This is a genomic window from Oenococcus oeni DSM 20252 = AWRIB129 (assembly GCF_000372485.1).
GTDB lineage: Bacteria > Bacillota > Bacilli > Lactobacillales > Lactobacillaceae > Oenococcus > Oenococcus oeni.
Genome location: NZ_AQVA01000004.1, coordinates 1 through 56,987, shown reverse-complemented (window position 1 = coordinate 56,987; position 56,987 = coordinate 1). Strand labels below are relative to the sequence as shown.

Sequence of the window (56,987 nt, the reverse complement as noted above, 5' to 3'; positions counted from 1 at the left end):
GTTATTTGACCGCACAGCCGCCGCCATATCGAATTTACTCGGATTTAAAACAGCCACCGACGAAGATATATACTCGCCAAACGAGATTATCAGCCTAACAAAGATTTCTGCTCAAGCGATAGATTCGGAAGTCGATGAAGAAGATGCCAATTTTATGCAGCGGGCTTTTGAAATGAACGATAAAGTTGCAAGCGATGTCATGGTCGATCGCACATCGATGAGTGTTGTCGATGTTGACGAGACAATTGCTGATGCCCTCCTGCTTTATTTGGAAGAACAATATTCACGTTTTCCCGTTACTGCCGATAACGATAAAGATAAAATAATCGGTTATGCCTACAACTACGACATTGTTCGTCAAGCAAGAATCGATGATAAGGCAAAAATTTCAACAATTATGAGAGATATCGTCTCTGTTCCGGAAAATATGAAGGTTCCGGACGTAATGGAAGAAATGAGCGCCCATCGTGTTCCGATGGCGATTGTAATTGACGAATATGGAGGCACATCGGGAATAATTACAGATAAAGATGTTTATGAAGAATTGTTCGGAAATCTAAGGGATGAGCAAGACGACGAAGACGATGAGATGATCAAGAAACTTGGTGATGATACTTATCAGATTGTTGGAAAGATTTCGCTATATGATTTGGAAGATTTCTTCAATACTAAAATTTCCCAATTCGATGAAGATGATGCCGTTACTTTAGCTGGTTTTATCCAGAATAATTATCCCGAAATGAGAAAGGGCGACACAGTTGCAATTGAAAACGACGATTACAAATTCGAAATAACCGCTAATGATTATGAAGATGCCTACATCAAATTTTTCACGGTTAAGAAAACAGAAAAAGAACATAAAAGTGATGAAGATAAAGAGCATAAAAGCGATGAAGATTCTGAAGAAAAAAATAATGATGAAGAATAATTTTTTTCAATTAAAAAGCACCCTAATAATCTAGGATGCTTTTTTATATAATTTTCAGATCGCCTGTTTTTTGCCCAAAAGAAATACCAGGCCATCCAAAAGAACCAGGGCGACAAAACTGCTCATAAATAGAGCAAAGATCCAACCACGATCCATAAAAATCCCCGCATATAAAGGTCCAATCGATCTGCCGAGGCTAATTGCCGCGCTTACAAATGCCATTCCCTGTCCTTGAAACTGCTCCGGAACGATTTGGGAAACCCAAGTTGTCGTTCCCGGTGAAAAAAGCATCTCACCAATGACAAGAACGATCGTAATAATAACCATTTCCCAAAATTTGTCAGCCCAAATAAGCGGTGGAAAGGTAATTGCAAAGATCATCGTACCGATAGAAACTGATTTTCTTAAAGACCAATTGCTAGTCACTTTTGTCACCCAGTTTTGAAAAACAATAATAACAATCCCGTTAATCGTCCATAAATAACCATATTGTTCAATTGTCATTCCAAGACTTACCATATGAGGGCTCATAACTGTTTCCCAAAATTGGTAGGTTAAATAGGTCATCATTGTCAAAGCGCCAATTGCCAACAGCAAATGTGAATAATGTAAATGCAGTTCCCGCTTATTCTTTGGTATTTCAGCAATTGGGCGGATCTTGATACAAAAAAAGATAATCGCAATTACCAACATCAGCAAATAAAAAATGATTCCAAGAAACATCATTCCCTGAATATTCAATTTATCAAAGATCCAGGTACCAAAAAAAGTCCCGATAACTGTGCCGATATTTAATATAATCGCCATATTCGAGAAGAATTTTTTTGGACTGGCAGCAGCAATATGGCTGCCGTAAGAGTTGATCAAAGTTTGAAACATCCCAATGCCAAAATTTAAAAGCATTAGCCAAATTGCGTAAACCGGCCAATCATGGAAGAAAAACATCATCAACGATCCGAATAAAGCCAAAAATAAAGAAATCAGAAAGCTATGATATGGTCGCCAATGATCAAACATCAAACCGGCTGCCCAAGATGCGACCATCGACACAATCGAACCGAACATTAAAACAATCCCCGTCACAAAAAAAGATTGATGAAGATAATTATGCAGATATAAAGAAGTGACCGGCCAAGTCATTGCAGAGGCTGCGTTACCGATCAAATATTCGAGATAAATATAAAAAGCTTTTAATTTTTTTGGTTTAGGAAAAAAAGGCGGTCTTCGAACAGGCTTTTTATCTTCTACTGGTGTATCCATATATAAAATATAACATTTTCACAAAATCGAATAAATTCTTAGGTTATAATTTTAGTTGTTAAGATTTGGAGTAAATATGGATAATAAACCTACTGAATTACCATTAGTTTTGCTGCTTTTTGGTGGCACAGGAGATCTTGCAAAACGCAAGTTATATCCTTCACTGTTTAATTTATTTAAAAAAGGTTATCTGCAAAAACACTTCGCTGTGATTGGGACTGCTCGTCATCCCTTGGACGACGAAAAATTCCAAGAAGTCGTCCGCCAATCAATTGCTAAAAATGGAACCGAAGGACAAGTTAAAGAATTCGCTGCCCACTTCCGTTACAGCAGCCATGACGTTACCGACTTAAAAGATTATGGCAAATTGAAAAATATGCTGGCCAAACTTGATAAAGAGTTTGATGCCGGCGGTAACCGGATCTTTTATATGTCTGTTGCTCCTCGTTTCTTTGGCCAAATCGCTCAAGCCATCAAATCCGAGGGTCTGATGTCGGATACCGGTTATAACCGATTAATGGTCGAAAAACCTTTTGGAACAAGTTATAAGACGGCCGAAGAACTACAAAATCAACTTGAATCAGGTTTTTCCGATGACCAAATTTTCCGAATTGATCATTACCTTGGTAAAGAAATGGTGCAAAATATTCCTGCTGTTCGTTTCGGTAATCCGATCTTAGACGCCACTTGGAACAAAAACTACATCAAAAACGTCCAAGTAACTTTAGCAGAACAGCTCGGAGTTGAGGAACGTGCTGGATATTACAACACCGCCGGGGCTCTGCTTGATATGATTCAAAACCACGCCTTCCAAATCGTTGGTTGGCTGGCAATGGAAAAACCAAGTTCATTTTCCGATACGGATATTCGAGCAGCTAAAAATACTGTTTTCTCAAAACTGAAAATGTATGACGAACGAGAGGTTGTCGCAAACTTTGTTCGTGGACAATATGGTCGAGGAAGAGAAGTTTGGCAAAAGTCATATACGGAAGAACCCAATGTTCCAGCAGATTCAAAGAACGATACTTATGTTGCTGGTCGTCTTCAATTTGAAAATGATCGTTGGACCGGTGTTCCTTTTTACATCAGAACCGGAAAGCGATTAGCTGCCAAGCAAACGCGAGTCGATATTGTTTATAAAAAATCTTCATTTGATTTTGGAAAATTCAATCAAGACAAACTATCCGAACCGGTTTTGAGTATCTTAATCGATCCGGTTGGGGGAATTAATTTCTCCTTGAATGGCAAAAATGTTACAACCGAATTTGAAACACGTTCCGATTTGTTAAAATGGTCAATTTCCGATCAAGACAAGGTTAAGACACCGGATCCATACGAAAGAATGCTTCACGATGCGATGAATGGCGATGGATCCAACTTCGCTGATTGGAATGGCGTTTCTATCTCCTGGAAATTTGTCGATCAAATTGCCAAGGTTTGGGCTGAAAACAAGGCTCCTTTGGAAATTTACGAATCTGCCACAATGGGTCCAGTTGCCAGTGATCGTTTGTTGGCTGAGACTGGAGATCGTTGGATTTACCGCGGATAATTTTAAAAAATTGAGATTATTTTCAACTCACATTCCTTGTGAGTTTTTTTATAAGTTAAAATGAAACAAATGAAAAAATTCTCAAACTCAAAGAACTCATTAACGGCCATCGGTATTTTATCGATTTCTTTAATTACAACAAGCACCTATGCAATTAACGGAACACTGCCGATGATTCGCAGCGAATTAAATCTGACACAGGCTCAAGTAGAGACTCTGGTCACTGTTCCGAGCTTCGCTTTGGCTTTGTTGGTTTTGTTTTCCAGTTTAATTTCGACAAAAATCGGTGAAAGACTAACAGTCAACATTGGTGTCGGAATTATTGGATTAACAGGAATTATTCCATTTCTAACGGAAAATTATCCCCTGATTCTAATTTCCCGTGTTTTTTTAGGTGCTGGTATTGGCATGATTAATTCATTGGCAGTTTCATTAATTGCTAGCTACTTTAAAGAAAAAACCGCCGCGACCTTATTAGGTTTTAGAGCAAGTATCGAACAGGTAGGCCAAGCTTTCCTCACTTTCATTGCAGGTTTGTTAATGAATATTTCTTGGCAGGCACCTTTTTTGGTTTATTTAATTACGATTCCAATTTTGTTAATGTTCAATTTGTTCGTACCAAAAGAGCATAAAAAAGTTGGTGATGATAAAAACGGAAAAGAAATTGATTCCGAGCAGTCGCTAGATAAAAGAGAAAATTCCAAAATAAGTCCAATTGTCTGGCTTCTGGCTATTTTAATGGCAATCCTGGTTGCCGATTATATCGGCATGCAGGTTCGTTTTGCTCAATTTGCCACGAATATTATTAGCAAAGATTATAATGCCTCTCCATTTATGTCGGTTATGCTGATCATTGCAATGATTGGCGGAATCCTTTTCGGCCGTTTTTATCAATTAATGAAATTCAAATTAATTTATTTTTCTTTAGCTTTGTTCGCAATTTCCAATTTCATAGTGGCAAATTCACACAAAAGTTTACCGGTGCTCATTTTTTGGATTTATTTTAATCGGCTTTCCTTTACAACTAATTTCTCCACTGGCTTTTCATTTGTTGCCTAAATTAGCACCAGGAAATAAGCAAACCTTTGTAACTTCAGTGATTTTAATTGGTTTCAATGTCGGTGTTTTTGTCGAACCATATTTATTTATAATTACTGATAAAATTTTTGGTATTAGAAACAATCTATCATCAATATTCAACTATTTCGCCTGGTTATTTTTAATAATTGCCTGCCTAATCGCAGTAACTCATTTCTTTTTCTCCGCGAATAAAAAAAGAATGCCCAAGCATTCTTAAAATTTTCGACTTATTTATTCCATATTACTGTGGGCAGCTTTGGCAGCATCATTACTCGTGTTATCTCGCCGGCTCAGCATTAAAGTCAGAATATCTAAAGTAATATGCGTTGTCTGATCAAACAGTGTACTTAACAACTGAATGGACTTAACACCATCGCCAGCTTTTGTCGCGCCAGGCACAATTAAAGCCACATCAGAATTTTTCGCTAAAGGAGATTGGGAATTGCTGGTAACAGCAACTATCTCAACACCGTTTTGATGAGCTTTTTCGGTCGGTTCAAGAACACTGCCAGTGGTCCCAGACCCGGAAACACTAACCAAAACATCGCCGGCAGCAATCGAAGGAGTAATTGTTTCACCAATTACGTAAACTGTATAACCAATGTGCATTAAGCGCATCGCGAATCCCTTGGCCATTAAACCTGAACGGCCGGCTCCTAAAACGAATATACGTTTTTCTTTGCTGATAATTTTTTCAACCGCTTGAAGTTGTTTTTCATCGACGTCATCCATTACCGTCGTTATTTCTTGTAAAACTTGATTGACTAATGTCATTTGATAACCTCCATAAATTTTTTCGCCGATTGAACTGGATCATCAGCGCCGGAAATCGCACCGCCAACAATAATAATTTCCGTTAAATTCTGCTTCGAGAGTGCTGCCGCTGATTTAAGATCGATTCCACCAGCAACCGCAATCCTTGAAGCAGAGGGATAGGTCTCATGAAACTTTGCGACTGAATCCGTGGCATCGAAATTAGAACTGGAATCGTGTGAATGATGAAGACCGAAAATAGCCTGATTAAATTTCATCAGAGGGGCAATTTGTTGATTCTTCATTGCCATTAGGTCGATGAACATATCACGATGGAAATCTTGAGAGACCTGATAAGTTTTTTTCAGTGTTGATAAATCCATTGCTCCCATGACGGTTAAAATATCAGCACCGGCTTTATAACCTGATTTGAATTCATAATCACCTTCATCATTTGTTTTGATATCAAACAATATTTCGGCATGATGAAACTCTGATTTCAAATTTTTCAATGCGGCAAAACCAAAATCCTTGATTGCCGAAGTACCAATTTCGACAATGTCGACAATCGGGTCCAATTTCTTTGCCAATTCAATTGTTTCCTGAAGACTTCTTCGATCAATTGCAGCTTGTAGTTTCATTATTTTTCACTAACTCCTTCCTTTGCGTAAAAGTCTGCCAACTTTTTAACGGTTGGATAGCCATCATTATCTCCCGGTGTTTGAACCTGCAAAGCTCCAACAGCATTTCCACGCATAACTGCTGATTTTTGCGATTTGCCTTCCAGAGTAGCTGTAATGTATCCAAGGGCAAACCCATCGCCGGCCCCGACCGTATCAACAACCTTGCCAACTTTAAATCCATTTACATAATAACCGGATTGCCCTTTATTTTTAACATAAGCACCTTGAGGACCAACTTTAACAATTACGGTCTTTGTTTTATCGGCCTGCAGATAAAAATCTGCGATTGTTTCTGGATCCTTGGAACCGATTAAGATTTCTCCCTCGTTGGTTCCCGGCAAAACAACATCGGCAAAAGCAGCCAACTCATTAATTGTTTTAATCATTGTTTTTTCATTCGGCCAAAGCGATGGACGCAAATTAGGATCAAAAGTTGTAAAAATATTTCTCTGATTTAATCGTTCAAACAAATGACGGAAAGAAGTTTGCGCTGTTTTTGAAATCGCTGGAAAAATTCCCGACATGTGGGCGATCTTCACGTCACTTAAATCAACCCGATCGATAATTCCCGAGGATAAATGTGCAGCCGCTGAATTGCGGCGAAAATTAAAGGTCAAAGGGTCGCCGACCGTTACTTTTTCTTTTAACTGAAAAGCCGTCCAGTTATCGTTATCGGAAGAAACATAATCAGCACCAACCTGATTAGATTTAATCTCGTTTTTAACAAAGGTACCGAGAGGATCGTTGCCGACTCTTGAAATATATTGCGTCGAATGTCCAAGACGGGAAACACCGATTGCAACATTTAATTCAGCACCGCCAACAATTTTTTTGAAATTTTCTGCATGAACCAAATCAGCGTCTGCATCAGTAGAAGCAAAAGTAACGATTGGCTCACCAATTGTGATAAATTCACTCATTTTTATTTATCTCCCAAGAAATTGATAGACTAGAAATTCGTTAATAATAGACACAATCCACATGACCGGAATACCGTATTTCAACAACTCTTTTGACTGGACTTTCATATAGCCCAAACCCCAGACGTTCCAAGACTGTGTGATATCAGTCGAGACAGCAAACAAGGTCGCCGTATAAAGCAGCGGAAGCAAAAAGCTGTCTGGGAACAAATGCATACCTGACAAGACAGCCGCTGTTGCCGCACCAGCGCCCCATACCTGTAGTGGCCCTCTAAACAAAGACAGAGGAGCAATAATACCGATCAAAATGCAAATGGCAAGAGTACTATGCGGAAGAATTACCTTAAAAATAGGTTGGAATCTTTCAGCATTCAAACTAGCAGCACCGGAAAACATCGTCAAAATCAGTAAAAACATGATCAGGCCAGCAATATTGCCAATACCTTTTTGAATCGTGTCGTTTATAAATGACATCATCTTTTTGTAGCTGCCCATTTTTCCTGTCAAAAGCATGGCTAGAATCGAAGCGACTACCAAAGAAGGAATCGCATCCCATTTGAAGATAATATTCATTGCCACTGGAACAACCGGAATAGCCCAAGCAATAATCGGTATTTTGGGTACTTCAACTTTCCGATCCGCCGTAGCACCGACTTCCTGCAAATTAGCTTCGGCTTTGCTTGCATCGAATTTATGTGCATGAATAGCTAAGAAGATGATTACTGCCAGCAGTTGAACTAGAGCAGCACAAATACCAAAAATCAAATATTTTCCGCCATAGACCGCCTTAGGGAAAAAGGCCTTCATCTGGTTGAAAAGAACGACGTTAATATACATTGGCGCACCAATTGCTAATGAAAAAGCTGTCAACGCAATAGGGCGCGGTACACCTACCGATAACAAAACCGGTAATAAAATAACACCAATTGCAATTACCGAACCGACCCCGTAAGCACTACTGAAAATCAAAGCGGTAACTAAGACAACCAAAATCGCTGTTACAAGTGGTCTCTTTTTACCAAAACGACCCGTGGCATGCGATATCGTTGGTGCAATACCGGATTCGACCAGAACCTGACCAAACCAGGAACCAAAGATGATATAAACAATTGTCGAGCCGTAATTGGCCACTGGCGTGGCAAAAACATTTACAATCGCTTTTTGATAGGATATTCCACCAATTACGGTCCATAGAAAAGCCATAATGAAAAATCCAAGCATCAGATTTCCACCTTTAAAAATATAAAAGATGAAACCAAAAAAGGTAATTAAGAGCAAACAGACAATCAATGTATTCATTTCACTAACTTGCCCTTCAAAAGCTTTACCTGCGAAGCAATTTTTTCATCAGAATCAATTGAGAATTCAATCGCCGAATCAACATTCTTCGGCAAAATATCGGCAATTTTTTTCCAGTCAAAACGACCATCATCCAAGTCTTCAGTCGTAATTAATTTGTCGCCTGTTCCTTTTACGTTCTTAAAGTGAATATATTCAGTATATGGAGCTAGTTTTTTTGCATTCTCGATGGCATCGCCCTTTGTATAAGCCCAATTACCAAGATTATAAACAAAGGCGATGTTGAGTCCTGCCTGTTGAACCGATTTTAAAAAAGGCAGAATATTTTCGATATGGCCGGATAATTCCGTTTGGTCGTTTTCAACGTCCAGTTGAAGGCCATTTGGAATATTCGAAAAATTTTCCTTCAAATTTCCGTTAAAAGCTGAAAAATTACCAGTGTTAAACTTAGCCCGTTTGGAACCCAGCAGCAGATTTTGTCGATAGTATTCAGGAAGTTGCTTATTTAAACCGCCATTATCCTCGAACAATTCATCTGGAATACTCAGACTAATCTGCAGATTCAATTTCTTCGCTCTTTCTTTAATTAAAGGTGCTTCAGCATCAAAGTCTTTGAAGTATTCATATCTGGCCTCAACTCCGTCAGCACCGGCCTGCTTGATTTCATCGAGTAAATCAATTTGTTTTTCACCATTTTTAATGCGATCGGCAAAAATTAGTGTGTTTAAAAAAATAGCCATTATTTTCTCCTTAGTATTTATTTAATTGAGCTATTCTTGTTAATAATTCATTAAAACTAAGATCCGAGAATTTTTTATCTTCTCTACTCCCGAAATTCTTCGATTCGTTCTTATCAAAGTCCTGAACCAGATAATAGGCTGTCAAATAAGCCAGCATTTGTTCCTTGGCCTTGTCAACATATTCGCTGACCGGAACATTTCCCTCGGCAACTGTTTTACTAAAACTCAAGGCAAACTTCTCTGGATCAATAAAAGTTCTTTCCGTCATCTTTTCACCTCAATCTAGGAATTTGGCAAATCCATTTTCGCCAACTTTTTTATGGGTAAACGCTTACCCATTTCCAAAAAAATAATTCTATCACTTATTTAAAAATATAGGAAATCGTTTACCCAAAATGAGCGGGCACGATAAATTTTTCGCCTTGAGAAGTTGCAGACTTATCTGATATCTGATTGGCAATAATTTCCGCCGCAGTGGCGCCCAATAGAAACGGATCCTGCTTGATCATTTTAAAATCCGGCAAGAGTCCCTTGACAATTTGGGTATCCGAAAAAGCCGTGATTGACAAGTCTTTGTTTCTTAAAATACCTTCTTGTAAAAAAAAGGAAAAGAAATTCAATAATAAGCGCTCTTTTAAGAAGAAAAAAAGTGTCTTTTCACCCTTTACCTGATTTTTTTTAAGTAAATTTGAAACTTTTTCATAATTTTTCTTTAGAAAAGGACGGTCGTTATCAATCTCAATTAACTGGACATTTGGGTAAACCGTTTGAATTCCCTTTAAGCGTTCCTGACGGGTGGAAATTCCAGTAACCGGTTCGGAGATGACAATTATTTTTGTGAAACTGTTTTTATAGAAATAAAGGCTTGCTTCTCTGGCTGCTTGAAAATTATTAGTCTGAACAGAATCCCAACTATCATCATGAAGATCCCGATCCAAAATAACCGTTTTGATCGGACGTCTCACAAGTTCCTTAACGAATTGTGATTTATCCGTCAGAGGCTGAAGAATCATGCCGTCAAAGGTCTGCTGATTAATAAATTTTAAATTTTGTTTTTCTCGATTTAACCTGGAATTAGAATCAAAAAGAACTGCATTTAAATGGTGCTGTTCCAAAACCGAACTGGCTCCCTTAAAAAATTCAGTAGAAAAATAATCGTCAATATCTGCTGCGACGACAGCCACAATTCCACTATTTTTCGTTACCAGTTGACGCGCAGAAGCATTGGAAACATAATTTGTTTCCTGAATTATTTTGGCAATCCGATCAGCTGTCTTTTTAGACATTCTATTTAATTGCCCATTCAAAAAGCGAGAGACAGTTGCAATCGAAACTCCCGCCATTTTTGCTACGTCATGAATTGTTATTTGATCGCTAATATTTATCCAATCGTTACACTTATTACATTTTAAGTTTAAAGTAATTTTTTAGTCTCGGATAGACATTTTGAAAAAGCGGGAATTTCCTGTTAAAACAAACAGTTGGCATCTTGCTGCAACGCAAGAATTGATAAGAAAGATATTGATTTATAGCCATAAGTAACAGAAACTCGCCTGCTTTTTTTATATGATGTTAAATATGAGTAACCATAAGAAAAGTCAAGCAAGAAATATTACATTAATCGGGGTTGTCGCGGCCTTATATATATTGGTCGGCATGATCCCTCCTTTCAACTTACGCGGTGGAGCAGTTCAAATTCGCCCCGGAGAGGGGTTTAACAACCTTGCTATTTTTAATAAACGTTATATTATTGCGCAAACAATCGGGGTATTTATTTTTAACCTGTTTTTCGGTCTTGGTATTATCGATGCAATCGTAGGAGGTTTGCAAACATTGGTAATGACCTGGGTCGTTTACACGGTTACCCAAAAAATAAAAAATGTGCCATTAAAATTCGTGGCCTCAACTTTGATCGTAAGTTTATTCATGTTCTGGATTGCTGCTGAGTTAGTTATTTTCTTTCCTAAATCCGCCGATGGGAGTTTCTGGGCAACTTACGGTATGCTTTTCATTAGTGAATTAGCTTCAATGATCGTCGGTTCAATTGTTATCTATGCTGTTTCCAAAACTATTAATTTAACAAAATGATAGGATAATTAGAATATGAAATTTACAGCTGCTTTACATAGGATTATCATTGGGAAAAAAGAAGTTGATGAAACGAGCAATCCCAAAACGAAAGAAAATCCTCGCGAAGAAATAAAGAACCCAGTTGTTGATGAAAAGGAAAGTTCACCAATATCAATTAATCATGTGGATAGTGATGAACAGGCAATCGATAGTTTTACCTTCGGTCGAGCCCCTCAACAAGCTCAACAAGCTCAACAAGCTCAACAAGCTCAACAAGCTCAACAAGCNCTCAACAAGCTCAACAAGCTCAACAAGCTCAACAAGCTCAACAAGCTCAACAAGCCGAGGATAACTTTTCCCTTACCAAAAAAACTACTTCAACAGATAATTTTAAAGAAATCGATAACACTACAAACGATTCTGAAGTTCCAGATTCCTTATCAGAGCTAGCCGAACAATTTTCTAATCTAGACTCGAACCAAAAAAAAATGGTCGAAAGTTTAGCCAATAAGCTAAAAGAGTCAACTGACCTTGGATCTGAAACTTTTTCCTCGACACCAGTTGCGCCAAGAGAAAGTTTTTCCGAAATCCCCTCTTTTGAAAAAACATCTTCTGCTGCGACCGAACCGGAAAATAATCTTTTTGAAACACCTTCATCGAAAATTCCTTCATCGGCAACAAGGTCGCCTGTGATACCTTCTTTTTCAGCTCCTTCATCGGAAGCATCTTCATTTGCGCCTGCTCCATCTACCTCAGAGTCCTCTGAAGTTCCGTCCTCCGAAGCTGCTTTGCCAAAGATTGATAAACAATCATTTTTTAAAAGCAGCCAAGCCCCTTCAAGCCAATCAAACGAAATAAACGCTGATGAAACGAGCAAAAATAATACTTCAGTTCAAGCTTCCCACATCCCCGAAATACTTACCGACGATAATTTAACTGAAAACCCTGATAACGAACCAATTAAAATTAAAAAGCAGTTACCGGACTCAGTCGCGCAAATGTTCGCACGCTTTGCCAGCCAGAATGCTTCACTGGAGGCTAACGAAAGCCTTTATGCCGAACAAATCGCAAGTAAAGGGAAACAAGCTCCCGCGACAGATGAAAAAATCGACGAAGTTCGACTTAGGGTACTTAATTCAATCGAGAATCCAAATTCAATTCAGCAAATCAGCAATTCGATTGTCGACATCTTCGCTACTAATACTAAGTAAACTTAAACAAATAAAAAAACTCGCTAACTACTAAGCACTTAGCGAGTTTTTTTAATTACTTGGAAAGTAATTCTTTGTTCGTGAATTTCAAATTCTCATCGAAATCGTAAATAATCGGTTGGCCATTGGCGATTTCAAGACCCATAATGTCGGCATCGGAAATATTTTCAATATACTTGGAAAGAGCACGAAGCGAATTTCCGTGGGCGGCAATAATTACATTCTTGCCGGCGCGAAGATCCGGAGCAATTTTGTCTTCCCAAAAAGGCATAACTCGTTCCAAAGTAACTTTCAAATTCTCGCCAAGCGGCAATGTCTTTGGATCAAGCTCGGCATAACGACGATCCAAGGCCGGATAGGTTTTGCCATTAACAGTGATCGATTTTTGAATTTCATCTTGCAAAGGCGGCAAAGTATCATAAGAACGACGCCAGATATGGACTTGTTCGTCACCCCACTTTTCAGCAGAAGCTTTTTTATTTAATCCTTGCAAAGCTCCATAATGGCGCTCGTTTAATCTCCAAGATTTCTCTTCTGGGATCCAAAGCTGATCGATTTCTTCAAGAGCGATGTGCAAAGTCTGAATTGCCCGTGTCAAAACCGAGGTGTATGCCTGATCAAATTGAATTCCTTTCTCAGCAAGCAATTCACCGGCTTCTTTTGCCTGGCGGATTCCTTCTTCAGATAATTTTGTGTCAACCCAGCCGTTGAATAGATTCAAAGCGTTCCATTCAGATTGGCCGTGGCGAATAAATACTAATTTAGCCATTTTTTCCTCCGAGATTCCTTATTTATCATATCGCAAACAACTCAGGTTTCACCAGACTAATGAATTAGCCAACGCCAGTATCTAATGATCCAATCGTTGGTAACTTTCGTTGATTTGGTTGCTTGAAGTTTTATCTTTTCAGGTCCTTTGACCCCATATAAATAATTGAAATTTTTAAAATTATTAATCCTGCCATAGAAAACCTGTCCGCTTTTAATTTCCGACAGCTTTTTATCATAAGGGAATGGATCGGCGGATACAGCTTTAGATCCTTTTTGCAGCCAAAAAACAAGTTTTGAGGCCGTTTTCAGTGGTACTTGGTATAATTCTGTTTTTTGCAAAGTAAGCTTATCAGCACCGGTAATTGAGCTTCCTTTTTTTAAAACAACATTTCGGCCTTCTTTTGCCGCCTGCTGAACTATTTTGGCTGTCAAATTCCAGGTTGGCAGAGGATCATCATAGCTCGAGCCATTCATGACAATTGATAAATACTGTTGATTATTACCAAGTTTATCCGTCAATCCAAGCATAACTGAGCCGGCTTTTTTAGACGCCCCATTCTTAGCAGCAATAAATTTCATTTTCATTTTGCTGATTTCACTATTAAAAGTGTTCAAGGTAGTGGCAGATTTAAAAGAAGTTTTTTTATTCGAATCATAGAAATTTAGTTCCGGCTGCTGAATAATTTTGATAACTTCCGGATAATCAGTGAATAATCGATAGGCAATTGTTGCTAAAGCCTTTGAGGAAGCGAGATTTTCAGCCTGATCAGAAACACCTTTGAGTTTTCCACTACCCAAATATGAATTTGAAATGCCGACCGCATTGTAAAATTTAAACTCGGATTTAGGAATGCCGAAGGATGCTGCTGTTTTATTCATCAGTTCGGCAAATTTTGTCTGATTCCCGGAGACTGCATCCCCGAGTAATATTCCGGTTGCATTGGTTGAAATCAATAAAGTCGAATTCATTAACTGTCGGATCGTATAAGAACCGTTTTTGTATAAAGTGACATTCATCAAATCGGGATTTTTTGAAAGTTGATAGATTTCCTGATTTGCTTTGATTTTTTTATTCCAGGATAGTTTCCCTTCGTGAATTGCTTTTAAAACTAAATAAGCGGTTAAAAGTTTGCTTGTCGAAGCAATTGCCAGTTTTTTATTCGGATTTTTCTCAGCAATGACTTGACCACTCTTAAAATTAACAACCAACGCGGAAGCAGCCTTCGTTTTGAGCTGAATCGGGCGACCGTCAATAGTCGGTAATTTAATTCGCGTAGCTTTGTTGTTTACAAAAACAGCAATCAAAAAGGAAACAAGCAGAAAGAGCAATGCAAAAATTATTAAAAAGTTGAAAGGCCGAAATTGTTTTCTAATCACGAGGCATCCCCAAAGATGCGTCTAAGGGCAACTCGATTATGAAACTTGTCAGTTGGGTATTTGATTCAACTCGAATAGCTCCATGATGCTGTTTAACGATACCTTGAGAAATTGCCAATCCAAGTCCGGTTCCTGAAATATCCTTATTTCCGGATTGATCTACCCGGTAGAAACGATCAAATAATTTATTCAGGCTGGATTTTGGAATCTGTTCCCCATCATTTTGAACCCTAATCTCGACTCGATCATCTTTTTTAACAGCCGTCAATTTGATAAATGTCATCGCCGACTTTCCGTATTTAAAGGCATTATTAATCAGGTTCATAAATAAACGAGCTAATTTTTCCGGATCAGCGACAATTTTTATTTGACCGGGATTAGTTAAACTGGACATCGTAATATTGTGTTTATGAGCATCGAGGCTGAATTGAACTATCAGTTGATCGAAAAATTCGGAAATCTCCATCGGTTGAAAATTCATGTTTTCCCCATTTGTTTGTGTCTGCGAATAAGAAAAAAGATCTTCAACCATCGACACTAGTTGTTGAGCTTTGGAATAAGCCGTCGAGACATGTTTTCGCATTTGTTCTTCCGGCAATTTGGGGTTGGATTCAATCAAACCCAAATAACCAATAATTGATGTTAAAGGTGTTCTTAAATCATGAGAAACATTTGTAACCAGCTCCTGCTGTTTTTTTTCGTTGTCCAATTCGGTGTCTAATATTTCCTGTTTTGCCTGCGTCATTTGATTGATTTGCGAAACAAGATTAGTAACCATTGGGTCAATCGAAGTCATTTTTATTTGATCGTTATCATTCGTATTATTAATTCTTGTAATTTCGTTGGATAGACGTTTTAACTGCAGTTGTTGATACTCGCGCAACAAAAGAAAAATCCACAAAACAATCCCTATCAATAGAATGGCGACAAAACCCCACCATTGCTGATTCTTAAAAGTAAAATTGTGACTGTTGAAGGTGATCCGTGCCAAGGAGTAAAAACCACCGCGGCTAATTCGAAAATTTCCGGAAAGAATAGCCGTGAAGAATGAGAAAACCGACCAATCCAAAAAAAGCAGCACGATTGCCGCAGCTGCTCCATAAAAACTAAGATGTAAAATTTCTTTCGCTGTTAACTTCACTAGTTGATTTCCACTTTATAGCCAACACCCCAGACGGTTTGAATAACTTCATCGCCGTTGGTGGCTTCTTTTATTTTGTCGCGTAGATGAGAAACATGAACCATAACTGTCTTGGCCGAAACAACCGATTCCGTTTGCCAAACTCTTTCAAAAATTTCATCGGCCGAAAAAACCCGATTCGGATGGCTAGCCAATAAATACAAAATTCCAAATTCCAAGGCGGTCAACTGAACGATTTCACCATCGGATGTCTTGACTTCGTGGGAATCTTTATTAATTGTCAGGGCACCGGCATCGATAACTTCCGGTATTTCATCTTTAACTTCATTTGAAGAACGCCGAAGCAGCGAACGAACCCGGGCCATTACTTCCAAAGGATTAAAAGGTTTGGTTACATAATCATCAGCTCCGGTAATTAAGCCTTGAATTTTATCCATATCACCAGTTTTAGCCGAAACAATCAAAATCGGAATATTCGTGTCTTTCCGAACAGCTTTAACGACATCAAAACCATTCATTCCCGGCATCATTACATCAAGAATCATTAAAGCGATATCAGGATTAGTATTCAATCTTGAAAGAGCTTCTTCGCCAGAATAAGCCAAGACCGGTTCATTCCCTTCATTACGAATATAAATCTCTAGTAACTCAGCGATTTCTTTGTCATCGTCAACAACAAGAATTTTCGTCATTATCTTTTACCCTTTGCTTTCTTAATCTTTGGATATTTCTGGCGATACTGCACACTGGAATTGGTTGCCAAACTTCCAATAATCAAAATTCCTCTTGGCAAAGAAGATTTTTTATTCCAAAAGTAATATGAAACACCTGCAACAACTGCAATCGCAAATAGCCAAAGCGAATTCAAAACTGGATTAAATTTAACTGGGATTAACGAAGTAACGCCGGTAAAGAGAACCAGCCAGCTGACCAGAATAAGCAGCGAATAAAGCAAACGCTGCCAAATCGGAATCCGCTCTTTTTTGCTCGGATCCGGCGTTAAAATTCGCAGGACAAAGACGTAAGCCGCTCCCGATATGAGAGAAAAGAGAAAAATCGTGATCAAACCGATACTCTGCGATTGTTTGCTGCTGCCGATTGCTCCGGTAATCGCATATAGAGCCGAGAACATAATCAGTAAGGTCCAGGATGTATCAATAAATTCGATTCCAAAACCATAATCGAAAAGTTGTTGAGTAATTCTTGGACGAGCCGCTGTACTGGCCGGATTATTCACCTTATGCCCCTGTTGAGCCAATTTCCTTCGCCGATTGGCTGCCCCTTTTGGATCGATTAAATCCTGATAAAATTCACTTGGCGTACCAAAAAGCTGCCGGGCTGTTTTCCCGGTTTTTTGACCAGCCAAAAGTTTTTCTCTGACTGTAATTAAAGTTGAATTTGTTTTCTCATCATTAAAACTTTTGGAATTATTCAAAAGTTTCGTTAAATGAAAAATAAATTCCTGATTTCGCTTAGAAAGTTCGGAATTTGTCATTAAGCCTCCGTGTAAAATTATACTAAAAAGGCGAACAAATTCTTAAGATTGCTCGATCAATATCAAAAAACAATTAGACATTGAAACGGAAATTGATGATATCGCCATCCTGAACAAGATATTCTTTGCCTTCCGAGCGAAGTTTGCCAGCAGCTTTAACAGCTGCAACCGAACCTAGTTTATCCAAATCAGGAAAACTAATTGTTTCAGCTCGAATAAAGCCACGTTCAAAATCGGAATGGATAATTCCAGCAACTTGTGGTGCCTTCATCCCACTCTTAAAGGTCCAGGCCCGAGTTTCTTTGCCGCCGGCAGTAAAAAATGTTCTCAATCCAAGCAAGTGATAGGCAGCACGAATTAATTTATTCAAACCGGGTTCGCTTACACCGGCCATTTCCAAGAAATCAGCTTTATCAGCTTGATCCATTTCCGAAATCTCTTCCTCGGTTTTAGCAGCCAAACCGATCACTTCGGCACCATCTTTGGCAGCATAATCGGAAATTGCTTGATAAAACTGCGATGAGGCCGGATCAGCCATGTCGCCTTCAGAAATATTGGCAACATACAGCATTGGTTTATCGGTCAAAAAGAAAAGGTTATGAACAATCTTTTTCTCCTCTTCGTCAAACTGCAAACTTCTAACCGGTTTCCCGGCTTCCAAAACCGGCTTTATTTTTTTTAAAACGTTGTATTCGGCAATCGCAGCTTTGTCTTTGGAATTAACCGCCGCTTTTTCAATTTTCGAGTAACGCTTATCAATCTGTTCCATATCGGCAATGATTAATTCGGTATTGATCGTCTCAATATCGGCAATTGGATCGACTTTGCCGGTAACGTGGGTAATTTCTGAATCTTCAAAAGCCCGCACAACCTCGATAATTGCATCGGTCTGACGAATGTTCTCCAAAAATTTGTTTCCCAAACCTTCGCCCTTTGAAGCACCTTTGACAATCCCGGCAATATCGGTAAATTCAAAAGTAGTTGGGACAACCTTATCGGCTGGTTCTATTTCCTGGATCCGTGCAAGCCTGGAGTCCGGCACTTCAACAACACCGACATTCGGCTCAATTGTTGCGAATGGATAATTGGCCATCTCGGCTCCGGCTTTTGTGATTGCATTGAATAATGTTGATTTGCCGACATTTGGTAAGCCGACAATTCCTGCAGTTAATGACATATTTACTCCTAATTCCTTATTAATTCTACTATTTAATTTAGAGTAAATAAAAAGGCCGGTTGCCTAGTCTTTAATAACTTTATTAAGATGTTTTTCAAAATCATGGCATGTCATCATGACAATCCGGTGGCAACTGTTGCACTCTATTTTGATATCTGCACCCATGCGTACAACCTTCCATGAGTTGTTTCCGCAGGCGTGAGGTTTTTTCATTTCAACGATTGTATTTAATTGATAATCCATTAGTCAAGATTTACTCCAAGCAAAGTTAAAATTCTGTCCAATTCGTCTTCATTGGCAAAATTAATTTCAATTTTCTTTTTTGATAAGGAAACTTTCGTAGAGAATTTATCCTCCAACTGATGTTCGACCTCTTCGGCATAAATATTTGTTGATTTGCTTCCTTGATTCGAACTTTTCTTTTCAGGATTTGCGGACTTGCGCACCAATTCTTCGACTTGCCGAACAGAAAGGCCTTCTTTAACGATTCGATGCGCAAGCAACAGCATATCCGGTTGAGAATCCAAACCCAACAAGGCTCTGGCATGCCCCATTGAAAGTTTCCCGTCAATCATTAATTGTTGAACCTCTGTCGGCAAATTTAGCAATCGCAAGGTGTTGGCAACGCCGGCCCGCGACTTTCCGAGTTTTTCAGCTACCTGGGCCTGGGTTAAAGCCAGTTCTTTCATATAAGAGTTGATTCCCTGAGCTTCTTCGATTGGATTCAAGTCTTCACGCTGAAGATTTTCAATAATCGCCAGTTCCATCATTGCACTGTCCGACAAATCTTTAACAATGACCGGAACTTCGGTCAATTTAGCTAATTTAGCCGCGCGAAAACGCCGTTCGCCGGCAACAATTTGATAATTTTTGCCGTGAGCTCGAACTATTAACGGCTGAATTACACCGCTCTGTTTTAAGGACTCGGCCAATTCGGAAAGAGAAGCCTCGTCAAAAGTCTTTCGTGGCTGATAAGGATTAACTTTCAGCGAAGAAAGAGAAATTGTCGAAACGGAATTTCGATCATCTTTTTTTGGGGCAACTTTTTCGACCACTTGGGCCTCTTTTTTATCTTCTTCATCAGAAAATAAAGCGTCAATACCGCGGCCTAAGCCACGTTTATTTGCCATCTGCAGATACCTCTAGCTCATACTCAATGACCGTATAAAAGTGACCCGGTTCATGATGATGAGCCGCATTTGGCGTTCCGACAAAAGAAGCAACCACATGCCCACTGGAATACTTTAAATAATCATTTACTTTTTGTTCATGCAAATGATAATCGCCGGCTGTATGAATAATCTCGATTTGATTAACTTTGTTCTTCGCCATTTTTGCTAATAATTTCCTTTACCAATTTATTGTATGCTCGCGCACCCGATGAAAATCCGGCAAAATCGAAAATTGACTGTCCAAAACTTGGTGCTTCAGTCAGGCGAACGTTTCTTGGAATCGTAACATGATAAGTATCTTCAGAGAAATGTTTTTCAACCTCGGAAACGACCTGCCGGCTAATTTTCGTGTGTGTAGTCATTGTCATCAAAATACCCTCGATCGTCAAGCCTGAATTGCCGTGTTCCTTAACCAAATTAATTGTTTTCATTAATTGGGCCAAACCCTCCAAAGCAAAGTATTCAGCCTGCACGGGAATCAAAACCGAATCAGCAGCCATCAGAGAATTTAAAGATAGCAAACCAAGAGCAGGCGGATTATCAATGAGGACAAAGTCATATTTTTCTTTCTCTTTGGCAATTTTTCTTTTTAAAATTTTTTGACGGTCTTTTTTCTTCGTTAACTCGATTTCTGCTCCGGCTAATTCAGTCGAAGACGGAAGAATATCGAAGTTGTCGGCGCGATGAATGATCGCAGATTTAACAGCCCGATTTGAAATTAAAACATCATAAGAATTAAAAACAATTTCCTCTTTAGTAATTCCGGCACCGGAAGTTGCATTGGACTGTGGGTCTAGATCGATTAGCAAAACCTTCTGGTCGCGTCTTAAAAGTCCAGCAGCCAAGTTTAAAGCCGTCGTTGTTTTTCCAACTCCACCTTTTTGGTTGGCTAAAGCAATCACTTTAGTCATGTTTGCCTCCAATTGGAGATTTTTCAGGGACGCCAGCTTTTCTTGGGTAACGTTTTTTTGTCGAACTGATTTTGTCTATCGTGATCAAAACACGAGGATCGTCATTCGGCAATTCAAAAGAAAAGGATTGAGATACCCGACCGCCAAGTTCTTCCAATGCTTTGCTTGCACCGTAAATTTCACTTTCGACATGAACAGTTTTCATCAAAATAATCTTGCCGCCGACTTTGACAAAGGGCAACAGCAATTCCAAAAGAGTATTGGTATTGGAGACAGCTCGGGCAATTGCGAAATCGTACTTTTCCCGATAATTCAGATTATGAGCAAAATCTTCGGCCCGCCCATGAACTGTTTCAACATTTTTCAAATTAAGTTTGTCAATTAATTGGTCTAAAAAGGCAATTCTTTTTTGCAAAGAATCAAGTAAAGTTAATTGAAATTTTTGATTAACAATTTTAAGCGGGACTCCTGGAAAACCAGCTCCCGAACCAATATCGATTAAAGAAGCCTTCTTATTCATGTCGGGTAGATACAGTAAAGGCGTGAGCGAATCATAAAAATGTTTTAACCAAATATCCTTTGGTTCCTTAATAGCCGTCAAGTTAACTTTTTTACTGTATTCCAACAAAAACTCGAGATAAGTCTGAAAAAGAACCATTTTTCGATTGGAAATCGGCAGGCTCTGATTATTTAAAGTTGTAACAAATTCATCTGGATTCATTTATTATTTTCTTCCCTTTTTTCACTCGATAAATTATCTTTTTTTTTCTTCCGGTTGCTCCTCTCTTCGGCAAGCAAATGTTCAACAGAAAGATCTTTACCTTTTCTCAACTGATAAAGATTATAAAAGAAAATGCATAAAGTTCGAAGAACCGCATAAATTGGCACACCAAGGATAATTCCTATGAGCCCCCATATATTGCCAGCCGATAGCAGGATAATGATAATCGTCAGCGGATGAATTTTCAGATTGCGACCGATTACATTCGGATAAATTAAATTACCATCGAGCTGACTGACAATTAAGACAACTACCAGCACTGCCAGCACCTGCTGTCCACTAACAGTCAAAGCAATTAATAGGCTTGGAATAATAGAAATAAAAGGTCCAAGATAGGGAATCAAAACACAAAGACCAGCGAAAATACCAAGTAAAGGAGCAAAAGGCTGGCGAATTATCAAATATCCGCCGGTGATAAAAAACATCACAAATATTCCTTCGATAAATTGGCCATCGATATATCTGCTGATCGTATTGTTCATTCGAGCAGCCAAATCATTGACCTCTTTAGAACGGCTCGGAAAAATAAAACGATTTATAAAAGGAATAAATTTATCCCCGTCAGCCAACATATAAAAAAGCATGATTGGAATCGTAATAATGTTAATCGTAAAAGTCGTAAGAAAGGAGGCGATGTTTCCCAAACTGCTCAAAGACATTTCCAAAAAAGTCGAAGAATATTTACTAATTTGTTTTTGGATGTTGCTGATCTTAACGTCCTGATATAATTGCTTGAACCATTTCGACTTAACCCAACTATCGGTCATATTCCTCATATCATCGACAAACTTAGGCAAAGAACCGAGCATGTTGCTGATCTGAGCAATTAATTGGGGAACAAAGATAACGAAAACAGAAATCAAAATAACGATAAAAACAAAGAAAGTTATTGCGACAGCCAACAAATGTTTGAAATGAAAATGTTTTTCCAAGAAAACAACAACCGGGTGCAGCAAATAATACAAAAAACCAGCAACAATCAAGGGCAGAAAAATTGTCCGAATAAAAATACCGATTGGCTCAAAAATAAAACTAAGTGTCGAAAGGACCAAAATCAACATTGCCAATAGCAAAAATTCAATTGTCCAATAAAGAAGCCGATTCTTTTTAAGGAATTCCATTAATTAAATTATAGCTAAGATTAATGCTAACCTTGATTTTTAGCTGGAAAGCACGTAAAATAAACAATTGCTTAAAATATTTCAGAGGTGTAACTATGTCTAATAAAAATTTAACTGGTAAGTCGCCGTACAATTCCTTTGCCGGCCCACGACCAGTTGCTCATAATCAACAAAAGAAAAATCAACTCCAACGTACGGCTCAATTACAGCAATGGGCAAAGGGCGTTGAGGGAGTTGAACTACCTAAAGCTGTTAAAATTAATGGAAAATGATTAAAAACCCGCAATCTAAAGCGAGTTTTTTGTAAGTTAACATCCAAAAGGTGAGGCTATTATAATGATGAGCGAATATAGTTGGAATATGATGAATCCTTTCAATTGGATTTGGTCGTTGGTTGCTTTTGTAATTCAAATTGCCGTTATCATATTTATCATTCTGATTCTTGTTAGGATTTGGAAAAGATATCAGAAGAACGGTAAAATAAACTTCAAAAATTTGGGCAGCTCCCTGAATACAAGTCATGCACAGGAAATTTTAGACGATAAATTCGCCCGTGCCGAAATCTCCGAAGTCGAATATTTAAAAAGAAAAAGAGCCTTGAATTTAAAAGCTTCCGAGATCAGCGATTCGGATATCAAAAATGCCGAAAAAGACGAAGAAAAAAATGTTCGATCAACAAGAAGCAATAGAAACAGTAATAAAAACAAGCCCAGTTAACGGCTTGTTTTTTTAATGGCTTATTTGTGATAGGGACTTCCTTCGTTAATCATGAAAGAGCGATAGATTTGCTCTGTCAAAAGAACCCGGGCCAACTGGTGAGGGAGTGTAATTCTTCCAAAAGAAATTTTTGCATTAGCTCTATTTTTAATTTCATTCGACAAACCAAGCGAACCGCCAATCACGAAATCAATTGTTGAATAGCCATCTAAAGGAATTTCTCTTATCATGTCGGCTAAATCCGGAGACGTGATAAGTTTTCCTTCAATCGCAAGAGCAATTACAAAATCCCGATTATTAATTTTATCAAGTAATCTCCCACCTTCGGTCTGAAGAATTTCCAAGTTTTCCGATTTGCTGGCTTTTTCCGGAGTTGCTTCGTCTTTGACCTCAATAATTTCGATCTTGGTAAAACGGGAAAGCCGTTTTAAATATTGGTCTAAAGCATTCCTAAAATACTTTTCTTTAATTTTTCCAACAACCAATATCCGGATATTTAACATCTATATAATTATACTGTTCGGGTTGATGAATACTTATCCACACGAACAAAAAATTTTTTTGATAATACAAAAAGCCCATTTCTAGGCTCTAATCGTGTTCGTATCCAAAGTTATCCACAATATTTATATTTTTTTAATAATTTGTGGAAAGTTATTGTTTCAAAGTTTCAGTCATCTTAACCTTGACTGTTTTTTCAGTCGAAGCTCGATAATAAGTAATTTTAACTGTATCACCGACTTTGAGCTTATAAATAATATCGCGCATATCAGCCAGATTGGAAACTTTCTCGCCGTTTACGGCAACAATGACATCGTATTTCTTGATACCGGCCTTCTTGGCTGGTGATTTATCACTTGAAAAGCCGGCAATAACGATTCCAGTCTTAACCTTGCTTGGCAATTTAAGTGTCTTTTTAACAACATCGCTCGATACTTCGCTGAGATCGACGACTTCGACTCCTAAAGCCGGGCGAACAACTTTTCCGTATTTAATCAATTTGTTAATAATTGAAACGACTGTATTTGAAGGAATTGCAAAACCCATTCCCTCGACGGACTCGCCTTCATCGGTTTCGGTCAATTTTTGGGAATTAATGCCGATAACCTGGCCGGAAGTGTTAACAAGTGGACCGCCGGAATTCCCTGGATTAATTGCAGCATCCGTCTGAATAGCAATCGAATCGCCATAATTTGTTTTTCCGCTTTCCGATGTATTGGAAACGAGACGTTTGGAAGCTGAAATAATCCCCTCGGTAACAGAAGAGGCGTAATCAGTTCCGAGCGGCGAGCCAATCGCCAAAACAGTTTGGCCGGTTTTAATTTGATTAGAGTTTCCGAATTGCGCGACCGTTTTAACATCACTGCCCGATATTCTTAAAACAGCCAAGTCTGTCATCGCATCGGAACCGACTTTTTTAGCGACTACCTTTGTACCGTCATAAAGAACAACCTGAATTCTCTTGGCTCCGGAAATTACATGATAATTAGTGACGATGTAAGCATACCCGTCAGCATCTTTATAAATAACGCCGGACCCTTCGGAGGCTGTCTGGAGCGTCGAAGAGGAGCTGGTGCTCGAGGAAGATTTTTTAGAACTATCGCCGTAAATTGTCGAGCTACTGCTGGTCGCCTGTTGATTTATAACGGAAACAACTGCTCCCTTTAGATTGTTATAAACCTTAGTAGCATTCGATTTTCCGGATATTGTCGGGGCCTTAATAGTTGTCTTACCATCGCTTAAGGCACCGGTCGATTTTCCAATAAAATCAGTCGTTTGCGTATAAATATAGCCTGCTCCAACAGCGACACCGCCACCGAGAAGACCAGCCAAAAGAGCAGTTGCAATAATCCGACCAATGGGACGATTTTTTTTCGGCTTTTTGCCTTGGATATCTTTTTGCGTTTTTCCTTGGTCTTGTTCTTCAGTCACTGCAAAATACCTCCGTAAATATTATCAAGATAAGATTAAAGTAAAATTAATCAAAAGGAAAATTCTAGCTAAAATCAAATCTCGAAGAACTCGTATCAACCTTCGGCAAACTGATGAAGAAAGTTGTACCGACATTTACTGTTGATTCTACACGAATCTTCCCATGCAAAGCTTCCACAACTTCTTTTGAAATCGCCAACCCAAGGCCGGTTCCACCCTGTTTTCTAGCCCGCGACTTATCGACACGATAAAAACGAGTAAACACATTCTCCAAATCCTTTTTCGGAATCCCTAATCCATGATCTTTAATGCTTAAAATTATCGAATCATCGGTCTCATTGATCCCGATCTCAATATTACCCCCATCAGGAGAATAATTGATTGCGTTATTAATAACATTATCGACAACCTGCATAAATTTATCGGAATCGATTTCAACATAACAGGATTTCTTCTGGTCGTAATTCCTGATAATTTTGTAATGATTATCAGAATGCATTGAATGCCCTTGTTTGAACATGACATCGAAACGATCAAGAACATAATTTATAAACTTGGTAAAATTGACAGCTTCCGTGTCCATTTTTGTTCTGCCTTGATCCATTCGTGACAACTCAAGCAGATCGTTAATCATATGAATCATTCTCTGTGTCTCGTCATGAGCAACACCTAAAAATTCACGGGCAATTTTTTTTTGCGTCAAGGCTCCTTCTTGCAAAGTTTCAATATAGGAGTTAACAGAAGTCAACGGAGTTCTTAATTCGTGACTGACATTGGAAACGAAATTCTTCTGATCATTCTCTAGTTTTAATTGGCGGGTGACATCGCGCAAAACAACAACGGCTCCAGAGATGAATCCTGATTGGCGACGAACCAAACTGGCAACAACATTCAGAGTAACTCCATCGGGTCCATCGGGTTCAACGACAAAACCACGGATCGATTGAAAAAGTTTCCGCAAGGTAATTTTTTTATCGACCAACTTTAGTAAATCCGAGATGTTCTTTCCAACCGCTTTATCGGTACGCGGAATATGCAAAAGATCCAAGGCAGCCTGATTGATAACCGTAATTGTTCCATCGCGCGTGATAGCTAAAACCCCATCAGTCATATTAGAAAGCAGGGAATTTAATCGATCGCTTTCCATGTTGGAGGTTGCCGTTTCCGAAGCAATCGTATCGGACAGATCGTTTATTTGTGTCGCTAAAATACCAATTTCGTCTTTTGACTTAATCGAATTTTTAATCGAGTAATTTCCCTTTGTAATTTGTTCGGTTTGCTCAGCCAATTCAGTAATTGGTCGTGTCAGCAAGTGGACCATCAAAAAACCAATCATGATAGCCATTAGCAAGGGTATAAATAAAGCGCCGACAAACATATTGGTAATATTGGCAATTGATTCATAAATTGATTCCATGCTGGCCGTGTAGACAAAAACACCGACCGTCGAACTGCGATCGCCCGGTTTGGATTCAAGCGGAATAGTCAAGGTTTCGTAGCGACGCCCCAATGACTCGCTCCTAAAACGACGAACGTAATCTTTGCTGCTTGAAAGAGCATGATAAATATTGCTCTGAACCTTCTTGCCGCTAATCGAAGAATCGATCTGCTGGCCAACCAACTGTTTCATTTCAACTGTCAGGCTTCCACGAATAACACCGCTTTTGTCAACGACATAAACATAATCTTGGTCAGTGGAACCGCCCAAAGTGGAAAGAGCCTGATTAATATCCTGATTGGCTGCTTTTTTATTTGAATTTTGCAAATCCGAGATCAGCTGACTTTTAATTGTGCTTGGGACCGTTACACGATCATCAAAAGATTGGATTAATTGAGAAGAATATTGGTTAACAAAAAAAGCTCCGACCAAACCAAGCGTAATTAAAGTGATCACTGTAAAAATCAGCGCAATTTTGAAATGCACTGATCGAAAAAATCTGGAAATAAAATTGGAGAGGTTATTCATTATTCGTGGTTTTATTTCTTATTAATGAACACTATCTGGTTTAATGAAATAACCAACACCGCGTTTAGTCATTAAAATTTCAGGACGGCTGGGCGAGTCCTCAACTTTTTCGCGCAAACGGCGAACAGTCACATCGACCGTCCGAACATCGCCAAAGTAATCAAAGCCCCATACCTCGGTCAAGAGGGCCTCACGAGTCAGCACTTGTCCGGGACGGCGGGCCAGATAATGAAGAAGGTCAAACTCACGATGAGTTAAATCGAGATCAATTCCGTTTTTAGTAACCGTATAGGCATCCGGTCGAATGATCAAATCGGCAACTTTAATCTCCTTTTGCGAATGATCGCCAGATGCGTCAACACCAGGCAGAGTCGCATCCTGGCGACGTAAATTAGCCTTAACACGAGCAACTAATTCACGATTTGAAAAAGGTTTGGTCACATAATCATCAGCGCCCATTTCAAGGCCGACAACTTTATCGATCTCACTGTCTTTTGCCGTTACAATAATTACCGGCGTCGAAGAGTTGGAACGAATTTGACGAAGAACCTCAGTTCCCTCGATTTCCGGAAGCATTTGGTCCAGCAAAACAAGGTCTGGATTCTCGGAAGCAAAAACTTCCAAAGCTTCCCGCCCGTCAAAAGCTGTCACGACATCGTAACCTTCTTTTTGTAAATTAAATTTGATAACGTCTGAAATTGGCTTCTCATCGTCGACAACAAGAATTTTGCTCATATATAATATTATAACAGCTATAAAAATAATTAACGAAAGTGATAAGCGATCTTGCTCATACGTGAAGAATCGTGATAGAATATGAACTTGTTTGGATGCTTAGCTCAGCTGGCAGAGCAACGGACTCTTAATCCGTGGGTCCAGGGTTCGATCCCCTGAGCATCCATAGCTATATGTTGACAAGGCGCTTTAACCGCATGGTTGAGCGCTTTTTTCTTTTTTATATATTACTAAGAAATAAAATGATAGAGAATAATAAAAATTTTGTAAATTTATGAAACAGAATACACATCAATTAAAGACTAATAAAACATTCCTGTCGGTTTTGCAGAGGCGCTTAATTAAGTTTATTTAAATAAATATATTGAACGATTAGCCATAATAAAAGCGTCTAACAGGCTAGTATTTACTAGCATTCAAATACATGTCAAGCATTATTAAAATCACTAGTATCGCCCTTAAAATAAACTGCACCAACTGCAACCCTTTATTTTTATGGTGCAGCATTTTGCAAGAGTTTTTAGCCAGATTAAAAACAATAAATTGGTCAAAATGGGTTTCCATATTAAGTTAATTACATCTTAAGTTCTATTTACCTAAATAATGTCCAATACAATTTTGTTCATCTTGCCATTTCCAATTTGCTGCTTTTTGTTCTGTATACTTTTTATTTTGTTTGATATAAAAAAATAAAACCACTCAGTTTTATTACCCAGTGGTTCTCTCGTTCATACAGTTATTCGCTTAACTGAATGAAGAATAAAGACAGAATTTAATTAGTTAGTACTTAAAGTATCAGTACCATGTGAAATTATATTACTTTATTAGAAAATAATTTAGTTTTACTTTATGGAGAAGGAAAGGGATTTGAACCCTCGCATCGTAACAAAAGTTAACGACCTACCTGCCTAATAAATTAAACAGGCCTCTTAAACCAGACTTGAGTACTTCTCCGAAATTGTCGATTAGAAAATATACTACATAAAAGCTTTCGAATTAAGAAACAAATATATTTTAGGCAATATAATAATCAAACAATATTTAGTATTTTCAGATAATTAATACATAAAAATATCATTATAAACATTCGATCAATAAAGTTAGATGCTTTGTATAATTTTGAGAATATTAGTTTTTTGATGCTGGCAGTTGAACCGGTGTCCATGGAATAACCATGAATCAGTATTTGTTTTGAATTAATTATTAAACGCAATAAATAAATATCATATCTATCAAACTTATTTTCTCAATCTGTTGTTTTCTTCTAATCTTCTAAGTATTTTATATCCAGTTCTAACTTTGACAGTATTTTTAACATATTCTTCAATAAATTGATTCACAAATGGAAAATCACTATTTTTCATATTTTTAATAGCAATATCCTCATCGAAAAGAGTTCTTCTAAACTGAAAATTATTGTTTTCTATCCAAAGCCATTGGGCTCCTTTTTTATCAGAAAACGGCATTCCAACACTACCAGCATTGATTATTTGTTGAGAACCAATTTTTAACTTAAATTGTAAATGAGTATGGCCACAAATAATAAAGGGAGAAATGACTTCTAGAAATAATTGTTTGATGTTAGAGATCCTTGTTTTTTGCGTAAAGATAGTTCTATTGTCATCTGCAATTGCGTGACAGAAAAAATACTTACCAACATTGATGTTAATTGGCATATCTTTTAGATCTAAAATTTGTTTTTCATTTAATAATCTAGTAACCCATTTAATCTGTTCCTGAGCTTTATTTGATAAAGAAAGTTTTTTATTTTCATAAGAATCGATAATATCTTGATCATTATTCCCTAAGACACTAGCGGTCCTATATTTGCTTTTTAGATCGTAAATTAAATCCAGAGTTTCCAGTGGTATTGGGCCACTAATTAAATCACCACCAAAAACTAACAAATCAGGTTGCATATTATTAAGTTCATCCGAAACTTTTTTTAGGCAAGATAATTCCCATGAATATCATATAAGGCTGCTATTTTCAAATTTTGATTCCCTTTTTAAGTATTTTTTTGGAATAATTAGTTTTTTATTCATTAATCGTATAAATAATGTCCCTGATTAAAAAGATGTTTGTGATCGTAAATGCTCATTATATTTTTCAGCTTTTGGGCGGTTTCACTTGGCCATATACGATAACTTTCTTTCATGGATAAGTCGCTAGAGTAAGCGCCATAAACACCTACATCAACTTTTTGTAACGAATCAAAAATTCTATTGATGTTTTTATTATTCTTAGACTTAGACCAGAAAGCAATAAAAATAACTGCACTTCTGTCTGCCCAAGCTGTTTGATTTGCATCTACAGTATTTAAATATCCACCAATTGATCGTAATTCGACCCCGATTGTCTTCTGGTTATGAACTATATCGGAAATTTTTGTTCCTAAATGTGGTATGAAATTATTTAATAAGACATTCTTTACATATACTGGCTGTTGTCCCTTATGAGGATTATGTGGAGCTTTAACAAGCTTTCCCGTAATCAACTACTTTTTGATCATATTTTTTAACAATAGCTAGCTTTGATGCTTTTTTGAAAGCATCATTTGCAATTTGATTTGGCATTCCAACCCAAAAATTGTTCATTTTAACCAAAATTTGATTATTATCAAAGGAAGTGAACATCAAATTGCTAGTTATTTTTAATGGTGCTTCATCAATCCATTTTCCCCATTTATGAACAAAGCTTTCTAAATCGTCTATTATAAAATCAATATTCTGAACAGTTATAGGGCATTGATACTGATTCTCGGGTTCAATTTTATCAGCTTGAAATAATAATTCCGTGACTAAACCAATTTGAGAACTGCCTCCTCTTATAGCCCAAAATAAATCTGGTTCATTATCCTTATCGACAGATCTAATTTCGCCGTCTGCAGTTATAACCTTAGCAGCCAAAATATGATCAATTGTTAGACCGAACGAACGAACTAATAGACCAATTCCACCAGAAGTTGATAGTCCACCAACCCCAGTATCGCCAAAATCACCACTAGAAATTACTAAGTGAAATCGATTTAAGAACTCAGCGACATCTCCCCACACTGCTCCGGCTTGAACTTTAACTAGTCCTTTATTAATATCAACTATCTCAACCTTTTTAAGTTTGGAAATATCTAAAATAATACCATCGTTATTAACAGAAGCCATTGATATTCCATGACCGCCACTACGAAAAGAAAAAGGTACATCGATTCCTGTTTCTTTTCTAACCCTACTAGCATATTTAATACTGGCCGCTGCTTCGTTCTCTGTCCTAGCCATTAAAATTAATTTTGGTTTACCGGTTATAAAACAATTGCTGCTTGCCTGAACATAATCAACAGAATTACGATCAATCGCGATAGGAATCAGATCATTTGGCAATTTTGGCCAATTTTTAATAGCAATTCTTTTCATCTATAAACACCTTGATCTTTATTTTTTAGATAATTATTTTCTTTATTTGAAAAAACAAAAAGGATATAAGTAAGCACGGCAAAAATTGAAAAGAAAATAAAAGGGAACTTTATGTTTATTTCATAGATAAAAGAACCAAAAAGTGGAGAAACTATTCCAGCAATACCTTGCGTCATTGCTACGGCTCCAGCTGCGGCCCCTTGATTTTGTTGAGAAACCGATAACGATGCTCCAGCTGACAAAGAACTCATTCTCAGACCCGATCCTGCTCCGATGATAATGTAGCTTAATATAATTAAAACTAAATTATCTGCGGCAGCAATCAACAATAAGCCAATTATAATCAGCGGAATAGCAAACAACATCATTTTTTGAGCTGTCCACTTTAATAATTTGATTTGAAGAAATTGAGAAATCATTAGAGAGATACCTAGAATTACAAAGAGCAATGAAGCTGTTTTTGCGCTTTGCGTTACTGTTTGAGCGAGATCGTTATGCAAATATAAGGACGTTAAAATTTGTAACCCCACTACAGCAAACATAATGGAACATCCTGCTATTAACCACCCAAATAGTTTGAAAGTAAAAAAACTTTTCTTATCTTCAAGAGCTGCTTTGATATTATCAATTTCTTTGGAATTGTTTTTTTCTTGATCTTTTTTTGGAAGAATAGTAATGAAAATAAATCCAAACAAAATGAGCATAATTATAGAAATATAAAATGGAAGATATAAAGTTCCAATCGAAGATAAAATTCCACCAATTATTGGTCCAAGCACCATTGCTAGACCGGTTGCCAGACCTAAAGATGACATATCTTTGGCTCGATTTTCTGGATAAGAAATATCCGCCATATAGGCATTAGCTGCGGTAGGTGCCGTTGTCATAAAAATGCCTAATAAAAATCTCACTGCCATAAGCAAGATTACTAAAATCGTAATTGTTTTGCTTTGTGAAATTGACAATCTAAAAAGGGCCGTATAAAGAATAAACATGACCCCCATTCCCATTAGCCCAGCAACTATAACAGTTTTTCTGCCTAATTTATCGCTAAGCTTTCCCCAAACTGGCGCAAATACAAGCATAGCGATTGCACCTAAGGATATCATCACTCCAATCTGGCCAGGCAGCATATGGGCTTTAGTAGAAATCGCAGAAAGAACAGGCATTGTGATGTATATACCAAGGTATGATATTAAAGTAGCTATAAATAATTTGTTTTTCATTAAGAATTGAGATCCTTTCAATATACACTGCAACGATTTCAATTTAGCAAACAATTAATAGAGGTAATGCTCCAATTGGTTTTTTATGATCCAATTCAATTAATTAATAATTTTATTTAAGTATCTATATTCACGCGGGGTTAGTAGTTTTCTGTTTTTAAAAACAGCAGAAAATTTACTAGCATTTTCATAGCCTACTTCATTAGCAATGTCAGTTATTTTATTATTAGTATTTTTAAGCATTTGGCAGGCATAATCGATTTTTTGGATCAGAAAATAATCATGAATAGTAATTCCATAAGTATCCTTGAACAAGTATTCGAGTTTACTTTCACTAATATGGAAGTTGTTGCTTAAAAAAGTTAGACTTATTTTTCTATCCAAATTGTTATCCAAATATATCTGAATATCCCTTAGGATTCCGATTTTTTCTATTGATATTTTTTGTTTTGAGATTATATCTTTAGTCGCCCGCTCCGAAGATAGATATAATAATAATTCAATGGCTTTGAGTCTTAAAAATAATAAAGAATCGCTAATATCAGGAATCAGTAAACTATCAAAAAAATTCTTAATAAAATCGCTTTTAAGAAAAAAATAGTCCTCGCTCTGATTGAAAGAACCAAAGAGTTTTCCTTCTCCAAAAAATTGTTTCAAAAATGGATCCTTTATATCCTTCTTTACCAAGATAGTGATTCCTTGATAATGCCCTTTTCTAAAACTATAGTTATTTTGATCCATAATTCTTTTATCGAATTTTAAAATGCCTGGAAATAAGTAAAGTTTTTTGTTTTTACTTTTACCAAATTCAACTATTTCATTATAAGAATAATCAATTCTAATAACGTTTTTGGACATCTTAATTGGATAATTAAAATTAGATATTTCGTAATTATGGATAAAATTTTCTAGTCCATTAAATATTTCTATATAACTACTTTTAAGAAGACTATCACCTTGTCCAAAACTAATATTTTTTTGAGTGACGAATTATTTCCATATTTCCAGAAAGATTTATACTGCAATTTTTTGTCCTTTTAAATTTAATTAATAGAAAAATAATATTATTCTTGATAATTCAGATTTTAAAAAATAGTAAACAAATTATTTAAATACTGCTCTGATAATCAAATCACATTTATCATATTTTGTCTTGACGAAGATCTCCTATTGAATTTCTTAGTAGAATATTTTTTATAAAAATGACTTACTTCATACTTCAATATAGGATATAGGCATATATATTTTTAAACAAAAAAACAAGAGAGGAATCGATACTTAAACGCCTCCTCTTAAAGATGTTTTTTTCATCCGCAAATATTAACTAAACTGTTGGAGTTATCTTAATAAAAACATTAATACGGATCAACCAATTATAAAATCGCATCATGTAACAGACTTGTTGCTTTCTTTTTTTTGAACTATCTATCATAGTTAATTTTAGGAGGAAAAATGTCTTTAGGTGAATCTTTAAAATCTGCTAGAAATGCTGTTGGCTTAACTCAAGACCAAGTCGCAAAGAAAATGTATGTGACTAGGCAAACTGTTTCCAGATGGGAACAGGGAAAAACGCTGCCAAATATATATGTGCTTAGAGAGCTTAAACAACTCTATGGTTTATCTTTAGATAATCTTTCTTTACAAACGAAAAGAAATGAGGAATTTAGAAAAATGAAAAAGATTAATTGGTTAGCTTTGTTCGGTGCCATCATATTTAATTTGTGTCTTTTTTCTAGTGTTTTGATCACTGCAGCTGGTTTACTTTTATCTATTTGGACAATTTCAATTAGTTTTATATTTTCTCCGATAATATTATTAATCGTTAATTTACTGGGCTTACAATCATTTTCTTTAATTCAAACAAGTCTAAGTATCGTCTTTTTTATCATTGGCATATTTTTATATCCTTTTGCTAAAAAAGTTAGTTATTATCTAATAGATTTCTTGATTAAATATCTTCGATTTAATCAAAGAGCCATTTATAAATAAATGATTATAAAAATCGTTAATAGCCGGGAAAAATAAAAAGCATTCATTTATCTGGATGCTTAAGCAAAGATTGTCTCATATAGGGTCAGACCTTCTTTGCTTTTTAATTCAGTTAAAATTGTTGGCTCTCATTGGAGATTCAAGGGAGCCTTATTATAATTTTTATAGTAAATTGAAATATTAAAATGATAACGACACGGATTCAGTATATTTTCATAACAATTCAGATGTCTTTTTCTCTTGATTGATTGCCATGATTTACTTTGTTTTATATATTATTTTTCTTAAAAAGTCGATGATCATTAGTTAGCAAAAAGTCCCTATCCTCAACAATTACTTTATTTTTGGCTTATTAAAGTGACCTAACTCATTCAGTCAACAATACAATGCCTATTAAAAATTACTAAATCTAAAGTCCAGTAAAAAAATTCAGAAGCTTAAGTACCTATTATTTTTTAACTTTTATCCTTACAACATTCAAGGAAATTAAGATCTCTGAAATTTGGTTCATAATTTTTGCTTATTAGAGTACTCGTCATCCTGAATAGCAAAACAAAATATCTTTAATAAATTTTCCTAAATTTATAAGGATAACAAATATGTATTTTAAGAATTAAATAAATTAGCGTTGCATCTCACAGTCTCATGTATGGATATCAATTGCATGACTTATCAGTTAGGACGCTTCTTCACGAAGAAATACAATCCAATAAGTAAAGTATCAATATAAATTTGAATATTAAATCATAGATTTACTTTTAAAATTTATCGCGCTGAAGTGTTTTTAAGACAAAATCCACTTTTGATGGCAGAGAACTGCTGCCATCTAGGATCAAATCAGCACTTGATGAAACAAATTGTTCATTTGCGAGAAATATAGGCCGGGCAATTCTGATGTATGTTTTTAACCAATCGAGAATGTCTGTTAGTTTGCTAGTCGAATAATCGCGTAATATCTGTCGAGCCAATAAAAGATCTAAGGGTGTTTTAATATACACGGTTAAGTTAATTAAAGAAGCCAATGAATTATGGCGATTTCCAAATGGAAAATCCACCAATACATAATCGAATTTTGTTCTAGCAGATTTTACAGCTCGCACAACTTCTGTAATATCATACTGATTAACAGACTCAGACAAGGGAGTGCTCAATGATGGGGCTGAAGGTAATTGATCAATATCATAATCATCAAAGGAAATAATTTTGCTATTGGTTAATTTTTGTGCCAGCGTTTGATGAGTGTTGTCTTTCCTCCAGCCGTCAGGCCACTAATTACTATTACTTTTGACATAATTAAATCCACTTTTCTTCTAAATTATCCAGCTACCAATGTTTTAGCACTATTCTCTCACTCAAAGCCCATCAAGCACAGATTGTTGCACAGAGGATTTATTACGAAAATTTGCGATTATTTACACTATTATTTTGAATTATTTGCGATTATTTCTAATTTTTTTAAGTAAAAAATATCTAATCCACAGAGACCGAAGACATTTTTAGATCATTTTTTCAATAAATGAAAAAAGTATGTAGTTTTTAAAACATTTTGTCAAAACACAACCATCTACAGTGAAAAAATAAAACGAACTTATGCTTGAGGTACCTTCACAACGTTCAATCGAAAAAACTTTTCGCTCAAAAAAAAGGTAGAAACACTAATTAAAAAAGATTAAAAATAACACAAAGAAGTCAGTCCTTCAAAAAAATAGCCAAATTTTTGTTAGTAATAAATCCCCCTTTGAGAACTAATAGCCAACAGACAATTATTGGAAGAGCGTATTTAAAATACAATAGTAGGATCTGGATAAAGAACTGGCTACTGATTCTTTTCAATTTTGTTAGTCAATAGAAAAGTTGGCAAAGCAATTAATAATGCAGCAATTGAAATACAGAAAAAACCATATTGAAAAGCGTGTATTTGAATCAAGTCTAAATGTCGTGCAACAAATTGAGACATATTCGCGGCTTTAACATGGTAATTAGCGCTTGAAATATTTTGTTTGAATCCTTTGATTTTGGCGTTCGAATAGGCCGTGATCAGTGTAGTGATAATTGCCGTGCCAAAAGCACTACCAATATTTTGAATCGTGCGTGAACCAATCGACGCGGCTGGAATTAATGCTCCTTGCATACCTGTATAGGAATCAGCCATGAGTGGCATCAAAATTCCACCAGCGCCAATTCCCCGAACGAAAAGAACGAGTGCAATTATCCAATAGGATGTCTCGTGGTTAAACCAGTAAAAAGGAATTGTGCCAATAAAAGTAATAATAAGACTGGTCAATACTACATATTTAGCACCAAATTTATCTGTTAATTTGCCCGTTAATGTTCTTGAGACCAGCATACCAGCACCTTGCGGAATCAGAGCTAATCCGGCCATCATGACACTCATGCCGCGCACTTCTTGGAAAAAGAGAGGCAAAGCTAACATCGCACCATTTAAAACCGTTCCGGCAATTAGCAGTCCTAAGACCGATCCATTAAAGGAACGATATTTAAACAAATTCAGTGGTAGAACAGCTTTGTCTTTGATTCGCATTGCCCAAAATACATAGAGAAGAGCTAAAGCTAAACCTAATCCAATGAAAAGTAGTGTGTCTTTATTGGCGAAACTGGCCTTTCTAGCGGCTTTGACAATCCCATAGATCATGCTGGTTGTCGCACCAGCTAGGAAAACAATTCCAACGAAATCCATTTTCGCTGACTTATTTTGGGCCGGATAACTAGGCATCTTCCATAAAATCAGCAGAATTGAAATAACAGCCACTGGCACATTAACCCAAAAAATCCATTGCCAAGAGAGATATTTAATGATGATCCCTCCGATTATAGGCCCAACTAACGGCCCAATAATAATCGGCAATCCAACTGTGGCCATCATTTGGCCCATCACTTTTTGTCCTGCCGTTTGAACTAACAAAGTTGTTAGTAAAGGCATAATTATTCCACCGGCAAACCCCTGAATTAATCTTGCTCCAATCAGAAACTGAGCATTAATTGCTAAAGCCGATAAGACTGAGCCAAATGCGAATATAATTTCACCAGCTAGAAAAACCTTTTTTCCGTCAAATTGATTTAACAGCCAACTTGAGAAAGTCACGGCAATGGCCGTGGCTAGAACATAACCAGTGACGGCCCATTGGATGGTTGAGACAGAACTATGTAAGTTCCTTACTAAACTGTGCACAGCAATATTAATCATTGTTGAGTCTAGTAATGGCGCGAGCGCACCAAAAACCAAAACCCAAGCGGTCGTCATCGTTGTTTTATCGATAATTCCTTCTTTTTGATTCATTTAATCTCCTTGTTTATAAGATACTTAAAGTTTCTTAACAAGAAATGTTATATTACTCTCAGAGAGAAAAGTCAATAAGAAACTAAAAGTATCTTAATGGAAAAGTTATGACAAAGCAAAGACGGCGTGGAAAAGAATTGGAGAAAGACATTTATATTGCAACAAGAGGGATTATCGATGAAACTGGTTTTAGGACTTTGACTTTTGAACGGGTTGCTAAAAAAGCTGCTACAAGTAAACCTGTGATTTATCGTCGTTGGAAAACACCTTTTGGACTTGCATTGGCGGCTCTACAAGACAAAATTCGTAGAGATAATCATGGTAAAGTAGACGAAATTGTTCTAACAGGTCAAAGTTTGCGAGAGGATCTCTTTCAAGTTTTGCATCGTTTTTTGGTCAGCGTCGACGTGATTGGCAAAAGCTTTTTCCGCGAAATTTTAGCTGAACCTAATTGCTATAATGATTCTCTTGCCAAGATAATCAATGGTAATTCGAGCGTTGATATTAATGCGATTAACCGTATCCTTAAGCGTGCCTTAAAGCGTGGTGAACATGTTAAAAAAAATTTACCTGAAGCAATTAAGTTACTGCCCTTTGATTGGTTGAGATACCGAGTATTTGTTCAAGAAAGTATTGATGAGAAAGCATTGGAATTGTTAGTCGACGATATTATTCTGCCGATATATTTAGAAGATAAGTGAGATTTTTACAATTAATAATATAGATTCACCACAAGCAATTAATCGATTTGTTGAATATAATTGATGCAAATAAATCAACTTTATTCAATTTTTTAACCATCTGGGCGTAGCTTAGGTCTTGATCTTTTAATGACTTGGTTTTCTAATCAAGATTTGTTTTCTATCATTTTTCTTAATCTATCAGGACGGTATCCCGACCAAGAATCATTTTCTGTTTCGACATAAGGAAGCATCTTGGCTTTTACTTTTCTTAAATAATCAAAGACTTTTTTATTGCCGATCGCTTTGATTTCCTTAAAATCTACGTGATGGTTACTCAAACATTTTTTTGTCGCCACTGATTGAATACTTTGATCTGTATAGACTTTTATTAACAAATGAATCGCCCCCCTAAATTCTTTTGTTATTTCACATGCTAACGGGTAATCTTTAAATTAGTAAGTCATACTATTTAAAAAAATAAAATTTATGTAATATTTTTAATAATTATCAAAAATATACAAACCAGGTTCTTTTGAACTAATAATCCTTATGATAATATCTTTACTTTTTCGAACATATCAATATAAGAAGTATTTGAACTGAACATGATCCGAACCAGATCTCAATTTGATTGTTTTAGAGAAAAGACAGCGAAAATTCTTACTTAAATTAAAAATATTTAAATGACATTAATCTACTTTCGGTGAAATAAAAAGCAGCCCTCAGGCTACTATTGGTTATCTTATTGTTTTTTTGCTACTAGAAGAAAACGGTCCCCATTGCTTTCAATAAAACCTGTTTGCTCAATAATTCGTTGCAAGCGCATCAATTAGGACTGATATTTCAACACTGAAAATCAGGAAATTCCCAACTGATTATCTTGGCATAATAAACAAATGCGCCAACATCATAGAACCAAATTTTAGGATAAAAAGAATTGCTTTTAAGAATTTGAAAGCCACGTTCTACCAGCTTGGAAATAACATTAACCATTACGTTTTCAGGATGGGCAGGAATATAATTATCTGTTAAAAAGCTGGAGAGACTGTAATTGTTGGTTGCACCAACCTGTTCAGTAATGAATAAACCGCCATTCTTGAAAAAACGTGTGATACCGTCAAAATTCAAGCCATCGTGGCTGTTAGTAATAACGTCAAAGCCATTCGGGACATCCGGCATATTCTTAATCAGCATAGAAAAGAAATAAAAGGATAGAATACAAATTTTAAAAAAGTAGAATGTTGTGAAAACGATAGATTAGCTAAAATCAAAACTTAATTTACTGCCCTCCAATTTCAACTTGGCATCGAATTTCTTACCGCTTTTCTTACTCTTGAATCCTTTTAGCCTGTTACTTTCACCCTTTGTAATTAAAGCTTTGATAGCTGTTTTACCAATTGTCTTTTCGCTCCATTTTTTCGGTAGAGTGAAACGGCACGGAACAGCAGCCTTATAATTTGTGCAACCGTAAAATTTGCCCTTATCAACAATCATCCCTTCTTTGCAAAGAGGACACCTGCCAATTGCTTCTTGTTGCCGGTCTTGGATTTCAACAATTTTTTGGTTTTTAACTTGCTTGGATAAACCTTCACTTTGTTTCATTTGTGTCGGCACTTCGTCGACCAATTTTGATACAAATTTTTTAATTTGAATTAAGAAACTCTCCTGGCTGCGTTTCTTTTGGCTTATTTCTTTTAAGGCAAGTTCCCATTTGGCCGTCATTTCCGGGCTGGTGAGTAATGGTTCAAGCTCAACAGCTGTACATAAAGTAATTCCCTGTTCGCTAACATGCAGCTGATTCTTTTTAGAAAGCAAATATCCGCGTTTTTTTAAGACCTCAAGAACGTTAGCTCTGGTTGCTTCGGTGCCGATCCCTTCAACATCTTTTAAGATTGATTGGGCTTCTTCATCATCGAGAGTTCTACCGGCAGTTTTCATAGCCGTGATTAATGTACCTTCGGTAAAGGGTACAGGTGGGGTAGTTTCCTTTTGCGGTGTTTTCAAGTCGGCTTGAACTTTCTGGTTTTTTGTCACCTTGGGCAGCGTTACAACCGTTTCATCATTTTTGTCTTTATCGTCTGCAAATAGTAATTTCCAGCCTTGTTTGATTGGCACATTTCCGGTTGCCTTAAAATTGGCTTTGCCAACCTCAGTAATAATTATTGTTTGCTCATATTCATAAGGATCAGCAAACATAGCTAGCGTTGTTCTCAAAACTAAGCCATAAACTTGTTGTTGCAACTTAGGCAGTGCTGCCAATTTCGCTTTATTTGGAATAATCTTAGTCATAATAATAGCATGATGTTCCTGGACTTTTTTACCGTTTACATAACGTTTATTCGCTTCAGTATTATTTAAAGAGACTTGATTAGACACCAAACTCAAATATCCCGTTAGGTTTGAAAACAAATAATTGAATTCTTGATCGGTAATATAGTTGCAATCGGTTCTTGGGTAAGTAAGCAACTTAGCCTCATATAGAGCTTGAACAGCTTTTAAGACATCGCTGGCACTAGCGTGATAGCGTTTGTTAATCGCACTTTGCAGACTCGAAAGAGAGAACAAGCGCGGACTAGCTGTTTTTTTCGTCTCTTGTAAAACATCTTTGATTAAGGCTTCTCGGAAACCGATCCGAAGGTCTTTTGCCTCCATAAATGAAGTCAGACTTCCTTCGTCTTTAAAGCGTTGATAGGGATCTAATTTGGCAACGAATTTTTGCCGATTAGCTAAAATTTCGGCGCTTATTTCAAAATAAGGCTCCGGCTTAAAGTTTTTAATTTCCTGATCTCTTTGATAGACCATATAAAGAGTTGGCGTCTGGACCCGACCAATTGAATAGACACCACGAACTCCACTTTGTCTTAATAGCAATGTATATAGTGGGCTTCCATTCATTCCGACCAGCCAATCGCTAATTTGTCTGGTTTGAGCTTCTTGGTAGGCAGGGTAATAATTCCAAGCATCTTTTAAATTTTTAAAACCATTTAAAATAGCGTCCTTTTCAAGCGAGTTGATCCATAAGCGTTTGATAGTTTTACTTTTTAAGTTAATTTTTGCTTGATTCATGATCGACCAAGCAATATTTTCACCTTCGCGATCACTATCAGTCGCAATAATAATCGTATCGGCTTTCATCAGCAAATCTTTGACAATTTTAAACTGGGTTTTCTTGTCCCTAGGGACAATAAATTTGTACTTATCGGGAAAAATCGGCAAATTAGAAAAGGACCATCGTTTGTACTTTTGATCGTATTTTTCCGGCGTTGCCAATTCTACTAAATGACCAAAACCATAGGTTATAAATGTCTCATTAACTAAAACAGGATCACTGACTGAAAAGTAACCCTCTTTTTTTGTGCTGTTCTTAAATGCTTCTACATATGATCGGGCTTGACTAGGCTTTTCGGCCAAAATAACTGTTGTCATGCGTTTTTCCCACCTTTCCATCCTGTGTGTTTCAACAACATTCCTATTACATGATATTGATTTTGCTATTCCTGTTAATTGCCAAACATTCTGCAATGTTATTAGTGATTTAGTAACTGATAAACCTAAACCAATTGTATATGTTGAAAGCTCCTAGACTTTATCCAGTGATCTAAAAAGCGTGGTCATTAGTGTCATTACAATAGTTAAGCAATTAATGTTAAGTTAAGGATTAAAACTTTTTCCACCGAGAATGTTTAGTCAAGTACATTTTCCCGCTCCAGAAGAGCCTAAAATGATCACCAGTTCTCCTTTGTTGATCGTGAAATTAATATCCCGATTTGCTTCAATTACCTCATTGCCCATCTGATATCGTTTATAAAGATGCTGTACCTGAATATAAGCCATAAATAGTTTATTCTCCCGAATTATAAATTTGTATACATTGAAGTTCATCGAGAATTTGGAAAAGTTACTCTTCAAAGGCTCTTAAAAGTAGTTCTCTGGCCAAGGAGACACTGTATTTATTCAAACAATTAACTAAAACAACAGCAGATGAACTGTTTTCGATATCAATCATCATGACTGATAATTGTGTTCCGGTCTGGCCGATTTTCATCCAAATTCCATCTCGACTTTTAAACATCCCCATCAAGGAAAAAGATTCTGTTTGCTTTAAAAAGGTCGATTCCGCAAGTATTTTACTTGAAAACTTCAGCATATCTACTACGTTGGATCTAAGCCCACCAGTAGCCTTACCAAGATTATTTTCACAATCAAGCCATTGCCAATTGCCATAATTTTTATTTCTAAAATAACCTGGTAATAAATCAGTATTGCCAAAATTAGTATGGTTTAAACCCAACTTCTTCTTAGAAAATGCGTTAATACACTCTTCATAGTTTTTAGCCTCTAATTCTGAAAGGATAAGACCTAAAACAGCATATCCGAAATTGGAATATACGCGTCTACGATGAGTTGGAATTTTCTTTTCAATCAAGATTTTTCTAACATTATCTGCACACATATTGCTCTCGTAAGGATTGTACCGACAAATGCCTTTATGTTTAATAATCCCAATCAAGTCGCTTAGCTTTAGAGGGATTAAATAGCCATAACCCGATTGGTGCGTCAGTAACTCGCCAATTGTTGGATAATTTTTTGTAGGTAAATCAGAAACAACTTCATTTATTTTGGTTTGACTTGTCACAACTTTTTCCTTGAATAATTCAATAAAATAAAAAGCTGTGAAAACTTTCGTTAGCGAACCAATTTCATAATTTTGCAGCTTTTCCTTATTCAGGCGGCAGTTTTTACCATACACTCGCCATGATAATTTTTCCTGATAAAAAGTACCGATTGACAGCGTACTTTCTGGATATAAACCGATAATTTTTTTAATAATAACTTCTGCTTTTGATGATAAATACAATTGCTTTAATTCCTTTTATTTAGTAATAACACTGACGAGTTTGGCTGAATATTTTTTGATTAAAAATATCAGTATGGAAGGCGAAGCGAACCGTTTAGGAGAAAAAGACACTCATCTTTACCATAAAAAACAACTGTTATTATAGTAAAAATAGGAGATTAACTTATGTTGAGAGTGAACAATAACCTTAGCAGGATTCTTATTGCGAAATTTTTTGGAACGTTTGGCAGCGAAATGCTTTCTTTTGCAATCGGTCTTTATATCCTATGGCGAACAGTATCTACTTTGGGTATGGGAATCAGCTTGGTCACTGGACCAATCGTCAGCCTTTGTATTACGCCCTTTGTTGGATATGCCGTTGATACGTATAGCCATAAAAAAATTATGATCGCCTCGCAACTTGGAACAATTGTCTTCCTATTGTTATTTGCTCTTTTTTTCATTGAATTCCCTAACATATATTTTGTAGAGCTGGGTGGTATTGATTACGTTGCTTGCAGTTTCTGATGGATTTTTAACCACCGCGGTACAGGCAAGTCTCACACAACTGTTTGGTAAAGACGATCTCCAAAGGGCGAACTCGCTCAACCAGTCAACTTCATCTCTTGCAGAGTTTCTGGCTCCGGTTTTAGGGGCGGTCGTCTACACTTTGATTAACCTAGACATGTTCGCATATATAGAAGTAGGTTTTGAAACAGTTGCCTTAATTGCAATCATATTTCTCAAGTTTTTGAAGAACAGCAAAATTTCGGATGCCGAGGATTTGCAAGTTGCCGACACAGAAAGTCATATTGTGTCAAATTTTATCGAAGGTCTAAGATTTTTGTGGGAAAACAAATTATACCTAGTGTTTTCGGGATCGTCTGGTGCTATCAACTTCTTCTTTGCGACAATCAATATCGGCCTGCCTTTTTTCTGGTTGATAAACTTAATCTAACAAACACACAATATGGTTTTACAGAGTCTGCGTTTGCGGGAGGTATGTTCCTTGGCGGTTTGGTTCTGAGTAGGCTTAATTTTAAAACACAATCATTGAAAGTGGCCTACTTTAGTTTGAGCATATTCTCATTAATTGTTTCACTGAGTGGGCTTCCGAACCTGATCGCTTTGCCAAAAGACGCATACACCATTTTGTTTATCGCGATTAACATTGTCCTCGGATTGTTACTTGTGTTTTCAAACACACCGGTCGACGTTTACATGCAACAACATATCCCGGAAAAGATGCAGGGACGCGTCTTTTCGATAGATGAAACTGTAAGTTCGATTCTAATGCCTGCCGGAACGATAGTATTTGGGATACTGTTTGACCAATTTAACACTTTTGTTGTCTTTACATTCGGTGGTCTGGTCATGCTGGTTCTATCATGTTGGGTTCTTATTATTGTAAGTCGACGCAAAGAAGCAACTGTCCCAATCGGCGGTTAGAGTTTGCTTATTTATACCAAAAGAAACTCTGATTAAACTATTGTCTTAATTCAAAATATTATGGCATGCAGTTTTGCTTCAGAAAAATTAATTTAAAAATCTGAATTGATAAATAGCTAGTAACCTGCTTTTCCGAAAGACGTATGAATAAAGATCGAATTACAAAGGATTGAACAATTGAAATTAAGATAGGGGGATTCTTAATCATGAAACTATGGCGAAACGTTAGTCTTGGCATAACCGTTTTATTTGTTGTCGGAGCTTTATTTATTTGGTTTCGCAAAGCAGACGCTGCTGGCGTTAAAAACACATTTGCTTACCAAGTTATCGGACTCTCTATCTGGGTAATCCTTTTTTTGGTTATTCTCATTGGAATGTTAATTTGGCATCACTTATTAAAGAAATAAAAAACTATGTCCTCCTTGTGATAGCTAAATTATCAATGGGAAGTTGTCATAACCATAAGACAAAGGAACTAAGTATCGGTAATTGTTTAAATCTTTCAGTTGATACTTTCCAGGGGGCCGTTTGAGTAGTGTAGCGTGGAGTTGGCGAGAATCTGTCGTGGTCTAAGTATTTTGTGGGGATTAATTTTTAGGATAATATTTCTTGATGTGTATGGGATAATGAGGCCACTGATAATATGCAGTCTACGTGGATTTTATCAAAGCCTTACGTTCCTGACACAATTTTAAGCGTGCCTTTAAATTTAGGAGGAAAAATAAATGACTATTATTGATTTCATCAGACACGGCGAACCAGACACACATATTCATGATGATCGATTGCGACCACTCACGACTCGAGGACAGCGGCAGTCACATGCGATTGCGACGAATCTGATTTATATTCCGTACACGGCTGTTTACGCGAGTCCCGCGGCGCGCGCAACAGAAACGGTTCAGCCTCTCGCAACGGTAATTGGAAAAGAAATCATTCATGACGATCGCTTACTCGAACGACAGATGCCGGATTGGGTTGTAGATTTTCCTGGATACGTCCGTAAGCAATGGACTGATTTAACATACGCACAGGCGGGGGGGCGAATCAATCGTGCAGGTTCAGGCGCGATACCAAGCGTTTATGCAATCATTGCCACAGGATGGGGTGGTTGCGGTCGGCACACATGGAACGGCTATGAGTAGCGTGGTGGAAATGATTTGGCCGGGACACGGTGCACCATTCTTCTCAGCGTTAAGGTTTGCGGACGTGATACGGGTGAACATTCAAGCAAGAAAGCTGGTTAGTTTGATGGCGTCGCGGCCATTCAGCGTTCTTGGCCAGACAATGACCGTGGCGATTGACCAACCGTTGGGAAAAGCGTACCAGGAACGTGCCCAACTTATCTATCCTGTGAACTGTGGCAAAGTGACACAGATTGTGGGCGGTAATGTTGAGAAGCAGGATGCCTATGCGCTGGGCCAAAAGTACCGCTGTCATCCTGGAATGGAAACGTTCAGGCAGTGATTCACCGAGCAAATGGCGTTGAGGATAAATGGGTTGGATCGACCCAACATTTTTCGGCGGCACAGATTAAGGATGCGACAAACTTTCAAGAGCAGTATTTCGACAGTCGGCTGATATTTCTGGGAAATATCGGTAAAAGTAAATGATAAATAACTTGAATAAAAATAGGCTCTGTGCCAACTATTAAAAATCTCCTTTATGACTTCTTAATCACAATTAGAGATTGTTTCTCTTATTTATGAGAACTAATAAAGTAGATCGGATTTCTTTTAATCCTGATCATTATTGATCAATAATATGATTTGCCTCGATAGTTTCTGGTTTATCTTTTTTATTGTATGGAAAAAGGTAGATAGCACATTATCAAATTCAACAAAGATTTTTGCTTTTGGAAAAGATTCATCCTAACTTGTGATGAAACATAACGTCAATGAATAAAATTTTCAATATTAATTGACTTTTCATACTCAATATTTTGTTTAGTTTTTTCTAATTAGCTATGTAAATATAATCAACAGGCTTATTTTTGTAGGAATTATTAGCATATATATTCAATCTCCATCAGAATATGATTTATTTTTTTCAAAAATGGTCCTCAATCAACATTGAAAAAATATCTGTCCTCTGAAATAATCGGGAAAATACCCAAATCAGGCTTTTCATATTATCCAAAACGATATCAATAATTTAAAATAACGGTCAATTTGACCCAGACGCTTTATTGACAATAAAACCATCTTTTTTTAGAAAACGGTAAACCATAAAGATTGTCTCAATTGTTAAAACAACGATGATTACAGTAATGATAATAGATTTCTCAGCAGCCGTGAACTGCGTTATCCGAGTGGTCATAATTAAAATGATAGCAGCCACAATGTTTAATATTGGATATAGAATGGCGTCATACAAAAACCGCCAAGTTCTTTTATTTGTCATCTTAATCACCTCAATTCAAATCTGCATAGATAGAACCCTCAACTAGGCTAAGTTGCAGATTTGTATAATTAGAGTTCCCTACCTATAATCTCTTAACTGTAGATAACTTTCTTATTATTCGTTTGTTCTCCGACTACGTTTGAAGTACAGTGCCCATCCATATACAAAAGCAATAAAGGCAATTATATAATCATACCAACGAAAGACTTGGTTCAGACCAAACAGGGGACAAGACGAATGTAGCTAACAGTACCAAGCTAAATAGAATGGGCAAAACATACCTTAAACCTTGTGATGCCAGCCAAGAACCAATTGGCAAGATCTCCATTGCCAGAATAATGAGACAAATAATTAGTGTTGTCATAAATAGTGCTTCCTATCGGCTAACTATCAAAGCTAAGTTTTTATTTATTCTTTTCAATAAAGCCTGCTTTTTTTAGATCGTGATAGGTCCCCCAAACAAGTGAAGTGATTGAAATAATCAAGATAATAATGATTATTTGAGTTTTCGCTAGATTTGAAAATGGGCTTTGCAAGGCATAAAGCACAATGAGTGTCGTAAAAATAATATCCATGACTGGTAGTACAATGGCTAGAAAAAAACTGCCAAGTTCTTTTACTCTTATTTGCCATTTTAAATTACCTCAATTCAAATCTGCATAGATAGGACCCTCAACTAGGCTAAGTTGCAGGTTGGTATAATTTGAGTTCCTGTAAAAATTATAGTGGATTTCGTATTCAACTTCTCCGCTACCGATTATCTTATAGCTGTAATAATAAGATACATACTTGCCCTTGGGAGTCTTTCGATTTTGCCTTGTATCTTAGGGTGTAGGTTTGTGAGCAGTTGTTGTTTACTCTCAACATAAGTTAATCTCCTATTCATCTTCATTATCGCTATTGTTTAGACTTAAGAACTCTTTTCATCACCCTTAAAGAAAATAAACCATGCATATAAAAAAGCAATAAAGGCAATTACTTGATAATACCAATGAAAGACTTTAGAGTAGCCTGATAGTGTCAAAACTAAAGTACCTAACAAACTGACTATAAAGAAAACTGGTATTACATAACCAAGACCTGGTTTTAAAAACCATGAGTAATCTTTAGATATTAGAAATTAAAAACTTCATTCTTTAATAGAAGAGTAGAAAATATAGATATTCAAAGCAATTGTTACCAATAAAATCAATAAAGCACACCAATTGAAACTGATCAAATAAGCAATCAACAATAAAATAATCGAAACAGGACTGAACCATCCCAAATCAAGTTGCAGAGTCTCTTTATAGTCATCCGGAGGATCAGGTGCTTTATTGGGCGCATAGCGGATAACTATGTATGCTAATCTGATAAAATAATAGGCTTGCTTAAACAAAAAAACAAAAACAAAAACTAAAAATAGGACCATAAATATGCCCTTTTTGTCTTGACTATAAATAAAAATATTTAAAACGGCTAGTACTAATGACCAAACTGTATTAAACACTGATAGTTTTTCATTCTTAACCGATAACAAACATAACTCCTTGGCTTTATCTAATCTATTCTCCTTCCAAAGGAAAATTTAGATAATTATAAGTCTATTGTTAAAGGTTTGTAAAGAATGTTTATAGATCTGCCAGATAAGTCTGATAGATATACCTTAACGATCTTATAATTTATTACTTTCGTGACAAATCCTTAGCCTTCATTTTTTTCAAGGTCTTTATGGATTTTTTTATCTGTCATTACCTCTAACCAGATACCGTTTAAAATCGCTTCTCCTACAACTTAGCTAATTAATCCGTATTGAAGAAACAGGATTATTGAAATTTCCGAAGAACAATGTTTTAATAATTAAATAGTAATAATTACTTTTAAAGTAATAAAGGAGATGGAAATGGAAAAAAATGATCTATCAAGTGCCTACAGAAGACTTAAAAGTCCAAGCATAAAAACAAGAAACAGGGCTAAAAAAATAATTCAAGAATACAAAAAAATCTGCAGAATAAGGTTTTGGAATAGAAGAGAAAGCGAAAACCAATGATATATCCATCTTTAACAAATTTACGTATCATAAATGTAAAGAAGTAAAGACCTATCATAGAACTTTTTATTTTCTGATTAGGAGACTTTTAAATATGGTTTCATCTTTTTTACAGACTTTTGATCATTCTCAAGATGTATTTATATTTAGGGGTACTTTTTTAGTAAGGAAATTGTATATGTTTTATTTTGGTAGTGGAAGTAGCGGAGAGTTTTTTGATCAAATATCTGTCTAATAGCATTTTCTATTGTTCAAGTTTTGTGGGATAAAATAATATTTCTTAATAGTTCAGGTTTGAAGTAGTAACTTATAAAAAACCTGCTGCTTTCAGATAGGCCTTGGATCTCGCTATAAATCTTATTTAATGAAATATAAAATATTGTTGAAAGGGAAACAATATTTTGCTACGATTAATCTATTTGATGGGAGAATCGCAATGGACGTCCAAGTTCAATTTATGGCTGAGCTCAGTCAATTAATAGATAAATTATCTTTTTTAAGCCGTGATCAGTTAAAGATTGCATTGAAAGGTTACAAGCCCGCCGAAGTCCATACTATCGAATTTATCGGTGAACACTCAGAAACAAATGTGACTGCAATTGCCAGTGCACTCTACGTTACGCGAGGGGCTGTCAGTAAAATTACTAAACGATTGATCAGTCGAGGCTTGATTGTTCGTTATCAAAAACCCGATAATCAAAAAGAAGTTTATTTCAAGTTAACCGCTCAGGGTCAAGAGGTTTTTGAGATACACAAAAAGTTTACTAACTATTTTATGCAACGCGATGAACCCATTTTTAGAGACAGCCCAGACGCAGTAGCTACTACCCTAGCATTCTTACACCAGTACAATGCATTTTTAGATCAAAAAATAACCATAAAAAAATAACTGTCATTTAGTTGATGGTTATTTTATTACTGTTTTTGTTGACAAAGAAACAATATATGCTATGATTGTTTCCATTACAACATTATTTAAAGGAAATACATATGCAATCGATTGTTCAAACTAATTTCACAGGCATTGACGGCTTAATTATCCGCAACGAACCACGACCGGCATTAACTGACAATGGTGTTTTAATTGCCATGGAAACTTTGCCCGTAGTTCCTAGTGATTGGCACAAAGAAACTGATCCGAACGCTACTGCAGAACAAGCCCTTCAATTGCCACGCGTTATTGGCATTGGTGGTGTTGGAACTGTGATAGAAGTTGGTCATAATCGGGATCAAAAACTACTTCACCAACGGGTGCTAGTCATGCACCCAAAAGGGTCTTACCAAGAATTTATTCTCAATACGAATTCGGACTGGCTATTCCCCTTGCCCATAAATGTTAGCAATGCAGAAGCCGCCACATTGACAGCCGGACCCGGTGTAGCCTTGGCATTAACTGAATTTATTAAACAAAACCCTAGCGATCATCTGGTCATTACAGGCGCAAATTCAGTCATTGGTCTTATCCTTTGTCAATTACTAGGCTCGACATATCCTGGGTTAACACCAATAGTCAGCCCTGATAGTCAAGCGTACTTTAACCAATCACTACCAGGTTATCCTGTTTACTCAATAGAGCACCTTCAATTATTCCATGGGCGTACACTAATTATTGATATTGCAGGGTCCGAACCACTATTACAACAACTAATAGCTGCAGTACCAAGGGCCAGCATTGCATCAATTGCTCTACAAACCAGCAATTTGAACGTTCCGTTCACCTTTGTTCATGAGGACTTTAACCATCAGATTTATTGCCATTTAATAAAAACTGTCGCCAGCCACAAGCTTTGGTTACCTATTGGCCGAATATTTTCCTTTGCTGAAACTAAAAAAGCTCAGCATTATGCCAAGGATCATCACAGCCGTGGTCGTGTCCTGGTGAACTTAAATTAATTATCGAAAGGATTTAATCATATGACAACATTTAATGAACTAATACAACAAAATTGCTTTTCCACTGACCAAGAAGCCAAAGACCGTGCTGCAATTGAACTAGAACATCAATACAGCTGCGAAGTTAATTGTATTGAAATTGACCCAAGTGTTCAATTCGCCCATCATGGACGCGGCAGTATCATTATTGCCGCAAAAATCTGCAGCGGAGTGGTTATTTCCCAAAACGTGACAATTGGTTCTAATCAAAAATTTAACCGGCTAACCAATCAGTGGAAAAATTTAGGGAGCCCAGTCTTAGGGCCAAATGTAATCGTTGCAGATGGGGCCAAAATTCTTGGACCAATCATTATTGGTGCTAATAGTGTCATTGGTGCTGGTGCGATTATTACTAAGGACGTGCCATCCGATAGTATAGCGTATGGCGTTAATAAAATTAAGGCTCGAGATCCTCATTTTGATTTGGTTTTTCACAATCCAATGCCTCAACGTGATCAACTTATCCAGGCCTCACAAGAGGTTATTGAGCGTTACAACCATCACCTAGACAATTAACGAGCATAAGAAAATCGTTAATTCATAAATAAAGTGTTTCTGGCATTGGTTCAACTCATACTCAATGCGGATAATTATGCTAATTACAAGTAAAAAATCTTTTCAGATTTATTGAGAAGATTTTTTTGAGTTCAAAATAATACGCTACTATAATAAAATACCAACACAAATCATCTATATAAAAGGAGAGATTCAAACATCCAGCCTATGAGATTGGATGCTTTGGACAAATTTGAAGGTTTCAGGTTTTTCACGAATTGGTTGGATTCTAATTTTTTAGGGTCTTGATTTTTTGATTAATTTTATTGAGATAGGTTTGCTGTTCTTCAATATTGTCTTTGATTTTTTTGGCTTGTGTATTTAATAGTAGAATTCTCGCCTGCAAGGTTCTTGATCCCTGATAGGTATCATCAACAAATGTTTTAATTTTTTCTAAAGACATGCCTGTATTTTTTAAACATTTAATCATGTCTAGCCACTTTAGTTCTTCATTAGTAAATATACGATTACCGTTTTTATCACGAAAAACTTTGGGTAAAAGTCCCTGGTCATCATAGTATCTTAATGTATAGGTACTAATAGTTTTTATTTGTGCTACTTGGCCAATAGTAAAGTTTGTAGGGGTTTGCATTGTTTTCATCTCTTTAGCCTACTTTCTAATGGTTAAATGATCATTATTGTCTGAATATACGAACTTGTCTTATTTAAGTTATACGATGATTACTTTTTTATAAGTAGTGTGATGCCCTTCAAGATAACATAGTCCCTTGAATGTTGAGACGTTATAAACTATTTTCTTTCAGGATTACTTTAGCATATAGCTTACAGTTAACTCGAAGTCAAATAAAAAGGAAACAATTTACGCTTGCATTACAGTCAGCTCGAAGTTATAGGCTATATTCATCTTTTGAAAGGAGACAAAAGCAAATGACTAAATACCATGATTTAAAAAATAAAGTGATTGTTATTGCTGGAGGCATTAAAAATCTTGGTGCCTTAACAGCCAAAACATTTGCCCTAGAATCAGTGAACTTGGTATTGCACTATCATCAAGCAAAGGATTCAGATACAGCCAATAAATTGAAGGATGAACTGGAAGATCAAGGTGCTAAAGTAGCTCTTTATCAAAGTGATTTATCTAATGAAGAAGAAGTTGCCAAACTTTTTGATTTTGCAGAAAAAGAATTTGGTAAAGTCGATATCGCCATTAATACGGTAGGAAAGGTCTTGAAGAAACCTATTGTCGAAACCAGTGAAGCAGAGTTTGATGCTATGGATACAATTAATAATAAAGTAGCTTATTTCTTTATCAAACAGGCCGCCAAGCATATGAATCCTAATGGACATATTATTACCATTGCTACGTCATTATTAGCTGCCTATACCGGCTTTTATTCAACTTATGCTGGTAACAAGGCTCCCGTTGAGCATTACACCAGAGCAGCTTCTAAAGAATTAATGAAACAACAAATCTCCGTTAATGCAATTGCTCCAGGCCCAATGGATACTTCATTCTTCTATGGTCAGGAAACCAAAGAATCAACTGCCTTTCACAAGTCACAGGCTATGGGCAACCAATTGACGAAGATTGAAGACATTGCTCCAATCATTAAGTTTTTGACGACTGATGGTTGGTGGATTAATGGTCAAACCATTTTTGCTAATGGTGGCTACACAACTCGTTAACTACCTGAGTTTTAATTGTTAATCAGTTTTGATAAAACTTGCTTAAAGTGAGATAAAAAAAATCCTGTGCTAACAGAACTGCCCAAGCAGAAACATTTAAAAAGTAAAAACCATCTAAATTAAGAGATGGTTTTTAATTTGGAGAGAAGTTCACTCACAATATTTCAATTATTATATATAGGCAAACTATAAAAATGAATACATAAAATATATAATTTAAATTTATCAATTAACGATAAACGAGTCCACCATCGACTAGGATTGCTTGACCGGTAATATAATCAGATTTGCTTGATGCCAAAAAGTCAACCAAATTGGCAACATCATCTGGCTTTTCATAACGTCCCAGAGCAATTTCTGAACTGTATTTTTTAAAGGCATCACCCGGTTTTAATGAAGGATCCGACTTAACCATTTCTTCATCAATTCGATCCCACATTTTTGTTTTGGCAACACCAGGACAATAAGCATTGACAGTTATTTGATGCTTAGCCAGTTCTTTAGCCGCCACTTGCGTGAAGGCGCGTACAGCATGTTTGGTCGCTGAATATGTTCCAAGCATTGTATAAGATTCCTGGCCAGCAATACTACAAGCATTGATTATTTTTCCTTTGCTATGTTGTTTAATGAATTGCTTTGCGGCTGCTTGAGTTCCAAAGACAGTTCCAAAAACATTAATATCAAAGCATTTTTTTAGTTCGTCTTCCTCTATGTCAATGAATGGAGTAACTGCCTCAATTCCTGCATTATTAACAAAAACATCCAGCCTTCCAAACTTTTCAACAGTTGTTTGAACTAGTTTTTCTTGATCTGATTTCTTTGAAACATCGCCAACAAAAGCGTCACTATCATATCCTTTATCCTTGAATTCTTGGAGAGTTTTTGTCAAAGCGTCTTTATTAATATCATGGATCATTACGCTAAAACCATTGTGAGCCAAACGTAAGGCAATCGCTTTCCCTAATCCACCGGCTGAGCCGGTAACTATTGCTACTTTGTTAATAGTACTCATATCTTTGTCCTCCTTCGATTATAATAGCGCTTGCAATCTAGAACCACACTTAAATTATAAATTACTTATGAGGAGCTTCAAAATTCTGTATCATTATTAGAAACTACAGATAAATCATTGAAAATAAACCTTATTTAGAATTAGAAGAACGCTGATAGCCAAAACACTAAAAATTCCGCCTATTAGACCAAGATATCCCAAGCCAAGAGTATTAACTGTGTATCCACCAGCTGCAGAACCGATAGCCACACCAACATTAGAAAAAATAGAATCAAAAGATGAAGCTAAAACAAGTGATTGTGGATATTTTTGTTCTGCAATTTCCATGTAATACAATTCAACGGGAGAATTTTGCACTGACATAGTAAGAGCCATAAATAATATTGCAATCAGAGAAAGCCATTTAAAATTACTAGTTAGGAATAGTATAAATAGGCTACCTGCTTGGACAGATAAAAAACTAACTAACGTTTTTGTCCATTTTCTATTGTTTATGTGACCGCTAATCTGATTACTAATTAATCCGCATAAACCATAAAGAAATAAAATAGTAATTACGTTATTTGTCGAAAAACCTAATTTATTAATGAGTAAGGGTTTTAAATATGTATATACAATATAAACAGCCGAAAAATTAAAAATAGGAATTAAAATTCCTAAAATAATGTGCGTATTTTTAAAGATTGCTAACTGCCTGAGAAAACCATGTCCTTTTTTTTGCCTTAAATTATGTGGTAATAAACGATATAGTATTGCTATCAAAATGATTGATAAAATAAATATAATCCAAAATAAGAAACGCCAATTCAAATTATCGCTAATCCAAGTTCCAATCGGAACACCAAAAACTGAAGCGATACTAAAACCGGAAAAGACCCACGAGACTATCCAAGATCTTTTTTGAGGCGGTGTAATAGCGGCGGCTAGGGTAATCGCTATAGACATCGAAGGCCCAGAAGCTAGAGCAGTGAGTAACCTACTTAGCAACAAGATATTAAAATTATTGGCCACGGCTGTTAACATATTTCCAATGGCAAAAATTGAAAAGAGAATAATTAGAACCTTATATAAAGGAGCATGACCAACAGATAAATTAATTATTGGTGTCATAATAGCATATACAATAGCAAATAAAGTAACTAAAACACCAACGTGATCGATTGATGTATGGAAACTGTTAGATAAGTTATTTAGAATTCCTACTATGATAAATTGGCTTAATCCCATCAGAAAAGAAAGAGCTGTTAATAATGCACATTGAATTCTAATTTTTTTCATAAATTTTGAATATTCTCCTCTATTCGATATTTCGAAATTAATTTATTTAATAGTTTTAACAAGTTAATTTTGCTTTTGATTTTTATCATTATAGAATTGCGACTGAAGCCTTTGGCATTCCTCGATATAGAATAATTATCAAACTTCTATCGTTAATTTCAAATCATTGTCTATAGGATTAAAATATCCCCTTTTCTGTTTTACGTTACTTCTAAAGTAACCTAAAACATATTTTAAGTATTTTTTGAGAGTGCCATGATAAAGCTGCGTTAAGATAAGAGCGGGATGAGACTTTTTAAATTGCAAAGTATGGTTTTAATTGCCATTGCTTTTGTTCTTGGCTGCAGCGAATACATTATTGTCGGTATTCTGGACAATTTGGCCAAGCAATTTCAAATTGGAATTAGTCAGGTGGGTTATCTGGTCACAGGCTTCGCTTTAGTCTACGCCATTAGCACGCCTTTAATCACACTGGCAATTGGTAAAAAAAGTCTTTATAAGGCTCTTTTGATTTTGTTATCGATTTTTATCGTCGGAAACTTGCTGACAGCCGTTGCCAATAGCTACATAATTCTGGCCGTCTCTCGACTTATAACGGCAACCAGTTCCGGGGCCTGTATCGCTGTTGCTTTGGCTTTTGCCAACTTTATTGCACCAATTAAAAAGAGAGGTTGGCTAGTTTCGTGGGTCTTTTCCGGTTTTAGCATCGCTTCGGTTTTCGGAGTCCCTTTTGGAACCTGGATCAGTAAAAATTATGGTTGGCGATATTCTTTTTATGCAATTATCTTAGTCAGCATTATTATTCTATTCTTTTCGATTCTGCTTCTTCCTAAAAATATTCATCAACAGGCCAGCAAAAACTTCAAAGAACAACTACGAATTTTTGGTGACAGGAGAATTCAGATTGGCATGTTTTTACCAATGTTCAATTTAGCGGGAATTTATGTTTTCTATACTTACCTGCAACCGATTCTTTCTCATATCTTACTTGTTAAAGAAAATTTTTTAACATTAACATTATTTTTGTATGGCCTCATGGCATTAATTAGTAATCAACTAAGCGGAAAAATTTCAAGTAGTTCCGGTCTGAAAAAAATGCCGGAAATATACATAGGTCAATTCCTGTTACTAGTACTGTTTCCTTTTCTAGCAGTCGTTCCCTTTATTGGAATGATTGTTGTTATGCTTTTAGGAGTTAGTATGTATCTGCTAAATTCACCAATCCAAATCTTTTTTCTAACGGTTGCTGAAGCCGATTACCCGCAATCTTTGATATTAGCCTCATCGCTTAATTCCATTTTTGCTAATTTCGGGATTGCTTTAGGATCGGCTACCGGTGGAATTGTAACTGAATACTTCAGTTTAAATAAAATCGCACCTATTGGGTCGCTTTACGTTCTAATTGCTCTGGTTTTGACACTAATTCTCGAACGAATCGGAAAACTGTCAA

The 56,987-nt window shown here is 36.4% G+C and carries 61 protein-coding genes, 2 tRNA genes and 2 pseudogenes (1 of these 65 running past the window's edge); 23 read left to right on the top strand and 42 right to left on the bottom strand.

The features are described 5' to 3' along the window. Nucleotides 1-928, top strand: the 3' portion of a protein-coding gene (locus A3G9_RS0103825) for a hemolysin family protein (protein ID WP_018025238.1). 485 nt of this gene lie to the left of the window's left edge; 928 of the gene's 1,413 nt are visible here — the last part of the coding sequence; the start codon falls outside the window, past its left edge; it ends in the stop codon at nt 926-928. Nucleotides 929-982: 54 nt separating this feature from the next. Here the strand turns inward: A3G9_RS0103825 and A3G9_RS0103820 are convergent, their stop codons facing one another. Beyond that, the gene (locus tag A3G9_RS0103820; RefSeq protein ID WP_002821246.1) at nt 983-2,188 is read right to left on the bottom strand and encodes an MFS transporter; all 1,206 of its coding nucleotides are present in this window, start codon (nt 2,186-2,188) and stop codon (nt 983-985) included. 76 nt (nt 2,189-2,264) lie between these two features. Between A3G9_RS0103820 and zwf the strand changes: the two genes are divergently transcribed. Continuing rightward, complete coding sequence (gene zwf, locus A3G9_RS0103815) at nt 2,265-3,737, top strand: glucose-6-phosphate dehydrogenase (protein WP_002821245.1); 1,473 nt, start codon at nt 2,265-2,267, stop codon at nt 3,735-3,737. Between the two features lie 69 nt (nt 3,738-3,806). Further along, nucleotides 3,807-4,796, top strand: coding sequence for an MFS transporter (locus A3G9_RS0103810; RefSeq protein WP_236608163.1), 990 nt, complete (start codon nt 3,807-3,809; stop codon nt 4,794-4,796). Nucleotides 4,797-5,048: 252 nt separating this feature from the next. Here the strand turns inward: A3G9_RS0103810 and hxlB are convergent, their stop codons facing one another. The 7 genes from hxlB to A3G9_RS0103770 all read right to left on the bottom strand — a co-directional run bounded on the left by hxlB (nt 5,049) and on the right by A3G9_RS0103770 (nt 10,591). After that, nucleotides 5,049-5,591, bottom strand: a complete 543-nt coding sequence (hxlB, locus tag A3G9_RS0103800; protein ID WP_002818042.1) for a 6-phospho-3-hexuloisomerase — start codon at nt 5,589-5,591, stop codon at nt 5,049-5,051. Then, the gene (locus A3G9_RS0103795; RefSeq protein WP_002818041.1) at nt 5,588-6,211 is read right to left on the bottom strand and encodes an orotidine 5'-phosphate decarboxylase / HUMPS family protein; all 624 of its coding nucleotides are present in this window, start codon (nt 6,209-6,211) and stop codon (nt 5,588-5,590) included. Before A3G9_RS0103795 ends, hxlB begins: the two co-directional genes overlap by 4 nt. Next, a complete protein-coding gene (locus A3G9_RS0103790) occupies nt 6,211-7,173 on the bottom strand; it encodes a sugar kinase (protein ID WP_002818040.1) in 963 nt (320 codons plus the stop codon). The genes A3G9_RS0103795 and A3G9_RS0103790 overlap by 1 nt, the downstream gene beginning before the upstream one ends. Nucleotides 7,174-7,179: 6 nt before the next feature. After that, a complete protein-coding gene (locus tag A3G9_RS0103785; RefSeq protein WP_002821242.1) occupies nt 7,180-8,472 on the bottom strand; it encodes a hypothetical protein in 1,293 nt (430 codons plus the stop codon). After that, nucleotides 8,469-9,212 (bottom strand): sugar phosphate isomerase/epimerase family protein, encoded by a 744-nt coding sequence (locus A3G9_RS0103780; RefSeq protein WP_002821241.1) that lies wholly within the window; start codon nt 9,210-9,212, stop codon nt 8,469-8,471. The genes A3G9_RS0103785 and A3G9_RS0103780 overlap by 4 nt, the downstream gene beginning before the upstream one ends. 10 nt (nt 9,213-9,222) lie before the next feature. Further along, nucleotides 9,223-9,480: a hypothetical protein gene (locus A3G9_RS0103775; RefSeq protein ID WP_002816657.1), complete on the bottom strand. Its 258-nt coding sequence runs from the start codon at nt 9,478-9,480 to the stop codon at nt 9,223-9,225. A gap of 118 nt (nt 9,481-9,598) precedes the next feature. Next, nucleotides 9,599-10,591 carry a LacI family DNA-binding transcriptional regulator gene (locus A3G9_RS0103770; protein ID WP_075703296.1) on the bottom strand — a complete coding sequence of 331 codons (993 nt, stop codon included), beginning with the start codon at nt 10,589-10,591 and terminating at the stop codon, nt 9,599-9,601. Nucleotides 10,592-10,790: 199 nt separating this feature from the next. Between A3G9_RS0103770 and A3G9_RS0103765 the strand changes: the two genes are divergently transcribed. Both A3G9_RS0103765 and A3G9_RS1000000110675 read left to right on the top strand, forming a co-directional pair. Continuing rightward, the gene (locus A3G9_RS0103765; protein WP_002818036.1) at nt 10,791-11,300 is read left to right on the top strand and encodes a QueT transporter family protein; all 510 of its coding nucleotides are present in this window, start codon (nt 10,791-10,793) and stop codon (nt 11,298-11,300) included. Nucleotides 11,301-11,315: 15 nt separating this feature from the next. Next, nucleotides 11,316-12,493: pseudogene (locus tag A3G9_RS1000000110675) on the top strand (hypothetical protein). A gap of 55 nt (nt 12,494-12,548) precedes the next feature. Here the strand turns inward: A3G9_RS1000000110675 and gpmA are convergent. The 12 genes from gpmA to A3G9_RS0103700 all read right to left on the bottom strand — a co-directional run bounded on the left by gpmA (nt 12,549) and on the right by A3G9_RS0103700 (nt 22,439). Then, on the bottom strand, nt 12,549-13,262 hold the full coding sequence (gpmA, locus tag A3G9_RS0103755) for a 2,3-diphosphoglycerate-dependent phosphoglycerate mutase (RefSeq protein WP_002816653.1): 714 nt from the start codon (nt 13,260-13,262) through the stop codon (nt 12,549-12,551). Nucleotides 13,263-13,318: 56 nt separating this feature from the next. Then, a complete protein-coding gene (locus A3G9_RS0103750; protein ID WP_002818034.1) occupies nt 13,319-14,641 on the bottom strand; it encodes a D-alanyl-D-alanine carboxypeptidase family protein in 1,323 nt (440 codons plus the stop codon). Next, entirely contained in the window at nt 14,634-15,782 is a 1,149-nt protein-coding gene (locus A3G9_RS0103745) for a sensor histidine kinase (RefSeq protein ID WP_002818033.1), read from the bottom strand. Before A3G9_RS0103745 ends, A3G9_RS0103750 begins: the two co-directional genes overlap by 8 nt. Then, a complete protein-coding gene (locus A3G9_RS0103740) occupies nt 15,782-16,474 on the bottom strand; it encodes a response regulator transcription factor (protein ID WP_002816652.1) in 693 nt (230 codons plus the stop codon). Before A3G9_RS0103740 ends, A3G9_RS0103745 begins: the two co-directional genes overlap by 1 nt. Next, complete coding sequence (locus tag A3G9_RS0103735; protein ID WP_002816651.1) at nt 16,474-17,277, bottom strand: DUF1129 domain-containing protein; 804 nt, start codon at nt 17,275-17,277, stop codon at nt 16,474-16,476. Before A3G9_RS0103735 ends, A3G9_RS0103740 begins: the two co-directional genes overlap by 1 nt. A gap of 73 nt (nt 17,278-17,350) precedes the next feature. Next, a complete protein-coding gene (gene ychF, locus A3G9_RS0103730) occupies nt 17,351-18,454 on the bottom strand; it encodes a redox-regulated ATPase YchF (protein ID WP_002816650.1) in 1,104 nt (367 codons plus the stop codon). 63 nt (nt 18,455-18,517) lie between these two features. Beyond that, nucleotides 18,518-18,697 carry a DUF951 domain-containing protein gene (locus A3G9_RS0103725; RefSeq protein ID WP_018025237.1) on the bottom strand — a complete coding sequence of 60 codons (180 nt, stop codon included), beginning with the start codon at nt 18,695-18,697 and terminating at the stop codon, nt 18,518-18,520. Next, nucleotides 18,697-19,584 carry a ParB/RepB/Spo0J family partition protein gene (locus A3G9_RS0103720; RefSeq protein WP_002818029.1) on the bottom strand — a complete coding sequence of 296 codons (888 nt, stop codon included), beginning with the start codon at nt 19,582-19,584 and terminating at the stop codon, nt 18,697-18,699. The genes A3G9_RS0103725 and A3G9_RS0103720 overlap by 1 nt, the downstream gene beginning before the upstream one ends. Then, nucleotides 19,574-19,786, bottom strand: coding sequence for a hypothetical protein (locus tag A3G9_RS0103715; protein ID WP_002816647.1), 213 nt, complete (start codon nt 19,784-19,786; stop codon nt 19,574-19,576). Before A3G9_RS0103715 ends, A3G9_RS0103720 begins: the two co-directional genes overlap by 11 nt. After that, on the bottom strand, nt 19,767-20,537 hold the full coding sequence (locus A3G9_RS0103710; protein WP_002818026.1) for a ParA family protein: 771 nt from the start codon (nt 20,535-20,537) through the stop codon (nt 19,767-19,769). Before A3G9_RS0103710 ends, A3G9_RS0103715 begins: the two co-directional genes overlap by 20 nt. Continuing rightward, entirely contained in the window at nt 20,530-21,258 is a 729-nt protein-coding gene (rsmG, locus tag A3G9_RS0103705) for a 16S rRNA (guanine(527)-N(7))-methyltransferase RsmG (protein WP_002818025.1), read from the bottom strand. The genes A3G9_RS0103710 and rsmG overlap by 8 nt, the downstream gene beginning before the upstream one ends. Next, nucleotides 21,255-22,439: an AI-2E family transporter gene (locus A3G9_RS0103700; protein WP_002818024.1), complete on the bottom strand. Its 1,185-nt coding sequence runs from the start codon at nt 22,437-22,439 to the stop codon at nt 21,255-21,257. The genes rsmG and A3G9_RS0103700 overlap by 4 nt, the downstream gene beginning before the upstream one ends. A 95-nt stretch (nt 22,440-22,534) precedes the next feature. Here A3G9_RS0103700 and A3G9_RS1000000110220 point away from each other — a divergent pair, with 95 nt between their 5' ends. Further along, nucleotides 22,535-22,711 (top strand): hypothetical protein, encoded by a 177-nt coding sequence (locus tag A3G9_RS1000000110220; protein ID WP_002818023.1) that lies wholly within the window; start codon nt 22,535-22,537, stop codon nt 22,709-22,711. Between the two features lie 64 nt (nt 22,712-22,775). Further along, nucleotides 22,776-23,156 (top strand): SHOCT domain-containing protein, encoded by a 381-nt coding sequence (locus tag A3G9_RS0103690; RefSeq protein ID WP_002821240.1) that lies wholly within the window; start codon nt 22,776-22,778, stop codon nt 23,154-23,156. 20 nt (nt 23,157-23,176) lie between these two features. Here A3G9_RS0103690 and rlmH read toward each other — a convergent pair whose 3' ends face one another. The 4 genes from rlmH to yycF all read right to left on the bottom strand — a co-directional run bounded on the left by rlmH (nt 23,177) and on the right by yycF (nt 27,789). Beyond that, on the bottom strand, nt 23,177-23,659 hold the full coding sequence (gene rlmH / locus A3G9_RS0103685; protein ID WP_002818020.1) for a 23S rRNA (pseudouridine(1915)-N(3))-methyltransferase RlmH: 483 nt from the start codon (nt 23,657-23,659) through the stop codon (nt 23,177-23,179). A 151-nt stretch (nt 23,660-23,810) separates the two neighbouring features. Next, entirely contained in the window at nt 23,811-25,088 is a 1,278-nt protein-coding gene (locus tag A3G9_RS0103680; RefSeq protein ID WP_002821239.1) for a S1C family serine protease, read from the bottom strand. Between the two features lie 64 nt (nt 25,089-25,152). Further along, a complete protein-coding gene (locus A3G9_RS0103675) occupies nt 25,153-27,054 on the bottom strand; it encodes an ATP-binding protein (protein WP_002821022.1) in 1,902 nt (633 codons plus the stop codon). A gap of 21 nt (nt 27,055-27,075) precedes the next feature. Next, nucleotides 27,076-27,789 carry a response regulator YycF gene (yycF, locus tag A3G9_RS0103670; protein WP_002818016.1) on the bottom strand — a complete coding sequence of 238 codons (714 nt, stop codon included), beginning with the start codon at nt 27,787-27,789 and terminating at the stop codon, nt 27,076-27,078. Nucleotides 27,790-27,882: 93 nt separating this feature from the next. Here yycF and A3G9_RS0103665 point away from each other — a divergent pair. Further along, nucleotides 27,883-27,955 (top strand) — tRNA-Lys (locus A3G9_RS0103665). Nucleotides 27,956-28,639: 684 nt separating this feature from the next. On the opposite strand, the gene A3G9_RS1000000110100 is transcribed toward A3G9_RS0103665, so the two are convergent. The 6 genes from A3G9_RS1000000110100 to A3G9_RS0103645 form a co-directional block, all read right to left on the bottom strand. After that, nucleotides 28,640-28,743, bottom strand: a tRNA-OTHER gene (locus A3G9_RS1000000110100). A 284-nt stretch (nt 28,744-29,027) separates the two neighbouring features. Continuing rightward, entirely contained in the window at nt 29,028-29,708 is a 681-nt protein-coding gene (locus A3G9_RS0103660) for a metallophosphoesterase family protein (protein ID WP_002818015.1), read from the bottom strand. Between the two features lie 125 nt (nt 29,709-29,833). Beyond that, entirely contained in the window at nt 29,834-30,286 is a 453-nt protein-coding gene (locus A3G9_RS1000000110395; RefSeq protein WP_226489954.1) for a hypothetical protein, read from the bottom strand. Beyond that, the gene (locus A3G9_RS01000000109480) at nt 30,264-31,199 is read right to left on the bottom strand and encodes an FAD-binding oxidoreductase (RefSeq protein WP_002818013.1); all 936 of its coding nucleotides are present in this window, start codon (nt 31,197-31,199) and stop codon (nt 30,264-30,266) included. The genes A3G9_RS1000000110395 and A3G9_RS01000000109480 overlap by 23 nt, the downstream gene beginning before the upstream one ends. Further along, the gene (locus A3G9_RS0103650) at nt 31,196-32,425 is read right to left on the bottom strand and encodes an MFS transporter (RefSeq protein WP_002820698.1); all 1,230 of its coding nucleotides are present in this window, start codon (nt 32,423-32,425) and stop codon (nt 31,196-31,198) included. The genes A3G9_RS01000000109480 and A3G9_RS0103650 overlap by 4 nt, the downstream gene beginning before the upstream one ends. 99 nt (nt 32,426-32,524) lie before the next feature. Next, on the bottom strand, nt 32,525-33,283 hold the full coding sequence (locus A3G9_RS0103645; RefSeq protein ID WP_002818011.1) for a helix-turn-helix domain-containing protein: 759 nt from the start codon (nt 33,281-33,283) through the stop codon (nt 32,525-32,527). 594 nt (nt 33,284-33,877) lie between these two features. Between A3G9_RS0103645 and A3G9_RS0103640 the strand changes: the two genes are divergently transcribed. Next, the gene (locus A3G9_RS0103640) at nt 33,878-34,414 is read left to right on the top strand and encodes a helix-turn-helix domain-containing protein (protein WP_002818010.1); all 537 of its coding nucleotides are present in this window, start codon (nt 33,878-33,880) and stop codon (nt 34,412-34,414) included. A 758-nt stretch (nt 34,415-35,172) separates the two neighbouring features. Here A3G9_RS0103640 and A3G9_RS0103635 read toward each other — a convergent pair. Together A3G9_RS0103635 and A3G9_RS0103630 are read right to left on the bottom strand one after the other, a co-directional pair. Then, nucleotides 35,173-35,514: a nucleoside/nucleotide kinase family protein gene (locus A3G9_RS0103635; protein ID WP_002818009.1), complete on the bottom strand. Its 342-nt coding sequence runs from the start codon at nt 35,512-35,514 to the stop codon at nt 35,173-35,175. Between the two features lie 716 nt (nt 35,515-36,230). Beyond that, complete coding sequence (locus A3G9_RS0103630) at nt 36,231-37,712, bottom strand: MDR family MFS transporter (RefSeq protein WP_002818008.1); 1,482 nt, start codon at nt 37,710-37,712, stop codon at nt 36,231-36,233. 107 nt (nt 37,713-37,819) lie between these two features. On the opposite strand from A3G9_RS0103630, the gene A3G9_RS0103625 reads away from it, so the two are divergent. Continuing rightward, entirely contained in the window at nt 37,820-38,413 is a 594-nt protein-coding gene (locus A3G9_RS0103625; RefSeq protein WP_002818007.1) for a TetR/AcrR family transcriptional regulator, read from the top strand. 146 nt (nt 38,414-38,559) lie between these two features. Here the strand turns inward: A3G9_RS0103625 and A3G9_RS0103620 are convergent, their stop codons facing one another. From A3G9_RS0103620 to A3G9_RS0103600, 5 genes and pseudogenes are all read right to left on the bottom strand, one after another. Next, nucleotides 38,560-38,790 (bottom strand): thioredoxin domain-containing protein, encoded by a 231-nt coding sequence (locus A3G9_RS0103620; protein WP_002818006.1) that lies wholly within the window; start codon nt 38,788-38,790, stop codon nt 38,560-38,562. Between the two features lie 448 nt (nt 38,791-39,238). Beyond that, nucleotides 39,239-39,589, bottom strand: a complete 351-nt coding sequence (locus tag A3G9_RS0103615; RefSeq protein ID WP_002818005.1) for a hypothetical protein — start codon at nt 39,587-39,589, stop codon at nt 39,239-39,241. A gap of 63 nt (nt 39,590-39,652) precedes the next feature. After that, the gene (gene topB / locus A3G9_RS0103610; protein WP_002821023.1) at nt 39,653-41,821 is read right to left on the bottom strand and encodes a DNA topoisomerase III; all 2,169 of its coding nucleotides are present in this window, start codon (nt 41,819-41,821) and stop codon (nt 39,653-39,655) included. A gap of 264 nt (nt 41,822-42,085) precedes the next feature. Then, nucleotides 42,086-42,229: pseudogene (locus A3G9_RS0103605) on the bottom strand (ATP-binding cassette domain-containing protein); the annotation flags it as partial. Between the two features lie 64 nt (nt 42,230-42,293). Beyond that, complete coding sequence (locus A3G9_RS0103600) at nt 42,294-43,253, bottom strand: serine hydrolase domain-containing protein (RefSeq protein ID WP_002818001.1); 960 nt, start codon at nt 43,251-43,253, stop codon at nt 42,294-42,296. 165 nt (nt 43,254-43,418) lie between these two features. Here A3G9_RS0103600 and A3G9_RS1000000110390 point away from each other — a divergent pair, with 165 nt between their 5' ends. The 7 genes from A3G9_RS1000000110390 to A3G9_RS1000000110215 all read left to right on the top strand — a co-directional run bounded on the left by A3G9_RS1000000110390 (nt 43,419) and on the right by A3G9_RS1000000110215 (nt 46,294). Then, nucleotides 43,419-43,760, top strand: coding sequence for a hypothetical protein (locus A3G9_RS1000000110390; RefSeq protein WP_002818000.1), 342 nt, complete (start codon nt 43,419-43,421; stop codon nt 43,758-43,760). Further along, nucleotides 43,729-44,190, top strand: coding sequence for an MFS transporter (locus A3G9_RS1000000110385; RefSeq protein ID WP_075647045.1), 462 nt, complete (start codon nt 43,729-43,731; stop codon nt 44,188-44,190). The genes A3G9_RS1000000110390 and A3G9_RS1000000110385 overlap by 32 nt, the downstream gene beginning before the upstream one ends. Further along, nucleotides 44,079-44,681: an MFS transporter gene (locus tag A3G9_RS1000000110380; RefSeq protein ID WP_226489952.1), complete on the top strand. Its 603-nt coding sequence runs from the start codon at nt 44,079-44,081 to the stop codon at nt 44,679-44,681. Before A3G9_RS1000000110385 ends, A3G9_RS1000000110380 begins: the two co-directional genes overlap by 112 nt. A gap of 206 nt (nt 44,682-44,887) precedes the next feature. After that, nucleotides 44,888-45,088 (top strand): DUF3923 family protein, encoded by a 201-nt coding sequence (locus tag A3G9_RS0103580; RefSeq protein ID WP_002817997.1) that lies wholly within the window; start codon nt 44,888-44,890, stop codon nt 45,086-45,088. 378 nt (nt 45,089-45,466) lie between these two features. Continuing rightward, complete coding sequence (locus A3G9_RS01000000109475) at nt 45,467-45,826, top strand: histidine phosphatase family protein (protein WP_180366448.1); 360 nt, start codon at nt 45,467-45,469, stop codon at nt 45,824-45,826. Continuing rightward, nucleotides 45,819-46,148: a hypothetical protein gene (locus A3G9_RS1000000109735; protein ID WP_018025234.1), complete on the top strand. Its 330-nt coding sequence runs from the start codon at nt 45,819-45,821 to the stop codon at nt 46,146-46,148. The genes A3G9_RS01000000109475 and A3G9_RS1000000109735 overlap by 8 nt, the downstream gene beginning before the upstream one ends. Continuing rightward, nucleotides 46,145-46,294: a hypothetical protein gene (locus A3G9_RS1000000110215; protein ID WP_002817993.1), complete on the top strand. Its 150-nt coding sequence runs from the start codon at nt 46,145-46,147 to the stop codon at nt 46,292-46,294. Before A3G9_RS1000000109735 ends, A3G9_RS1000000110215 begins: the two co-directional genes overlap by 4 nt. A gap of 553 nt (nt 46,295-46,847) precedes the next feature. On the opposite strand, the gene A3G9_RS1000000110210 is transcribed toward A3G9_RS1000000110215, so the two are convergent. Both A3G9_RS1000000110210 and A3G9_RS0103555 read right to left on the bottom strand, forming a co-directional pair. Next, nucleotides 46,848-47,084: a hypothetical protein gene (locus A3G9_RS1000000110210; RefSeq protein WP_011677351.1), complete on the bottom strand. Its 237-nt coding sequence runs from the start codon at nt 47,082-47,084 to the stop codon at nt 46,848-46,850. Nucleotides 47,085-48,213: 1,129 nt separating this feature from the next. Further along, nucleotides 48,214-48,495: a hypothetical protein gene (locus tag A3G9_RS0103555; RefSeq protein ID WP_226489951.1), complete on the bottom strand. Its 282-nt coding sequence runs from the start codon at nt 48,493-48,495 to the stop codon at nt 48,214-48,216. A gap of 471 nt (nt 48,496-48,966) precedes the next feature. On the opposite strand from A3G9_RS0103555, the gene A3G9_RS1000000110190 reads away from it, so the two are divergent. From A3G9_RS1000000110190 to A3G9_RS0103535, 4 genes are all read left to right on the top strand, one after another. Then, nucleotides 48,967-49,113 carry a putative metal homeostasis protein gene (locus A3G9_RS1000000110190; RefSeq protein WP_002817988.1) on the top strand — a complete coding sequence of 49 codons (147 nt, stop codon included), beginning with the start codon at nt 48,967-48,969 and terminating at the stop codon, nt 49,111-49,113. A gap of 436 nt (nt 49,114-49,549) precedes the next feature. Next, nucleotides 49,550-50,002 (top strand): MarR family transcriptional regulator, encoded by a 453-nt coding sequence (locus tag A3G9_RS0103545; RefSeq protein WP_002817987.1) that lies wholly within the window; start codon nt 49,550-49,552, stop codon nt 50,000-50,002. A 101-nt stretch (nt 50,003-50,103) separates the two neighbouring features. After that, entirely contained in the window at nt 50,104-51,006 is a 903-nt protein-coding gene (locus A3G9_RS0103540) for a quinone oxidoreductase family protein (protein WP_002817986.1), read from the top strand. A 21-nt stretch (nt 51,007-51,027) separates the two neighbouring features. Next, nucleotides 51,028-51,561 carry an LbetaH domain-containing protein gene (locus tag A3G9_RS0103535; protein WP_002821237.1) on the top strand — a complete coding sequence of 178 codons (534 nt, stop codon included), beginning with the start codon at nt 51,028-51,030 and terminating at the stop codon, nt 51,559-51,561. Nucleotides 51,562-51,829: 268 nt separating this feature from the next. Here the strand turns inward: A3G9_RS0103535 and A3G9_RS0103530 are convergent, their stop codons facing one another. Further along, entirely contained in the window at nt 51,830-52,201 is a 372-nt protein-coding gene (locus A3G9_RS0103530) for a MerR family transcriptional regulator (protein WP_002817984.1), read from the bottom strand. Between the two features lie 287 nt (nt 52,202-52,488). Here A3G9_RS0103530 and A3G9_RS0103525 point away from each other — a divergent pair, with 287 nt between their 5' ends. Further along, the gene (locus A3G9_RS0103525; RefSeq protein WP_002817983.1) at nt 52,489-53,247 is read left to right on the top strand and encodes an SDR family oxidoreductase; all 759 of its coding nucleotides are present in this window, start codon (nt 52,489-52,491) and stop codon (nt 53,245-53,247) included. A gap of 229 nt (nt 53,248-53,476) precedes the next feature. Here A3G9_RS0103525 and A3G9_RS0103520 read toward each other — a convergent pair whose 3' ends face one another. Further along, nucleotides 53,477-54,259, bottom strand: coding sequence for an acetoin reductase (locus A3G9_RS0103520; protein ID WP_002817982.1), 783 nt, complete (start codon nt 54,257-54,259; stop codon nt 53,477-53,479). Nucleotides 54,260-54,373: 114 nt separating this feature from the next. Further along, entirely contained in the window at nt 54,374-55,537 is a 1,164-nt protein-coding gene (locus A3G9_RS0103515; RefSeq protein WP_002817981.1) for an MFS transporter, read from the bottom strand. A gap of 285 nt (nt 55,538-55,822) precedes the next feature. Between A3G9_RS0103515 and A3G9_RS0103510 the strand changes: the two genes are divergently transcribed. Further along, nucleotides 55,823-56,987 (top strand): MFS transporter (locus A3G9_RS0103510; RefSeq protein WP_018025232.1); only part of this gene is annotated, 1,165 nt, incomplete at its 3' end.

What these genes read in the sequence shown, in the direction of transcription:
- A3G9_RS0103820 (WP_002821246.1), bottom strand. Translation starts at nt 2,188, where the DNA reads ATGGATACACCAGTAGAAGATAAAAAGCCTGTTCGAAGACCGCCTTTT.
- zwf (WP_002821245.1), top strand. Translation starts at nt 2,265, where the DNA reads ATGGATAATAAACCTACTGAATTACCATTAGTTTTGCTGCTTTTTGGT.
- A3G9_RS0103810 (WP_236608163.1), top strand. Translation starts at nt 3,807, where the DNA reads ATGAAAAAATTCTCAAACTCAAAGAACTCATTAACGGCCATCGGTATT.
- hxlB (WP_002818042.1), bottom strand. Translation starts at nt 5,591, where the DNA reads ATGACATTAGTCAATCAAGTTTTACAAGAAATAACGACGGTAATGGAT.
- A3G9_RS0103795 (WP_002818041.1), bottom strand. Translation starts at nt 6,211, where the DNA reads ATGAAACTACAAGCTGCAATTGATCGAAGAAGTCTTCAGGAAACAATT.
- A3G9_RS0103790 (WP_002818040.1), bottom strand. Translation starts at nt 7,173, where the DNA reads ATGAGTGAATTTATCACAATTGGTGAGCCAATCGTTACTTTTGCTTCT.
- A3G9_RS0103785 (WP_002821242.1), bottom strand. Translation starts at nt 8,472, where the DNA reads ATGAATACATTGATTGTCTGTTTGCTCTTAATTACCTTTTTTGGTTTC.
- A3G9_RS0103780 (WP_002821241.1), bottom strand. Translation starts at nt 9,212, where the DNA reads ATGGCTATTTTTTTAAACACACTAATTTTTGCCGATCGCATTAAAAAT.
- A3G9_RS0103775 (WP_002816657.1), bottom strand. Translation starts at nt 9,480, where the DNA reads ATGACGGAAAGAACTTTTATTGATCCAGAGAAGTTTGCCTTGAGTTTT.
- A3G9_RS0103765 (WP_002818036.1), top strand. Translation starts at nt 10,791, where the DNA reads ATGAGTAACCATAAGAAAAGTCAAGCAAGAAATATTACATTAATCGGG.
- gpmA (WP_002816653.1), bottom strand. Translation starts at nt 13,262, where the DNA reads ATGGCTAAATTAGTATTTATTCGCCACGGCCAATCTGAATGGAACGCT.
- A3G9_RS0103740 (WP_002816652.1), bottom strand. Translation starts at nt 16,474, where the DNA reads ATGACGAAAATTCTTGTTGTTGACGATGACAAAGAAATCGCTGAGTTA.
- A3G9_RS0103735 (WP_002816651.1), bottom strand. Translation starts at nt 17,277, where the DNA reads ATGACAAATTCCGAACTTTCTAAGCGAAATCAGGAATTTATTTTTCAT.
- ychF (WP_002816650.1), bottom strand. Translation starts at nt 18,454, where the DNA reads ATGTCATTAACTGCAGGAATTGTCGGCTTACCAAATGTCGGCAAATCA.
- A3G9_RS0103725 (WP_018025237.1), bottom strand. Translation starts at nt 18,697, where the DNA reads ATGGATTATCAATTAAATACAATCGTTGAAATGAAAAAACCTCACGCC.
- A3G9_RS0103720 (WP_002818029.1), bottom strand. Translation starts at nt 19,584, where the DNA reads ATGGCAAATAAACGTGGCTTAGGCCGCGGTATTGACGCTTTATTTTCT.
- A3G9_RS0103715 (WP_002816647.1), bottom strand. Translation starts at nt 19,786, where the DNA reads ATGGCGAAGAACAAAGTTAATCAAATCGAGATTATTCATACAGCCGGC.
- A3G9_RS0103710 (WP_002818026.1), bottom strand. Translation starts at nt 20,537, where the DNA reads ATGACTAAAGTGATTGCTTTAGCCAACCAAAAAGGTGGAGTTGGAAAA.
- rsmG (WP_002818025.1), bottom strand. Translation starts at nt 21,258, where the DNA reads ATGAATCCAGATGAATTTGTTACAACTTTAAATAATCAGAGCCTGCCG.
- A3G9_RS0103700 (WP_002818024.1), bottom strand. Translation starts at nt 22,439, where the DNA reads ATGGAATTCCTTAAAAAGAATCGGCTTCTTTATTGGACAATTGAATTT.
- A3G9_RS1000000110220 (WP_002818023.1), top strand. Translation starts at nt 22,535, where the DNA reads ATGTCTAATAAAAATTTAACTGGTAAGTCGCCGTACAATTCCTTTGCC.
- A3G9_RS0103690 (WP_002821240.1), top strand. Translation starts at nt 22,776, where the DNA reads ATGATGAGCGAATATAGTTGGAATATGATGAATCCTTTCAATTGGATT.
- rlmH (WP_002818020.1), bottom strand. Translation starts at nt 23,659, where the DNA reads ATGTTAAATATCCGGATATTGGTTGTTGGAAAAATTAAAGAAAAGTAT.
- A3G9_RS0103675 (WP_002821022.1), bottom strand. Translation starts at nt 27,054, where the DNA reads ATGAATAACCTCTCCAATTTTATTTCCAGATTTTTTCGATCAGTGCAT.
- yycF (WP_002818016.1), bottom strand. Translation starts at nt 27,789, where the DNA reads ATGAGCAAAATTCTTGTTGTCGACGATGAGAAGCCAATTTCAGACGTT.
- A3G9_RS0103660 (WP_002818015.1), bottom strand. Translation starts at nt 29,708, where the DNA reads ATGCAACCTGATTTGTTAGTTTTTGGTGGTGATTTAATTAGTGGCCCA.
- A3G9_RS01000000109480 (WP_002818013.1), bottom strand. Translation starts at nt 31,199, where the DNA reads ATGAAAAGAATTGCTATTAAAAATTGGCCAAAATTGCCAAATGATCTG.
- A3G9_RS0103650 (WP_002820698.1), bottom strand. Translation starts at nt 32,425, where the DNA reads ATGAAAAACAAATTATTTATAGCTACTTTAATATCATACCTTGGTATA.
- A3G9_RS0103645 (WP_002818011.1), bottom strand. Translation starts at nt 33,283, where the DNA reads ATGTCCAAAAACGTTATTAGAATTGATTATTCTTATAATGAAATAGTT.
- A3G9_RS0103640 (WP_002818010.1), top strand. Translation starts at nt 33,878, where the DNA reads ATGTCTTTAGGTGAATCTTTAAAATCTGCTAGAAATGCTGTTGGCTTA.
- A3G9_RS0103630 (WP_002818008.1), bottom strand. Translation starts at nt 37,712, where the DNA reads ATGAATCAAAAAGAAGGAATTATCGATAAAACAACGATGACGACCGCT.
- A3G9_RS0103625 (WP_002818007.1), top strand. Translation starts at nt 37,820, where the DNA reads ATGACAAAGCAAAGACGGCGTGGAAAAGAATTGGAGAAAGACATTTAT.
- A3G9_RS0103615 (WP_002818005.1), bottom strand. Translation starts at nt 39,589, where the DNA reads ATGCTGATTAAGAATATGCCGGATGTCCCGAATGGCTTTGACGTTATT.
- topB (WP_002821023.1), bottom strand. Translation starts at nt 41,821, where the DNA reads ATGACAACAGTTATTTTGGCCGAAAAGCCTAGTCAAGCCCGATCATAT.
- A3G9_RS1000000110390 (WP_002818000.1), top strand. Translation starts at nt 43,419, where the DNA reads ATGTTGAGAGTGAACAATAACCTTAGCAGGATTCTTATTGCGAAATTT.
- A3G9_RS0103580 (WP_002817997.1), top strand. Translation starts at nt 44,888, where the DNA reads ATGAAACTATGGCGAAACGTTAGTCTTGGCATAACCGTTTTATTTGTT.
- A3G9_RS1000000109735 (WP_018025234.1), top strand. Translation starts at nt 45,819, where the DNA reads ATGAGTAGCGTGGTGGAAATGATTTGGCCGGGACACGGTGCACCATTC.
- A3G9_RS1000000110210 (WP_011677351.1), bottom strand. Translation starts at nt 47,084, where the DNA reads ATGACAAATAAAAGAACTTGGCGGTTTTTGTATGACGCCATTCTATAT.
- A3G9_RS0103555 (WP_226489951.1), bottom strand. Translation starts at nt 48,495, where the DNA reads ATGGTCCTATTTTTAGTTTTTGTTTTTGTTTTTTTGTTTAAGCAAGCC.
- A3G9_RS1000000110190 (WP_002817988.1), top strand. Translation starts at nt 48,967, where the DNA reads ATGGAAAAAAATGATCTATCAAGTGCCTACAGAAGACTTAAAAGTCCA.
- A3G9_RS0103545 (WP_002817987.1), top strand. Translation starts at nt 49,550, where the DNA reads ATGGACGTCCAAGTTCAATTTATGGCTGAGCTCAGTCAATTAATAGAT.
- A3G9_RS0103540 (WP_002817986.1), top strand. Translation starts at nt 50,104, where the DNA reads ATGCAATCGATTGTTCAAACTAATTTCACAGGCATTGACGGCTTAATT.
- A3G9_RS0103535 (WP_002821237.1), top strand. Translation starts at nt 51,028, where the DNA reads ATGACAACATTTAATGAACTAATACAACAAAATTGCTTTTCCACTGAC.
- A3G9_RS0103530 (WP_002817984.1), bottom strand. Translation starts at nt 52,201, where the DNA reads ATGAAAACAATGCAAACCCCTACAAACTTTACTATTGGCCAAGTAGCA.
- A3G9_RS0103525 (WP_002817983.1), top strand. Translation starts at nt 52,489, where the DNA reads ATGACTAAATACCATGATTTAAAAAATAAAGTGATTGTTATTGCTGGA.
- A3G9_RS0103520 (WP_002817982.1), bottom strand. Translation starts at nt 54,259, where the DNA reads ATGAGTACTATTAACAAAGTAGCAATAGTTACCGGCTCAGCCGGTGGA.
- A3G9_RS0103515 (WP_002817981.1), bottom strand. Translation starts at nt 55,537, where the DNA reads ATGAAAAAAATTAGAATTCAATGTGCATTATTAACAGCTCTTTCTTTT.